47 protein-coding genes (1 of these 47 running past the window's edge) are annotated in these 57,671 nt (G+C 47.8%); 30 read left to right on the top strand and 17 right to left on the bottom strand.

Going from position 1 to position 57,671, the window contains the following annotated elements; genetic code table 11:
• A protein-coding gene (locus tag M3P05_RS06860; RefSeq protein WP_249698724.1) for a MurR/RpiR family transcriptional regulator crosses the window boundary here: on the bottom strand, positions 1 to 142 show its beginning. It extends 677 nt beyond the left edge of the window; 142 of the gene's 819 nt are visible here — the first part of the coding sequence; its start codon is at positions 140 to 142; its stop codon lies off the left edge, out of view.
• A gap of 186 nt (positions 143 to 328) precedes the next feature.
• Between M3P05_RS06860 and iolB the strand changes: the two genes are divergently transcribed.
• Positions 329 to 1,141 (top strand): 5-deoxy-glucuronate isomerase, encoded by an 813-nt coding sequence (gene iolB, locus M3P05_RS06855; protein WP_249698723.1) that lies wholly within the window; start codon positions 329 to 331, stop codon positions 1,139 to 1,141.
• Positions 1,142 to 1,276: 135 nt separating this feature from the next.
• Here the strand turns inward: iolB and M3P05_RS06850 are convergent, their stop codons facing one another.
• Positions 1,277 to 2,437 carry a Gfo/Idh/MocA family protein gene (locus M3P05_RS06850; RefSeq protein WP_249698722.1) on the bottom strand — a complete coding sequence of 387 codons (1,161 nt, stop codon included), beginning with the start codon at positions 2,435 to 2,437 and terminating at the stop codon, positions 1,277 to 1,279.
• A 387-nt stretch (positions 2,438 to 2,824) separates the two neighbouring features.
• Here M3P05_RS06850 and M3P05_RS06845 point away from each other — a divergent pair, with 387 nt between their 5' ends.
• From M3P05_RS06845 to M3P05_RS06805, 9 genes are all read left to right on the top strand, one after another.
• Positions 2,825 to 10,186 (top strand): ATP-binding protein, encoded by a 7,362-nt coding sequence (locus M3P05_RS06845; protein WP_249698720.1) that lies wholly within the window; start codon positions 2,825 to 2,827, stop codon positions 10,184 to 10,186.
• A 295-nt stretch (positions 10,187 to 10,481) separates the two neighbouring features.
• Positions 10,482 to 11,405 carry a sugar ABC transporter substrate-binding protein gene (locus M3P05_RS06840; protein WP_249698719.1) on the top strand — a complete coding sequence of 308 codons (924 nt, stop codon included), beginning with the start codon at positions 10,482 to 10,484 and terminating at the stop codon, positions 11,403 to 11,405.
• Positions 11,406 to 11,575: 170 nt separating this feature from the next.
• Entirely contained in the window at positions 11,576 to 13,075 is a 1,500-nt protein-coding gene (locus M3P05_RS06835; protein ID WP_249698718.1) for a sugar ABC transporter ATP-binding protein, read from the top strand.
• A gap of 24 nt (positions 13,076 to 13,099) precedes the next feature.
• On the top strand, positions 13,100 to 14,125 hold the full coding sequence (locus tag M3P05_RS06830; RefSeq protein WP_249698717.1) for an ABC transporter permease: 1,026 nt from the start codon (positions 13,100 to 13,102) through the stop codon (positions 14,123 to 14,125).
• 271 nt (positions 14,126 to 14,396) lie between these two features.
• Positions 14,397 to 15,386, top strand: coding sequence for an inositol 2-dehydrogenase (gene iolG, locus M3P05_RS06825; protein ID WP_283777713.1), 990 nt, complete (start codon positions 14,397 to 14,399; stop codon positions 15,384 to 15,386).
• A 130-nt stretch (positions 15,387 to 15,516) separates the two neighbouring features.
• The gene (locus M3P05_RS06820; protein WP_249698716.1) at positions 15,517 to 17,427 is read left to right on the top strand and encodes a bifunctional 5-dehydro-2-deoxygluconokinase/5-dehydro-2-deoxyphosphogluconate aldolase; all 1,911 of its coding nucleotides are present in this window, start codon (positions 15,517 to 15,519) and stop codon (positions 17,425 to 17,427) included.
• Between the two features lie 59 nt (positions 17,428 to 17,486).
• Positions 17,487 to 19,343 carry a 3D-(3,5/4)-trihydroxycyclohexane-1,2-dione acylhydrolase (decyclizing) gene (gene iolD / locus M3P05_RS06815; RefSeq protein WP_249698715.1) on the top strand — a complete coding sequence of 619 codons (1,857 nt, stop codon included), beginning with the start codon at positions 17,487 to 17,489 and terminating at the stop codon, positions 19,341 to 19,343.
• Positions 19,344 to 19,423: 80 nt separating this feature from the next.
• Positions 19,424 to 20,314, top strand: coding sequence for a myo-inosose-2 dehydratase (iolE, locus tag M3P05_RS06810; RefSeq protein WP_249698714.1), 891 nt, complete (start codon positions 19,424 to 19,426; stop codon positions 20,312 to 20,314).
• Positions 20,315 to 20,443: 129 nt separating this feature from the next.
• Entirely contained in the window at positions 20,444 to 21,946 is a 1,503-nt protein-coding gene (locus tag M3P05_RS06805) for a CoA-acylating methylmalonate-semialdehyde dehydrogenase (protein ID WP_249698713.1), read from the top strand.
• A 75-nt stretch (positions 21,947 to 22,021) separates the two neighbouring features.
• Here M3P05_RS06805 and M3P05_RS06800 read toward each other — a convergent pair whose 3' ends face one another.
• The 4 genes from M3P05_RS06800 to M3P05_RS06785 all read right to left on the bottom strand — a co-directional run bounded on the left by M3P05_RS06800 (position 22,022) and on the right by M3P05_RS06785 (position 25,391).
• Positions 22,022 to 22,474, bottom strand: coding sequence for a GNAT family N-acetyltransferase (locus M3P05_RS06800; RefSeq protein ID WP_249698712.1), 453 nt, complete (start codon positions 22,472 to 22,474; stop codon positions 22,022 to 22,024).
• Between the two features lie 60 nt (positions 22,475 to 22,534).
• Positions 22,535 to 23,614 carry a hypothetical protein gene (locus M3P05_RS06795; RefSeq protein WP_249698711.1) on the bottom strand — a complete coding sequence of 360 codons (1,080 nt, stop codon included), beginning with the start codon at positions 23,612 to 23,614 and terminating at the stop codon, positions 22,535 to 22,537.
• A gap of 595 nt (positions 23,615 to 24,209) precedes the next feature.
• Entirely contained in the window at positions 24,210 to 24,347 is a 138-nt protein-coding gene (locus tag M3P05_RS06790) for a hypothetical protein (protein WP_283777712.1), read from the bottom strand.
• 111 nt (positions 24,348 to 24,458) lie between these two features.
• Positions 24,459 to 25,391: a LysR family transcriptional regulator gene (locus M3P05_RS06785; protein ID WP_249698710.1), complete on the bottom strand. Its 933-nt coding sequence runs from the start codon at positions 25,389 to 25,391 to the stop codon at positions 24,459 to 24,461.
• A gap of 273 nt (positions 25,392 to 25,664) precedes the next feature.
• Here M3P05_RS06785 and M3P05_RS06780 point away from each other — a divergent pair, with 273 nt between their 5' ends.
• The 7 genes from M3P05_RS06780 to M3P05_RS06755 all read left to right on the top strand — a co-directional run bounded on the left by M3P05_RS06780 (position 25,665) and on the right by M3P05_RS06755 (position 32,122).
• Positions 25,665 to 27,269: an alpha-amylase family glycosyl hydrolase gene (locus M3P05_RS06780; RefSeq protein ID WP_249698709.1), complete on the top strand. Its 1,605-nt coding sequence runs from the start codon at positions 25,665 to 25,667 to the stop codon at positions 27,267 to 27,269.
• A gap of 47 nt (positions 27,270 to 27,316) precedes the next feature.
• The gene (locus M3P05_RS06775) at positions 27,317 to 28,465 is read left to right on the top strand and encodes an ABC transporter ATP-binding protein (protein WP_249698708.1); all 1,149 of its coding nucleotides are present in this window, start codon (positions 27,317 to 27,319) and stop codon (positions 28,463 to 28,465) included.
• 57 nt (positions 28,466 to 28,522) lie between these two features.
• On the top strand, positions 28,523 to 29,845 hold the full coding sequence (locus tag M3P05_RS06770; RefSeq protein WP_249698706.1) for an extracellular solute-binding protein: 1,323 nt from the start codon (positions 28,523 to 28,525) through the stop codon (positions 29,843 to 29,845).
• 68 nt (positions 29,846 to 29,913) lie between these two features.
• The gene (locus M3P05_RS06765) at positions 29,914 to 30,789 is read left to right on the top strand and encodes an ABC transporter permease subunit (RefSeq protein WP_249698705.1); all 876 of its coding nucleotides are present in this window, start codon (positions 29,914 to 29,916) and stop codon (positions 30,787 to 30,789) included.
• Between the two features lie 9 nt (positions 30,790 to 30,798).
• Complete coding sequence (locus M3P05_RS06760) at positions 30,799 to 31,644, top strand: carbohydrate ABC transporter permease (protein WP_249698704.1); 846 nt, start codon at positions 30,799 to 30,801, stop codon at positions 31,642 to 31,644.
• Positions 31,645 to 31,646: 2 nt separating this feature from the next.
• Positions 31,647 to 31,775: a hypothetical protein gene (locus M3P05_RS20945; protein WP_283777711.1), complete on the top strand. Its 129-nt coding sequence runs from the start codon at positions 31,647 to 31,649 to the stop codon at positions 31,773 to 31,775.
• Positions 31,772 to 32,122 carry a hypothetical protein gene (locus tag M3P05_RS06755; protein WP_249698703.1) on the top strand — a complete coding sequence of 117 codons (351 nt, stop codon included), beginning with the start codon at positions 31,772 to 31,774 and terminating at the stop codon, positions 32,120 to 32,122. The genes M3P05_RS20945 and M3P05_RS06755 overlap by 4 nt, the downstream gene beginning before the upstream one ends.
• A 74-nt stretch (positions 32,123 to 32,196) precedes the next feature.
• Here M3P05_RS06755 and M3P05_RS06750 read toward each other — a convergent pair whose 3' ends face one another.
• Complete coding sequence (locus M3P05_RS06750) at positions 32,197 to 32,580, bottom strand: acetyl-CoA sensor PanZ family protein (protein ID WP_249698701.1); 384 nt, start codon at positions 32,578 to 32,580, stop codon at positions 32,197 to 32,199.
• 159 nt (positions 32,581 to 32,739) lie between these two features.
• Here M3P05_RS06750 and hisB point away from each other — a divergent pair, with 159 nt between their 5' ends.
• Genes hisB through hisF form a run of 3 tightly spaced genes read left to right on the top strand, consistent with a single transcriptional unit; the run spans position 32,740 to position 34,798 of the window.
• Positions 32,740 to 33,333 (top strand): imidazoleglycerol-phosphate dehydratase HisB, encoded by a 594-nt coding sequence (gene hisB, locus M3P05_RS06745; protein WP_249698700.1) that lies wholly within the window; start codon positions 32,740 to 32,742, stop codon positions 33,331 to 33,333.
• A 40-nt stretch (positions 33,334 to 33,373) separates the two neighbouring features.
• Positions 33,374 to 34,009: an imidazole glycerol phosphate synthase subunit HisH gene (gene hisH, locus M3P05_RS06740; RefSeq protein WP_249698699.1), complete on the top strand. Its 636-nt coding sequence runs from the start codon at positions 33,374 to 33,376 to the stop codon at positions 34,007 to 34,009.
• A gap of 15 nt (positions 34,010 to 34,024) precedes the next feature.
• Positions 34,025 to 34,798 carry an imidazole glycerol phosphate synthase subunit HisF gene (gene hisF, locus M3P05_RS06735; RefSeq protein ID WP_249698697.1) on the top strand — a complete coding sequence of 258 codons (774 nt, stop codon included), beginning with the start codon at positions 34,025 to 34,027 and terminating at the stop codon, positions 34,796 to 34,798.
• Positions 34,799 to 34,801: 3 nt separating this feature from the next.
• Here hisF and M3P05_RS06730 read toward each other — a convergent pair whose 3' ends face one another.
• Both M3P05_RS06730 and M3P05_RS06725 read right to left on the bottom strand, forming a co-directional pair.
• Positions 34,802 to 36,124 carry a hypothetical protein gene (locus M3P05_RS06730; RefSeq protein ID WP_249698696.1) on the bottom strand — a complete coding sequence of 441 codons (1,323 nt, stop codon included), beginning with the start codon at positions 36,122 to 36,124 and terminating at the stop codon, positions 34,802 to 34,804.
• A 222-nt stretch (positions 36,125 to 36,346) separates the two neighbouring features.
• Positions 36,347 to 36,976: a hypothetical protein gene (locus M3P05_RS06725; protein ID WP_249698695.1), complete on the bottom strand. Its 630-nt coding sequence runs from the start codon at positions 36,974 to 36,976 to the stop codon at positions 36,347 to 36,349.
• 396 nt (positions 36,977 to 37,372) lie between these two features.
• Here M3P05_RS06725 and serB point away from each other — a divergent pair, with 396 nt between their 5' ends.
• Positions 37,373 to 38,599, top strand: coding sequence for a phosphoserine phosphatase SerB (gene serB / locus M3P05_RS06720; RefSeq protein WP_249698693.1), 1,227 nt, complete (start codon positions 37,373 to 37,375; stop codon positions 38,597 to 38,599).
• A gap of 3 nt (positions 38,600 to 38,602) precedes the next feature.
• Here the strand turns inward: serB and M3P05_RS06715 are convergent, their stop codons facing one another.
• On the bottom strand, positions 38,603 to 39,589 hold the full coding sequence (locus tag M3P05_RS06715) for a hypothetical protein (RefSeq protein ID WP_249698692.1): 987 nt from the start codon (positions 39,587 to 39,589) through the stop codon (positions 38,603 to 38,605).
• A 165-nt stretch (positions 39,590 to 39,754) separates the two neighbouring features.
• Positions 39,755 to 40,822, bottom strand: coding sequence for an EF-P beta-lysylation protein EpmB (gene epmB / locus M3P05_RS06710; protein WP_249698690.1), 1,068 nt, complete (start codon positions 40,820 to 40,822; stop codon positions 39,755 to 39,757).
• A gap of 32 nt (positions 40,823 to 40,854) precedes the next feature.
• Between epmB and efp the strand changes: the two genes are divergently transcribed.
• From efp to M3P05_RS06685, 5 genes are all read left to right on the top strand, one after another.
• A complete protein-coding gene (gene efp / locus M3P05_RS06705; RefSeq protein WP_249698689.1) occupies positions 40,855 to 41,424 on the top strand; it encodes an elongation factor P in 570 nt (189 codons plus the stop codon).
• A 77-nt stretch (positions 41,425 to 41,501) separates the two neighbouring features.
• Positions 41,502 to 42,506: an EF-P lysine aminoacylase EpmA gene (gene epmA, locus M3P05_RS06700; protein ID WP_249698688.1), complete on the top strand. Its 1,005-nt coding sequence runs from the start codon at positions 41,502 to 41,504 to the stop codon at positions 42,504 to 42,506.
• An 80-nt stretch (positions 42,507 to 42,586) separates the two neighbouring features.
• The gene (locus tag M3P05_RS06695; protein ID WP_249698687.1) at positions 42,587 to 43,021 is read left to right on the top strand and encodes a BLUF domain-containing protein; all 435 of its coding nucleotides are present in this window, start codon (positions 42,587 to 42,589) and stop codon (positions 43,019 to 43,021) included.
• 144 nt (positions 43,022 to 43,165) lie between these two features.
• Positions 43,166 to 44,032, top strand: a complete 867-nt coding sequence (locus tag M3P05_RS06690) for a putative selenate ABC transporter substrate-binding protein (RefSeq protein ID WP_249698686.1) — start codon at positions 43,166 to 43,168, stop codon at positions 44,030 to 44,032.
• 350 nt (positions 44,033 to 44,382) lie between these two features.
• Entirely contained in the window at positions 44,383 to 45,231 is an 849-nt protein-coding gene (locus tag M3P05_RS06685; protein WP_249698685.1) for a PhnE/PtxC family ABC transporter permease, read from the top strand.
• A 37-nt stretch (positions 45,232 to 45,268) separates the two neighbouring features.
• Here M3P05_RS06685 and M3P05_RS06680 read toward each other — a convergent pair whose 3' ends face one another.
• The 6 genes from M3P05_RS06680 to M3P05_RS06655 all read right to left on the bottom strand — a co-directional run bounded on the left by M3P05_RS06680 (position 45,269) and on the right by M3P05_RS06655 (position 51,814).
• Positions 45,269 to 46,420 carry a M20 aminoacylase family protein gene (locus tag M3P05_RS06680; RefSeq protein WP_249698684.1) on the bottom strand — a complete coding sequence of 384 codons (1,152 nt, stop codon included), beginning with the start codon at positions 46,418 to 46,420 and terminating at the stop codon, positions 45,269 to 45,271.
• 255 nt (positions 46,421 to 46,675) lie between these two features.
• Complete coding sequence (gene dctP, locus M3P05_RS06675) at positions 46,676 to 47,716, bottom strand: TRAP transporter substrate-binding protein DctP (protein WP_249698683.1); 1,041 nt, start codon at positions 47,714 to 47,716, stop codon at positions 46,676 to 46,678.
• 27 nt (positions 47,717 to 47,743) lie between these two features.
• Positions 47,744 to 48,997, bottom strand: coding sequence for a TRAP transporter large permease (locus M3P05_RS06670; RefSeq protein ID WP_332842001.1), 1,254 nt, complete (start codon positions 48,995 to 48,997; stop codon positions 47,744 to 47,746).
• Between the two features lie 13 nt (positions 48,998 to 49,010).
• Positions 49,011 to 49,541 carry a TRAP transporter small permease gene (locus tag M3P05_RS06665; protein ID WP_249698681.1) on the bottom strand — a complete coding sequence of 177 codons (531 nt, stop codon included), beginning with the start codon at positions 49,539 to 49,541 and terminating at the stop codon, positions 49,011 to 49,013.
• A gap of 282 nt (positions 49,542 to 49,823) precedes the next feature.
• Entirely contained in the window at positions 49,824 to 50,594 is a 771-nt protein-coding gene (locus M3P05_RS06660; protein WP_249698679.1) for a maleate cis-trans isomerase family protein, read from the bottom strand.
• A 53-nt stretch (positions 50,595 to 50,647) separates the two neighbouring features.
• Positions 50,648 to 51,814, bottom strand: coding sequence for a M24 family metallopeptidase (locus tag M3P05_RS06655; RefSeq protein ID WP_249698678.1), 1,167 nt, complete (start codon positions 51,812 to 51,814; stop codon positions 50,648 to 50,650).
• 678 nt (positions 51,815 to 52,492) lie between these two features.
• On the opposite strand from M3P05_RS06655, the gene M3P05_RS06650 reads away from it, so the two are divergent.
• Genes M3P05_RS06650 through M3P05_RS06635 form a run of 4 tightly spaced genes read left to right on the top strand, consistent with a single transcriptional unit; the run spans position 52,493 to position 57,526 of the window.
• A complete protein-coding gene (locus M3P05_RS06650) occupies positions 52,493 to 52,993 on the top strand; it encodes an NADH-quinone oxidoreductase subunit NuoE family protein (protein WP_249698676.1) in 501 nt (166 codons plus the stop codon).
• 29 nt (positions 52,994 to 53,022) lie between these two features.
• Positions 53,023 to 54,279 carry a complex I 51 kDa subunit family protein gene (locus tag M3P05_RS06645; protein ID WP_249698675.1) on the top strand — a complete coding sequence of 419 codons (1,257 nt, stop codon included), beginning with the start codon at positions 53,023 to 53,025 and terminating at the stop codon, positions 54,277 to 54,279.
• Complete coding sequence (locus M3P05_RS06640) at positions 54,279 to 56,000, top strand: NADH-dependent [FeFe] hydrogenase, group A6 (protein ID WP_249698673.1); 1,722 nt, start codon at positions 54,279 to 54,281, stop codon at positions 55,998 to 56,000. The genes M3P05_RS06645 and M3P05_RS06640 overlap by 1 nt, the downstream gene beginning before the upstream one ends.
• 53 nt (positions 56,001 to 56,053) lie before the next feature.
• Positions 56,054 to 57,526 (top strand): sodium:solute symporter family transporter, encoded by a 1,473-nt coding sequence (locus M3P05_RS06635; RefSeq protein ID WP_249698672.1) that lies wholly within the window; start codon positions 56,054 to 56,056, stop codon positions 57,524 to 57,526.
• Positions 57,527 to 57,671 lie beyond the last annotated feature (145 nt).

Genomic DNA, 57,671 nt, shown 5'->3' with positions numbered 1-57,671 from the left:
TACAGAGAACAATGCGATCCGGGTTCTCAAGAATATAGCGCGCTAACTGTTTTAGACGCTTACTAAGTTCTGGATAGTGTTGCTGGATGGTTTCCTGCAATCGAGGCGTGTCGGTCACGGCTGTATTTGTTTTTGTCTGCATAAAATTACTACTGATGCTGGGGGCGTTCTCCTACCCCTCCTGCTAGAACTAGAAGTTGCAAATGACTGTGGCTCAATAGTGCGCTAAGTCAACGTGAGTTGCATTATATGTCATTAATATGTTTTTGGATAAAATATTTCATTTGGTTAAAAATTAAAACTTTCTAGAAAGCGGCAGGAGTCGTTCGTGTCAGAGTACAGAGTCAGGGCAGTATCCCGTACTGGAGGCGAAGCCTCTATAGCGATTCACCGAGGTGAAAACCCCGTTCTAAAATACGTTGGCTTTGAAGTCTTTCGTTTAAAGACTGGTGAAAAGCTTCATCAGCTTGCCATCAAAGATGAAACCTGTGTTGTTGTGCTGGAAGGGAAAGTAAAGTTTTGCTCAGGTTCTATAGAGATGGATGACCTTGGTCGTCGATCAAGTGTTCATGAACAGGTTCCGACTGATTCTGTTTATGTTCCTGCTGGCCATGACTTTGATGTAGAAGCTGAAACAGATGCAGAAATTGCCCTCTGCAAAGCTCCCCACTTGGGCAAGAACAAAGAAATTCGTCTGATTGCAGCAGAACAGGTTGTCGTTCTGGATAGAGGCGAAGGAACAAACAAACGACTGATCCACAATATCATGATGGATAATGCTGATGCTGACAGTCTGCTGATCACCGAGGTTTATACTCCGGCAGGCAATTGGTCCAGCTATCCACCCCATAAACATGATACTGATGATCTGCCAGCAGAATCCTTTCTGGAAGAAACATACTATCACCGGGTGAACCCATCTCAGGGTTATGCTCTGCAGCGTGTGTACACCGATGACCGCAGCATTGATGAAACAATTGCTGTCGAAGATGGAGACACAGTTCTGGTTCCCCGCGGTTATCACCCTGTAGGTGCTCCCCACGGTTATGACCTGTATTACCTGAATGTAATGGCCGGGCCCAAGCGGGAATGGAAGTTCCGTAACGACCCTGCTCACGAATGGATCATCGAGAATAAGTAAAGGATTGAGTTGGACAGGGAAGTTCAATGCCAAAAATTATTTTACTCTTTGATTTTATTGGTTTAGTAATTGATTACTGAAAATAAGAAAGGGCATCAATAGATGCCCTTTCTTATTTTTAGGGGTCGGTGTTTGTTAGAATGCCACCCATTTACTGCCATTATCAGAAGATTCAACACAACGCTCAATAAAGCGCACACCTTCAATACCGTCATCGATGCCTGGGTACCAGATATTTTTTAGATGCTCCTGCATTCCATCCTGAGCGGCATTAATAGCCAGACCAAAGTTGCGATAAATATTGGCCCAGGAATCAAAGTAACCTTCAGGGTGGCCGCCACCAACACGTTCAAAACGTGCAGAGTCGTATAGATAACCCATAGCACGGTCCAGCTTACGGAAAGGCTCATTTAAAGGAGCGTATTCCAGCTGGTTGGGGTGTTCATCCCACCAACGGATGGTTCCTTTTTCACCAATCACTTCGACCTTGAAGGAGTGAGTGTTGCCTACAGCAACAGCTGATGTCCAAAGAGTGCCGACAGCACCGCTTTCGTAGCGGATCATTACATGAGCATCATCTTCCAGCTGGCGGCCTTCTACAAAGCTGGAGCGCATGCAGCTCAGGCTCTCCATCTTCTGGCCACTGATCAGCTGCCCCATTTGCAGGCAGTGAGTACCAAGGTCACCAAGAACATAAGTTGGGCCGGAGGCTTCAGGAGTGACACGCCATGCCAGGCCAGGATCATTCTTCTCAACCGCTTCGGCATGGTAGCCATGGGAGAACTGCATATGAACGATACGAACCTTGCCGAGATCACCGCGTTCAACCATGGCACGAGCCTGGGCAATAATCGGATAGCCTGTGTAGCCGTACATAACACCAAAAATGAGGCCTCGGGCTTCGGCCAGTTCTTTCAGGTGTTCAGATTCTGCTGCGGTAAACGTCAGTGGCTTTTCACAGATCACATGCAGGTTATGCTCGAGTGCCAGCTTGGCAATGGCGTAGTGAGTGCTGTTGGGGGTTGCGATAGTCACAACCTGAACACCGTCTTCCCGTTCGGCTTCCCGGCTGAACATCTCTTTATAATCGCCGTAGCAGCGATCTTCATTCAGCCTCAGCTCCTCCATACCAAAACGCCTGCTGCGATCAGGGTCAACATCAAATGCACCCGCAAGTAACTGGAAATTACCATCACGTCTTGCTGCATCCCTGTGGCTAAAACCGATCTGGCTTCCCTGACCGCCACCAACAAGCCCCCAACGTAATGGCTTGTTCAGGTTCTCTTTACGGATCATTTTATTGCACTCATTACTTTCATTATTGCTGTGGAAACTCAGCCATGTTTCCTGGCTTTATTTCATTTTTGACTTCTTTTCCATCTAATAAAAAAAATTATTTACCAGTCAATATAAAAAATGAAATATTTATTTCAATTTTGTGAGTGTTTTGATAAGCGTCAAATGGAAAACGAAACACTCTGCCCGGCAATTCTTGAACTGGGTTCTCTGACTATCAAAAATCTACAGAAGCGTTTTACCTGACGGTGGCAGTTAGTTGCTCTGTCAAACCCCGCTGCCAATGGAACTTTAAACACTACAAAAACTCCATAATGGGGTAGGCACACATAATTAAAGAAAACTTCAAAGCAGGGAGTGCTGAGAAACAAGGACAGGGAGTTGTATATGTTAGTCCAGACGGCAAGCGCAAAACCACCAACTGAACAGACCATGCCACCTCCGTGTGAGTGTAACAGTACAGTCAGCAGCACTAACCACCATGTGGGTGCTGAGGCAGGGCCTGCTGAGCCTCTTAGTGTTGAAACGCCTTCCAAACAATCCAGCAAGCCTGTTTATGACGCATTTTTTGTCAGTGATGACAACCAGTTCACTGATCTGGCCTGGCATCTCCTTAACAACGCGCCTCAACACTGCGCTGTTATTCAGAGTCCGGAGGATTTTGATCACGGTCACCTGATCCGTGAGGTAAAAATTGATACCAACGGTTTCCCCCAGACCCTCGATGGCCTGCTGTTCAGCGATACTCCTGTTACCCTGCTGATTGATTTTCGCAACTTTCCCCCGGAACGTATTCCCGAGTTGAATGAGTTGTTTGAAACACCTCCCCGTATTGATGGGCGTATTCTTGGCAGCAACGTCAGAATTGTCAGTGTTATCTCCCCGGCGATGCTGCCGACTGCCGGGCAACAGAACGCTGCTCAGGCGACCGGACCGGATTTCTGGTGGCGCATCAACAGCACCTGCCCGCCACGACAGGCCAGTGATCAGATCAGTGACATTGCTGTTGAAGGTCAGAAGGAGGGGCAGGCTAAGACCGGTTTTCTTCAAACCTGGCTCAACCAGCATGTGCCGAAATTAACAAACAGCTCTGGGCCAGCAAACAGCAAAACAAACGAAAACATTGTCGACTTCACTGGCCAGAACTGGCGCAGCGTGCTGTTTGGCATGCCTGATATAAACGAGGATGGACGTATTATCCACCGCCCCGGTGCCCTGGAGGGGTTACAGGCAGGTCAAAGCCTGGTTCTGAAAAACGCACCCTGGCAGGATCTGGCTTTTACCGTCGAACTGGCCCAGGTACTTCGGTCGGGAACTTTTCACAGCAATGGTCAGGATATTGCCCTGCCTGAAAATCTGACGCTGTTTCGCCAACCTCTGTCAAGGGAAGAGAAGCAGGCTATGGCTGACAGCATTCAATGGCAAACAGCTGTTTCTGTTAAACAACCGGCATTGATCAATGAGGATAATTTTGCCTTGATCATGCATGAGCATGTCCTGACCCAGAGTGGCGAAATCTGCCGCCGGGATATGCTGGAGCAATGGCTGAAAGATCGGGATGCTATCCGCGTTACCTCACCTTTAAGAGAAGACCAGTGGCTTCAGCTGGTCAGGCGTCTGCAGAAGGCCAATCTGACTCATCTGCCTGTTTTGACAGATGTGCCAGAGATGCAACCCTACCTGTTTCGTAGAGGCTCCGCCGCCCAACCCATGTCTTTCCCGACCGGAGAAGGTGGTATGACCGGGGTCACTATTGAGTGGGGCGATGGTCACCGACAGCTACCGTTAAGTGCCACCGAAGCGGTGGAAGAATTTGTTATCCTCCCGGAACAGAGTCTGACCAAAATTGCCCAGCGCTCTGATATCGTCTCGCTGCAGCGGCGTAGATTCCATTGCAGTCTTTCACGGCTGGCTGAATGCCTGAAAAACGGCACACCTGTCTGCCTGTCGGGGTTGCAGAGTAATCCTGTCCTGTTACGGCAGCTGGAAACCCTGTTGTGTTCCCCTCCCTCCCTGATACTTTTTGGTGAGCGGGTAACCTTAACAGACATGAGGCTGACCATTACATGGCCGAAAAACAGACCTCTGCCATCTCCGGTCTGGCAGGCTTTTGCTGATCTTAATCCTGGAAAGGCTGCTTCGCAAAAATCGAACCCCGTAGGAGAAAAAACCCCAGTAGACGACCTATTGTCAGTTGAGCAGAAAGCCTTTCAGGCCTTCAGCAGACTGTACGACACAATGCACCGGTTGCAGCTGGCAACCTACTGTCCTGCTCATCCACCCAGTGATCTTATGGAGACATTCGGGAAAATTGTTGCCCAGGCGGAATCCGAGCGGGACATGGATGGGTACCCATCCCTCCACCCCTTCCATTTTTATCAGGCTGTCAGCTCTGTGATCTTGAAAGAGTATCGGCCTAATCAGGAAGTTTACAGCTATCTCAAACAATTGAGCGCCAGGTTGTTCCTCCCTGAAGAAAAGCAGCGCTGGGTTGATAAAGCCCCCCTGCAGGAATGGGTTGCCCGGCACCAGATTATTGTACGGAAAGACGTAAAAAATAATTTCTGGTCACTGGCCCGGGCTTTCCCTGCCACAATGTTTCCAGACCAGCAGAATCCGGAAGGTCAGACTATTGATAAACTGACAGCCCTGCTGATTATTGTGGCGGCTGACGGTGATGCAAAGAAACGTGAGCTGTTGGAGAAATTTGCTGGCCTTTCCCCTGGTGTTCTGGGAAAAGCAGAGCAGGAGCTAGGCGGATTGCAGGAGCGTTCTCTGCGCCGGGAGGAGACCTTTTACAACCGGCTGGTCTGTCTGGACAAACATGAGCGTCAACCGGGATGCCTGCGGCAACAGGCTCAGGATCTGGCGGCTGCGGAGCATTCTGGAGAGGAGGCGCTAAAGAACGCAATTGATGGCGTATTGTCTGATGCGACGGCAAACAGTGAACTTCAGGAAACTCTGTGTGCAAAAGAACATGACTGGTCAAGCTGGGAGCAGCGCCGGATCAAACGCCTGGCAGCAAAAGTCCGGCTTAACCCTGTTGTGTGCATCAAGGGCGCGACCGGCGCGGGTAAAAGCTATATTGCCGAAATGGTGGCCCGTACCCTGAACCCGGCGCAGGCCCCCCGGATTATCACTGTTGGGCCGGAAACAGAACTCAGCGACCTACTGGGCAGACCTGTCTTGAAAGCGTCGGGTGACGATGACCATTGTACAGAGTGTCAGACAGCCCCGCTAACCCAATGGGCAAAGCAGGAAAGTTGTGATGGCAAGCCGGTGGTACTGATTATTGATGAAGCCAACCTGGCTATCCCTGAACTTTGGAACTGCCTGAAAGGGCTGTATGAACCGTCTCCCTGTCTATATCTTCATGGCGAACGCATGCCCGTCAGTGCCAGCCACCGGATTATTATGACGGGTAACCCAGACCACTTCAGTGGACGGCGCACCAACGAACTGCTCAGAATCAAGGCCCCCCAACTCTATTACACCCCCCTGGCACCAGAGTTTATTCGGGAAAAAGTGCTGCGTACGGGACTGACAGAGGTTATGGAAAAGTTTTCCGCAGCGAATGGGGATCAAGATCACACCGTACAGCATCTGCTTGACGCCATAGAGTTGCTGTACACACAGTACCAGAATCTGCTGCCCGAGCGAGTGTTTACCCCCAGAGATTTGACTGACCTTGTCAGCCGGATCGAAGAAATACTCGCTTTCCACGAGGGAGGAGCCGTCAGATTAACCGAGACATTGACCGAGAAAACTTTAAACGGACTGGTCTGGCAGGCCTTCGACGATGCCCTGGGAGGTGAGATCAGTGAGGAGAAACAGGCTGAAAAAAAGTCACTGAAAGCCTGGTACAGCAGCCGAAAACCATGTGACTCCAGTCTGATCAAGGCCCGGGAGGAAGCCTTTGAAAACTACTACCAGCAGTGGCTGTTAGAGAAAGGGAAGCAGGCAAGTCCGGGGGTAAGACTCGATTACACTAACGACAGTACACGCCTTTTAATGAACCGCATCTGGCTGGAGCAGCAGCGCGGCCAGCATGAAAAACAGAACCAGACCGTTCACCGGGGGCGTCATGCCACGGTCATAGCCGGTCCGGCCGGGCGGGGCAAATCGGCCCTGCTGGCCCGGCAGCTGACTGCCATGTGTCAGCAGGCCGGTCAGCCACTGCCGGAACAGATCAACGCCGGCCACAGTTCCTGGTCACTGTTGCAGCAGGCGGTCAGTCAAGCCAAGCAGCGGGGTTATCCCCTGATCGTTTCGGAACTGAACCTGCTGAAAAGTGAAGAGGTAGAAGGGTTGTTGAACAATGCCATTACCGGCCAGGCTGCCCCCGGCTTCCATCTTTACACCACTGTTAATCCGGCCAGTTTTATTGGTCGCCACCGTTTTTCTCCGGCACTGAAGAATCGCTTCACCTGCCTGAGCCTTGCAGATTATACGGACAAGGATATTGGGACGATCGGAAAAGCGTTGTTGCCCGCTAGCCTGTCACCGGCACAGCACGAACAAATCATCGAGTGGCATCTGGGGCTGCGTTTTCGCCTGAAACGGGATGAAATCCCATTGCAACCGAGCATTGCCGATCTTCAGCGGTTCAGTCAGGTCGTGGAGGAGCAATACTCCGGTACGCCCTTCACAGATGAGCAGCTGGGGGCAATTTTTATGCAGCAATACAACCTTTTCCTCACAGCTGGCAAGTGTAGGCCGGGATATCTTCCTGCGCGGAGTTTGCGTGGTTTATATGATGATATCGATGACGCTGCGGCAGCTGATAAGGCCGTAGAATCTGTCACTCTGACTCTCAATAGTAAGCAGTTGGATTTGAATCGCCCGGTAACGGTAAAGGCAGATATAGATTTTTATGATGTAACAATAAAGCCTCGGTCAGTTAATCATGTGGACATCCCGGTGTTGTCAGCAGAGTCTTTTGATCAAACGCTTGCCTTGGAAAACACGCAACTGGCTCTGGCATCCCTTGACTGGGAAAATAAAAGCCGAAGCCTGGCGCCTCCTTATTCCCACGACACCCTATACAGCGCCTGTTATCAAAAGTGGCGGGCAACTTTTATGAAAAGACTTTACGGGGTTGAACTGGATTTAGAAGAGCTGCTTTCCGCAGAGGAAAGGGAAACACTGAATTATCCCGGCAATGAAAAGGTGTTATGTCGGCTGAAAAAGCTGGATCTGTTCGATAAGGACCCATCCCCCCGGGGGCTGGAGCTGCTCTGGGAAGAGCTGCATAGACTTGGGAAAACTGTTGCAAATAAAGATATCCAGCCACAAACGAAAACTGTTGCCCTTCGCCACGTTGATGGGAACACAAAACATAGACACCGTCGTTACACGGTTGATCAGGTCTTTAAGGATATTCAGCCCAGGGATACGCGAATCAACACTATGGAACTCGCGATTGAAGACGATCGGGTGTCTGTGAGCAAGCAGCCTATCAACAGGCAAGGCTGCAATATCATTATTCCGACTCGCCTGGAGCCACCGGTTTATTTGCAAAAGACAGAGCACTATGGCGTTGTCAAAAAAACACTCTCCAAAGGTATGTTTAGTCCACTTCCGGGTATTTATGCTCACCAGACAATAACCAGCCTCAGTACAACACCTGAGGTTCCTCTGGAAGCACTGGATGTTATTCAGGATCGTGGTACCGGGAAATTGTTCATTCGGCTGGCTGACACATTCAGCGAAGCATCCAAAAAACTGGAAATACATTATGTCGTCAGGCAGCTGGATACTTACCCTGACCTCAGCAAAAAAATGCCTGCCACAGCGGAGGTTCTCGATAATCCATTTACAAAGCTGGTTCCTGACCAGTGCTTAAAGTCATTTAATCAAACAACTTATAAAGACTTTATCACCGCTCTGAAAGAGTGGGGGGCGGAGTTTGAAGAAGACGAGAATATAGAGGCCAGTAGTGAAGCTGACACGCTCTCCCAGATTATCAGCAGGCAAAAGGGGTGTTGTCGACACATTGCCTGGGGAATCTATGCCATAGCGGCAGCACGGGGGGTGGTTGTGAGGCTGGTAAAATCAGATACCCACATGTGGGTCGAACTATCCCCGGATCGGGGGGGGACCTGGGTGAAAATTGAAGCCGACAGGAAGGGGCCCGGTGATACAACTGTTGTCACTACTCCCGAATTTCAGCAATCAGCCAAGGGTGTGATATTAGGAGACGGTGACCAGGCAAGGCTTCTTGAGCTGGCAAAATCCGACCCTGTAAAATTCGCAAAATTAACAGGGTGTTCTCAAGATGTGGTTTATCAATGGATAAGTAGCAATGGTGAAACCCCTCTTGAAGCTGGTGACTTGTACCACATCTTTACTAAATGCCGTTACGAAGGTAGATGCCGTTACGAAGGTAAAGGGAGGAATCCTATCCAGGATTTGCAAATGCAGTACAGCTTATTGAAATCAGGCTCGATTGTTCTGGAAGACATAAAACATATTTGCGCACCTTCTCTTGCACGAGATTGTGGACGGGTTCTTGGCGACTGTTTTCTTAGTAAAGAAAACATTACAACCATAGTGGATATTGTCTGCGGTTTGAGGTGTTTTTTTGAAGCAAAAAATAACAAGTCAGCAAGCCAGCACTGGTTTGAACATTGCTGGAGGCATGCTGACCCTTTATGCTTGAATCGCAGGCTAGAAAGTTACCCCGGTCATTTTGAAAGGGGCAACGCCTATCGAAATGCATTTATTCTCTGGCGCACCGGAGTGTTGGACAGAAATTTATTAGAAGGTTTATCAGTAGAGAATGTGGCTGCTGCTTATGAATGTATAACCAGAGTACGGGGTGAGCTATACGAGTGGCAACGAACAATAGACTTGCCTGATATTATGGCGAAATTGAACGAATATTTTAAATATTACTACCCAGCATTCAAAGCGCCAGCTGCTGAGTGTATCCAGCCGACTCCTGCTGCCGAGCATGAGACTGCCGGGCTTGATGGAAAATCACCCTCTCTGGAACAACGGCTGGTAACAACGTCTATAGGTACCGGATATTCCTGGCACCCTGAGGGGGATTTAGTGCCAGAGCGCCTGTTAAAAAAGAAGGCTCCTTTCAAAGAACAAAAAGCCTGTCAAGGTACCAGGGCAGTGAAGCTGATACAGGGGAAAAATGGCGTGCTCAGTGGGGAGGTCAAGAAAATTAACGAGAGATTATTGGAAGGAAATAAATTCTTCAACAGACTTTGGGAAATAATCAAGCCACCGGAAGATCCAGGCTCGCATGAATACGATAAGCTATTCAGAATGTATTGCAAGATTGAGGTCTGCGTAGAGACATTCGCTCACGAGCCAAATGAAAGTAACATGAATAAGCTAAAGAACGCTATTGAGGGGCAGGGAATAACAATAACAGCAGATATTTCTGATATGTTAACAAAGCGTGTCGAAAAACAGGCAAGAATCAAACCGATGCTGGACAAACTGCCGCATTCGTTTGCAGGTTATCTGGAAAGAAAGTCCCTGGCTGCCACCGATAATCTTGGTATTTACAGAATGGCTGAAGATAAGAAGCGTCGGGGCTATCAGTTATTGACTTCAAAAGAGGCCATTCATGAGGCGGACTCTGTAGAAGAACCGTTTATCCATGTGCCGGAGTCTTTGTTCAAGGAACACCTTCAGGAAGAAGACTCCGAGAGTCTGTTTATCACATCAGACGAATTGACGACTATTGTCACAGAATACTGCTCAAGTGTGCAGCCTGGTGATTTGTAACGGCTTTTGTTGCTCTGCCATGAAATATTCATGGTGGTTGATCATTAAACAATCGTGGCAAAACCCCACCGGCGGATGAGTTTTCTACAACAAATTTAATAAATACTAAATGAAATTTAAATTTCAAAATGGCACGCCTGAAATAAAATGTTTCAAAACTCTGGAATATTTGACCTGGATCAACGGATTCCTGGGCTCATCTAATCAAACTCTAACAAGAACAAACAAAGGCAAAGCCGAACGCTTTGGCGATGCCGAGAAAAAAGAACATTAAGAGTTCAAACAGAGGTTGTTTATGAAAAAGCTTGTTTCAGTATTTATGACATGTTGCGCACTGTTTCTGGCGGGGTGTGGTGCTCAACAGGATGACGGTAAAGTGAAGATTGGTGTGTCAATCGCATCATTCAACGATACCTTCCTGATGTATGTGAAAGATGCCATGGAAGCCAAGGCGAAAGAGCTGGGTGATGTGGAAATCGTTTACACCGATGGTAAGGAAGACGTCACCATTCAGCTGTCTCAGGTTGAGAATTTCATTGCCCAGGGTATGGACAGCATTATTGTTATCCCTGCAAGTACTGATGCAACAAAACCCATCACCAATGCCGCCCTGAAAGCTGACATTAATCTGGTTTATGTTAACCGTCGTCCTGACTACCTGCCTGAAGGTTCCTACTACATCGGTTCCGAGGAGCGTGTCGCTGGTGAGATGCAGGCCAGGTATGTTGCTGAAGCCCTGGGTGGCAAAGGTAACGTTGGTATCCTGATGGGCCCACTGGGAGCGGATAACACCAACAAGCGTACTGACGGTGTGAAAGGTATTGTGGCTGACTATCCAGACATGCAGGTTACCCGTGAGCAGAGCGGTAAGTGGATGCGTGATATGGGTCTGAGCATTCTGGAAAACTGGATTGCTTCCGGTGACAAGATGGATGCCATTATTTCCAACAACGACGATATGGCTCTGGGAGCAATCGCGGCTCTGGAAGCTAACGGCATGAAGAAAGATGTTATGGTTGTTGGCCTGGATGCGACTCCTGATGCACTGGCCTTTATGGAAGAAGGTCGTCTGGATGCCACTATTTTCCAGGATTCCAAAGGTCAGGGGCAGGCCAGTGTAGATACCGCTTACAAGCTGGCCAAGAAAGAAACCGTAGAAAAAGAAACCATGGTTCCCTTCAAGCTGGTTACCCCGGAAAACTTCAAAGACTTTCTCTAATAGCTGATTGGAAAGAACGTCAGGTTCCCTGCGGAGCCTGACGCAGGGGTTCTTTTGGCTGGAGATCGTCTGGAAAGCTGCTCTTAAAACGGATGTTGCTACTGATGTGCTGGGCAGTTTTCCAGAAATGAAAGCCAAAAGCCGTGTTTTGCGAGACAGAGGTGAAATGAATGCAATCAGAAGTTGTTTTGGATATGCAGGGGATATCCAAAAGCTTCCCGGGTGTAAAAGCCCTCAGTGATGTGCAGCTGACGCTGCGGGAAGGCGAAGTGCATGCGCTGATGGGAGAGAACGGCGCAGGCAAGTCGACCCTGATGAAGATTCTGTTCGGGATGTATACCCGGGACTGCGGAATCATCAAGCTGGACGGTAAAGAAGTTGAGCTGAATGGAACCCTTGATTCTCTGGAACATGGTGTATCCATGATTCACCAGGAACTGTCCCCGGTTTTGCATCGCAGCGTGGCGGAGAACATCTGGCTGGGACGTGAACCAGTCAAAGGTCTGCTGAAACTGGTTGACCACGACAAAATGTGGGCAGATACCAAAGGCCTGCTGGAGAGACTGGATCTGGAGATCGACCCTCGTGAACACATGGTCAGTCTGACCGTAGCCCAGATGCAGATGATCGAGATTGCCAAGGCCGTGTCTTACAACGCCAAGATCATCATTATGGATGAGCCATCTTCATCTTTGACCGACAAGGAAGTGGGCCACCTCTTTGAAATCATCCGCAAGTTGAAAGGCCAGGGCGTGGCGATTGTTTATATCAGCCATAAAATGGATGAAATCTTTGAAATAGCCGACACCATCACAGTATTTCGTGATGGGCAGTACATCAGTTCGGTTCCCGCCAGAGAAACCAACCAAAGTAAACTGATCAAAATGATGGTGGGCCGTGAACTGAACAAGATGTTCACCCGCGAAGATCACACTATCGGCGAGGACATGCTGAAGGTTGAAGGTCTTTCACTGGAGAAACGTTTTGAAGATGTTTCTTTCGACGTGAAGAAAGGTGAAATCTTCGGTATTGCCGGTCTTGTTGGTGCAGGTCGTACTGAGCTTGTTGAAACCTTGTTTGGTGTGCGCAGTAAGTCAGCTGGCCACATCTATATAAAAGGCAAGCACGTTCATATCAAGTCGCCCGATCATGCCAAGAAGAATGGTATGGCGCTGCTGACTGAAGATCGTCGTCAAAGTGGCTTGAGCCTTATGCTTTCTGTTGAAGACAACACGGCTGTCGCCAATATGGATAGCTATGTCGGTGGCGGCAATCTACTGGAAGTCGCCCGCCTTAAGAAAGAAGCCAAGGAAGAATGTAAAAAGATTCGCGTGAAAACTCCCACCATGACAGAACCTATCGGCAACCTGAGTGGAGGTAACCAGCAAAAAGTGCTGTTGGCTCGCTGGTTGCTGACCAAGCCGGACATTCTGTTCCTGGATGAGCCAACCCGGGGGATCGATGTTGGTGCCAAGGCCGAGATTTACAAGCTGATCAGCATGTTCGCTCAGGAAGGCAAGACCGTCATCATGGTGTCTTCTGAAATGCCGGAGCTGCTGGGTATGTGTGATCGGATTCTGGTTATGCACGAAGGCCGTAACAAGGGAATCCTTGACCGAAATGATGCCAGCCAGGAAGCCATTATGAGCCTGGCTCTCCAGAAGCATTAAAGAAAGATATAGGAATAGTGACGAATGGCTAATACAACCGCATCAGCTGAAATGCTGCCAACTGAAAGCAGCAAGCAGAAACAGCTTAAATCCCTGATCAGTAAGTACGGAATTTACTTCGCATTTATCGGTCTGGTTATTTTCATGTCGGCCATGCATCCGGCATTCCTGACAGTAACCAACATTCTTAATATTATCCGTCAGGTGACATCTATCGGCCTGATCGCTCTGGGTGTAACCATCATCATTATTACCCGGGGGATCGACCTGTCATCCGGTTCGGTACTGGCGCTGGTTTCTGTTGTGGCTGCATCACTGGCTCAGAACCCGGACTGGCATGCCAAGATGTATCCCAGCCTGCCTGCTCTGCCGGTAATTGTTCCAATTCTGGCTGCACTGGCAATTGGTTCTCTCTGTGGTGCAATTAACGGTGCCTTTGTAGCGAAGACTGGTATCCCTCCATTTATCGCAACGCTGGGTATGATGATCGTGGCCCGTGGTGCAGCACTTATCTACAGTGATGGCCGCCCGGTTTCTGACCTGAATGACTCTTACAACTTTATTGGTCAGGGTGAAATCTTCGGCATTCCGTTCCCGGTTATTCTGTTCATCATTATGGCGCTAATTAGCTGGATTCTTCTGAACCGCACCCGCTTCGGCAAGTATGCCTACTCAATTGGTGGCAACGAGCAGGCTGCATTTGTTTCCGGTATCAATGTCGCCAAGTACAAGATCCTGGTTTACACATTCGGTGGCTTCCTGGCCGGTATGGCTGGTCTGGTTCTGTCTGCCCGTATCAGCTCTGGTCAGCCTGGCCTAGGTAATATGTTCGAGCTTGACGCTATCGCGGCAGCAACCATCGGTGGTGTGAGTCATGCAGGCGGTATAGGTACTATTCAAGGCACTGTTGTTGGTGCGCTGATCATCGGTGTATTGAACAACGGCTTGGATCTGCTGAACGTTTCCGCTTACTGGCAGCAGATTATCAAGGGCTCCATCATTGTAGCGGCTGTAGTCTTTGATATGCGTAAGAACGCACGTAAGAACTAATCGTAATCCTTTCTTTTCCTTTCGTTTGGAGTGCATCAGGTCATCCTGATGCACTCTCTCCCGCGCCTGCAGGTAACGAAGAAAAACGGAATAAAGACCATTGTCATGGATCAAGTAAAACAATTGATTCACGTGATAAAAAATGAAACAAATATTTCATTGTTGGAATTTTGTTCCAGAAGTCAGGGATTCTTCAAAAAGGGTTCCCAAAAAATTGAAGGGTGAAGGCAGAAAAGCCAACCTCTCACTAACAACACGCAGGAAGTGAAGCATGATCAAGTTTGCCATGTTCGGGGCTGGCCGCATCGCCAGAGTTCACGGCCAGACACTGACAGAGCATCCAGATGTTTCTCTGGAGTTTGTGATTGATCCCGTGGCTGAAGCTGCTGAATCTGTTGCCAAAGAATTTGGCGCACAGGTCACTGACGCAGAGAGCGTTTTTGCCAACAAAGATATCGATGCTGTTCTGATCTGCAGCTCTACCGATACTCACGCTGATCTGCTGGAGAAGTCTGCCCGCGCTGGTAAGGCTATCTTCTGTGAGAAGCCTGTTGATCTTGACACTTCCCGTGCCAAAGACGTTGCCCAGATTATCAAAGAATGTGGCGTTCCATGCTTTATCGGTTTCAACCGTCGTTTCGACCCAACTTTCCAATCCCTGTGGGATCAGAAGAAAGAAGGCCGTATCGGTAATCTGGAACAACTGGTTATCACCAGCCGTGACCCAAGCCCTCCTCCTGCCAGCTACGTAAAAGTATCTGGTGGTCTGTTCCGCGACATGATGATCCACGACCTGGATATGGCTCGCTGGATGCTGGGTGAAGAGCCTGTGGAAATCTTCGCAACTGGCAGCTGCCTGGTTGATCCTGAAATCGGCGAAGCCGGTGATGTCGACTCCGCACACGTCATTATGAAGACTGCCAGCGGCAAGCTGTGTCATATCAACAACAGCCGTCGTGCTGCTTACGGCTACGATCAGCGTATCGAAGCTTTCGGTGAGAAAGGCATGCTGCAGGCCGGTAACCATCGCGCCAGCGAAGTACGTTTTGTTGGTGACGAAGGTGACACCATCGAGAAGCCTCTGTTCTTCTTCCTTGAGCGTTATATGCCTGCTTACCGCCGTGAGCTGCAGGAGTTTGTCGACACCCTGCTGAAAGGTCAGGAGCCAACCGCCACTATTGAAGATGGTGTTCGTGCTCTGGAACTGGCTGATGCCTGTGTTGAATCCATGAAGACTGGTAAAGCAGTTCGTCTGGACTGATACCGAAAGATATGTGCCGGGTTCGCCCGGCATTAGAAGTTGCAGCCTTGGGCGCACTTAATAAAGAGAATGAAAAAGCTGGCTTCCTGTTGTTACCGGATGCAGCAGGAAGTTAAAAGCAGGAAATATTATGAGTAAAAGCCTGGATGTAATCTGTATAGGACGTGTAGCTGTGGACTTCTACGCCCAGCAGATCGGAAGCCGGCTGGAAGATGTCAGCTCTCTCGCCAAGTATCTGGGTGGCTCTTCCGGTAACGTGGCATACGGCACTGCACGTATGGGACTGAAGTCTGGCATGCTGGCCCGTGTTGGCGACGACCATATGGGTCGTTTCCTGAAAGAAGAACTGGATCGCGTCGGCAGCACCAGTGAACACCTTATTACTGATCCGGAGCGACTGACCGCTCTGGTTGTTCTGGGCATTAAAGACCAGGACACCTTCCCCCTGATTTTCTACCGGGATAACTGCGCTGATATGGCGCTGTGTGAAGACGATATCAAAGAAGAAGCCATTGCTTCCGCCAAGGTTCTTCATATCACCGGAACCCATTTCTCCACACCATCCACCAATGGCGCCTGCCGCAAGGCCATTGAGATTGCCCATAAGAATGGTGTGCGTACCTCCCTGGATATTGATTACCGCCCGGTTCTCTGGGGGCTGACCGGTAAAGGCGAGGGCGAAAACCGTTTTGTTGAAAATGAGCAGGTCTCAGAGCATATGCAGTCCATTCTGCCTCTGTTTGACCTGATCGTTGGTACTGAAGAAGAGATTCATATTGCCGGTGGCAGCACCGACACCCTCGAAGCTCTGCGCAAGGTTCGTGAGTTGAGCAAAGCCACTATCGTTCTGAAGCGTGGCGAACTGGGTGCCAGCGTTTATACCGGTGAGATTCCAGATGATCTGGATGGCGGCATTAACGGCAAGGGCGTTCGTATCGAAGTGATGAACGTTCTGGGTGCCGGCGATGCCTTTATGTCCGGTCTGCTGCGTGGTTATGTGAACGAAGAACCATGGGAACAGGCGCTGCGTTATGCCAATGCCTGTGGAGCTCTGGTTGTTTCCCGCCATGGCTGCGCGCCAGCCATGCCCAGCATGGAAGAGCTGGATTACTACCTGGAGCGTGAACAGGAAATCCTGCGTCCAGATCTCGATAAAGAACTGAACTACCTGCACCGTGTCACCTGCCGTGATGTGCAGTGGCCTGAACTGAATGTACTGGCATTTGACCATCGTCGTCAGCTTATTGATATGTGTAATGAGACCGGTGCTGATTTCGGCCAGGTCAAAAAGCTGAAGCGACTGATTCTTGAAGCAGCCCGCGCAGGTGCAGAAGAAATGAACCTGGAAGGTAAGGCCGGCATTCTCTGCGATGACACCTTCGCCCAGGACACTCTGAATGAAATCACCGGTAACGGCTGGTGGATTGGCCGCCCGGTTGAACAGCCTTCATCCCGTCCGCTGCGTCTGGAACATGGTGACACCATCGCCCGCCATCTGGTGAGCTGGCCGAAAGAGCATGTGGTGAAATGCCTTTGCTTCTATCACCCCGATGATGAAATCAGCCTGCGTCTGGAGCAGGAGCGACAGGTTCAGTCTACCTACGAAGCCTGCGTTGCCAGCGGTCATGAATTCCTGCTGGAGCTGATTCCACCCAAAGGTTCTGAAGTTGATGACACCACCCTGATCCGCTCCATGAAGCGTTTCTACAACCTGGATGTTCGTCCTGACTGGTGGAAGGTTCCTTCCCCGAGCCGCAATGCCTGGAAAGAGATTGATGCCCTGATCAAGGATCGTGCGCCTCATTGCCGTGGTGTGATTCTGCTGGGTCTGGATGCGCCTGCTGACGAACTGCAGGAAGGTTTTAACGCTTCTGCCGGTATCGATGTGTGCAAGGGCTTTATGGTTGGCCGCACCATCTTCGGCAAGCCTTCCAAAGAGTGGCTGGCCAACAATATTGATGACAAAGAATTCGTACGACAGGTTTCCGCCAATTATATGGAGCTGATCCAGTCCTGGCGTGAACGTGAGTACACAGAATAACAGCCTTGAGCCAGGAATGACCGCAGGTCATACCCATAAAGAATTGGAGCAATAGCGAAATGAAAACTATTCGTTTAACCATGGCTCAGGCCTTGGTGAAATATCTTCAGGCCCAATACATCGATATTGATGGTAAGGAAGAGCAGCTGTTTGCCGGTGTATTCGCCATCTTTGGTCACGGTAACGTGGCTGGTCTGGGTGAGGCTCTGCATACAGTAAAGGATGAGTTCCCCACTTATCGCGCCCACAATGAACAGACCATGGCTCATGCTGCAGTGGCTTACGCCAAGCAGCACCGTCGCCAGCGCATTATGGCAGCCACCACTTCTGTTGGACCAGGTGCAGCAAACCTGGTAACTGCAGCTGGTGTAGCTCATGCAAATCGTCTGCCAGTTCTTCTGCTGCCTGGTGATACTTTTGCAACCCGTCGCCCTGACCCTGTTCTGCAGCAGGTTGAACACTTTGGTGATCCCAATATCACCACCAATGACTGCCTGCGTCCGATGTCCCGTTATTTTGACCGGATCAATCGTCCTGAGCAGATTATTACCAGTCTGCCTGCGGCCGTTCGAGTCATGCTGGATCCGGTTGACTGCGGCCCGGCTACCCTGGCTCTGCCTCAGGATGTGCAGACCATGGCTTATGACTACCCGGAGAACTTCTTCCGCAAGCAGGTGCATCACCTGAGCCGCCCACGTGCTGCCATGCGTGATCTGGATATTGCTGCTCACCTGATCCGTGACAGCAAGAAGCCTCTGTTGATTGCTGGTGGTGGCGTGCACTACTCCGGTGCCTGCGAATCTCTGAAAGACTTTGTAGAAACTTTCAATATTCCAGTTTGCGAAACTCAGGCCGGTAAAGGCGCGCTGAACTGGGATCACCCCAACAACCTTGGTGGTATTGGTGTGATGGGGGCAGAAAGTGCCAACAAGGCTGCAGAAGAAGCTGATCTGGTTATCGCAGTTGGTACCCGTCTGCAGGATTTCAACACTCAGTCCCGTACTTTGTTCAGCCGTGAAGACCTGAAGGTTGTTGGCCTGAACGTAGCCGTATTTGATGCAGTCAAACATGAATCCATTCCCATGGTCTCCGATGCTAACGAAGGTCTGCGGGAGCTGACCGAAGTGCTTTCAGGCTGGAATGCGCAAACTGAATGGCTGGCAAGCTGTCAGGATTGGGCTGCTTCCTGGAACAAGCGCGTTGATGACATTCTGGCTGCACCGGAAGGCAAGGATGAAAATTACCTGCCCACCGACGCCAATGTTATCGGTGCGGTATGGCGTTCCACCACTGAGCAGGACACTGTTCTCTGCGCAGCTGGCGGCCTGCCCGGGGAACTGCAGAAACTGTGGCGTGCCCGTTCCGACAAGCATTACCACCTGGAGTATGGTTACTCCTGCATGGGTTACGAAGTCGCCGGTGGTATGGGTGCCCGGATGGCAACCCCGGACCGTGAAATCTATGTCATGGTCGGCGATGGCTCCTACCTGATGGCCAACAGTGAACTGGCTACCTCCGTCATGCTGGGCCACAAGATTATTGTTATCTGCCTGGATAACCGCGGCTTTGCCTGCATTAACCGTCTGCAGAATGGCTGTGGTGGTGAGTCCTTCAATAACCTGCTTCAGGATTGCTACACCGTTGAAGGTGGTGCACCCAAGGTTGATTTTGCAGCTCACGCCAAGTCTCTGGGCGCTGACTCCGAACAGGTTCAGACCATCGAACAACTGGAAGCTGCACTGGAACGTGCCCGCGCTTCCGACAAGAGCTACCTGATTGCCATTGATACCGATCCAATGCCTTCTACTGATAACCATACCTGGTGGGATGTAGCCATTGCCGAGGTATCTGAGCGTGCGGAAGTAAGAGAAGCGCGCAAGGGCTATGAGAAAGCTGGCGAAAAGCAGCCTTACTAATACTTCAAAAGAACCTAATTGAGACGGCAGGCGGAGTCTGCCGTTGATAACAACCAAACAGACCATAGAGTGAAAAAGCCATGTCTAATGTAAAACTGGGCATCAACCCTCTGACCTGGACCAACGATGATATGCCCAGCCTGGGCGCTGAAACTCCTCTGGAAACCTGCCTGGCAGAATCCAGGGAAGCGGGCTTCGCTGGTGTTGAACTTGGTAACAAATTCCCCCGCAAAGCAGAAGTTCTGAAGCCAATCCTGGCTGAGTTTGACCGTGAACTGGTTTCCGGCTGGTACAGTGCTGAGCTGCTGACCCGTTCCGTAGAAGCTGAAATTGAAGCTGTTCAGGATCACCTGGCTCTGCTGAAAGCCTGTGGCTGCCCGGTCATGGTTGTCTGCGAAGTGACTGACTGCATCCACGGCGCTATGGAAACGCCTCTGACTCGCCGTCCAGTTATGGCTGCCGAGAAGTGGGAAGAGTTTGGCAAGCGTATGACCGAGTTCGGTGACTACCTGAAAGAGCAGGGTGTTCACCTGGCTTACCACCACCATATGGGCACCGTTGTTCAGACTGAAGAAGAAGTTAACAAGCTGATGGAAGTGACTGATCCTTCCGTTGGTCTGCTGCTGGATACCGGACACCTGACTTTTGCTGGTGGCGATCCTGTTCGCTGTGCTGCCAAGTGGGGCGACCGTATTGTTCACGTTCACACCAAAGACGTTCGTGCAGAAGTTCTGGATGACTGCCTGAACCGTGACCTGCCATTCCTGAAGTCTGTCCTGCAGGGTGTGTTCACCGTTCCTGGTGATGGCTCCGTTGATTACAACGCTGTTCTGGCTGAGATGAAGAAAGTGGATTACCACGGCTGGCTGGTTGTTGAAGCCGAGCAGGATCCTGCCATCGCACATCCGCTGACATACGCAACCATGGGTTACAAGAACCTGAAAGCGATTGTTGATGCGACTGGCCTGTAATTCATAACAAACAGCCATGAGCGGGAAACGCCTTTTCCATCCTCCCGGAATAGGAAAGGTGTTTTCAAAGTAAAAGGTAGCGAAAGGAATGCAGCCTCAGGGCTGCATTTCTGAAGAGGGAAAAGATTAGTGAGAGTCATCGGAAATTATATTAATGGTGAACTCAAGGCCAGTGAGTCTGGCCGTGAAAGTGTCATTTTTAATCCTGCAACAGGTGAGCAGGTTGCTGCAGTCAGCCTGTCCACAGCAGAAGAAACCAACCACGCGATTGATGTAGCAGCCAAAGCCTTCCCTGCCTGGTCTAACACCAGCTCTGTGAAGCGCGCCCGTGTGATGTTCAAGTTTAAAGAATTGCTTGAGCAGCATGCTGATGAACTGGCTGAGGTGATTTCTATTGAACACGGCAAAGTGTTCTCCGATGCCAAGGGCGAACTGACCCGTGGTCTGGAAGTTGTTGAGTTTGCCTGTGGTATTCCCCACCTGCAGAAAGGTGAGAAATCCATGAATGTGGGTACTGGCGTGGATAGCTGGTCGCAGATGATGCCGCTTGGTGTGTGTGCCGGTATCGTACCTTTCAACTTCCCGGCTATGGTGCCTATGTGGATGTTCCCGGTGGCGATTGCCTGCGGTAACACCTTTGTTCTGAAGCCTTCCGAGAAGGTACCTTCTGCCGTAATGCGTATGGCAGAGCTGCTGAAAGAAGCCGGCCTGCCTGATGGTGTATTCAATATTGTAAACGGCGACCGTGATGCCGTTGATGTGATGCTGACTCACCCGCAGGTTGAAGCGATCAGCTTTGTTGGTTCAACTCCTGTTGCTGAGTATATTTACACCCGTGGCAGCCAGCACGGCAAGCGTGTTCAGGCCCTGGGCGGTGCCAAGAACCATATGGTAATCATGCCCGATGCCGACATGGATGCAGCAGCCAATGCCCTGATGGGCGCAGCCTACGGCGCGGCTGGCGAGCGCTGCATGGCGATTTCCGTTGCTGTTCCTGTTGGTGAAGGCACTGCCGAGAAGCTGGTAGAAAAACTGCTGCCTAAGCTGGAAGCCCTGCGTGTCGGCCCCGGTATTGTTGAAGGTCCTGACAATGATATGGGCGCAGTGATCAGCAAGGAGCACCGCGACAATATCCATTCTTATGTTGATAAGGGTGTGGAAGAAGGTGCCAAGCTGCTGGTTGATGGTCGTGATCTGAAGATTCCAGGCCATGAAAACGGCTTCTTTATCGGTGGCAGCCTGTTTGACCACGTAACCCCAGAGATGACTATCTACAAGGAAGAAATCTTTGGCCCGGTTCTCTGTATTGCTCGTGTTAACAGCTTCAGTGAAGCGGTTGAACTGGTTAATGCTCACGAATACGGAAACGGTGTGGCGCTGTTTACCAGCGATGGTAAGTCTGCACGTGAATTTGCCCAGCATATTCAGGTAGGTATGGTAGGTATCAACGTGCCTGTACCTGTTCCCATGGCGTTCCACAGCTTTGGCGGCTGGAAGCGTTCCCTGTTTGGCCCACTGCATATGCATGGCCCAGATGGCGTACGTTTCTACACCCGGATGAAGATGGTCACCAGCCGCTGGAATGACCATGATCCTTCAGATTCCGCATTTACCATGCCGACTATGAAGTAAAACACTTCTGGTAAGTACTTCGATCGTCCCAACAGGGTACTGTGCTTGTTTTGGCGGTACCCTGTTTTTTGTTATCTATGAGGCCATGCGCACCATATCAATATGAGGAATTCCATCCTCAAGATACTCTTCCGAAGCCACTTTGAATCCATAGTTTTTGTAGAAATCCAATAAATAGGACTGGGCTCCTATCTTGATGGATTGATCTGGCCAGATAGATCCCGCATGGTCTATGCCTTGTCTGAGCAGAGCATGAGAAGTGCCTTTTCCCCTCATCAACTGATGAACGGCAACCCGGCCAAGACTCACTTGTGGGTATGTGCACCCTGGTGGCAACAGACGCAGATATGCGACAAGCTGATCACCCTGATAGCCAAGAAGGTGGCGGGTTTCAGGGTGGCGATCATGTTCGTCTAACTCATGGTAGGGGCAGTTTTGCTCGACAACAAAAATATCTACCCGCAGCTTAAGCAATTCATAGAGCTGGTTGGTTGTCAGTTGAGAAAATGTCAGGCATTGACAGTTCATGTTATCACCCGTACCGAAAAGCCACTGAGCTGGATAATAAAACTTCAACAGGGCCTGATGCTAATTTTTTCCCGGGCTCATGGTGAAGCCATTCCCAGTAAAATTTTTAGAAAATAGCTTCCGCACATATAGTATTGGTGAGTTAAACAGGCTGGAGCTTGGGTCTGACTGAACAATACTGGTAGACGGTATGCTGAAGTAGATCTGTGAAGCGATAAATAGACAGGCAATCCCGGTACAGGCTGCGAGCCTGGGATATTTGCAGGTAAACACAGATGCATGCGAAAGGATTTTGATAGGCCACACTAGTCCAATCTTGAATAAGCAGTTTGCCGATGTACAGGCTAGTGAAGCCAGGCCTGAAGTTTTCCTTGAAGGTGCTCCGCGTTTGGTAGAACTAAAAGAAGGAGCGATGGTATTTCCTTTGTGCAAGGTTCTGGTGGCTGCCAGTGGAGGGAAACCTGTTGAGGTCTTTTGTCGAATTAAACAGCGAGATTTACCACGGTCAGGCAAGTTGGTTACTGAAATATGAAAATTTCCATCTTCAGATTCACGCAAACCCTCTTGATCATCGTCGGCAGTTGTTAGCAGGGTTTCCAGATTGTTATTCTGATCATCATATTCTCGACCCTCTTTTAAAGTAGACACTAGAGAAAAAAGTTCACTGAAGTTAAATGTGGTAACAGACTCCTTAAGCTCTTCAGGTACTCGCACAAGTTTAAGAGGGGGGGCTTCTGGATCATCCTCATCCTCCAGTGGGATTTTTTTTCGGTACATTTTGCCATTAAAGGCGAGAGTGATTGTACGGTAGGAATCAGTATCTTTTACATAAATCTCTACAGATTTTTTTTCTTCTTTGTAACTCTCGGTGATGCGGGCCAAAATACCAAAATGGTGGTCATCTGATCCCTGAGCAAGGAGGAGCCAGTACTTAGACCCCTTATATTGAAAGCCGTTAATGTCATAGGATGTAACATCATTAAAACCGTGGTCTATCGAACATCTTACTTGCTGGATATTTCCGCCGGGGAAATAGATGAACGCATATTGTCTGTTGCCTGCAAGACAGACTGTTGCAAACAAAGATGCCGCCCAGGCTAGATGCAGCAGTACTGTGCCCAGTTTTGTTAAAGGAACCATTGCCTGGTACCACTGTGTTCAGGAAGGCCAGGGAAGCATAGCAAGCAAATTGCGAGAGTGTCTTTTTAAGGGTTTGACTCAGTTGACCGTACTACGGCACTGCGCTATTTGGCTGCCACCATGATCAGCCTGAAAGCCTGTGCGGTTTATCAAATGTTGAGGCCGAGAAATGATTGCCTGTTCCTTATGAATCAGAAGTTTACTCAGGGTTTCAGGTAGCTGGATAACGGCTCTGCTTCGATACCTGCGGGAAAGGTTATGCTCAGACTGCATCCCGCTTCTTTCGCTATTCTTTCCAGCTCAGAAACAATTCTTTGATCAACGCACCGGTCATGGGTCACTTTGCGAACGCAGAGCGGTTCTTGAGTCTGTCAACAGATGTTTCTGGAGTTCAGAGTGGTGGCAGAAGAAGAGACGCCACGGGAGCATCTGCCGAGCCATATCATGTAGCTGTTTACTCTTCCCGAGGGATGGGATAGCGAAGTTCTAGAACTTTATAGTGTGATCCAGAACTTCACATCCCTGCTTATAGCTTCAAAATCAATCAGTTATTTAGAAGAGCCACAAACTGTTTGATCCAGGATGGATTGGCAGGTCAGGCGGGAGCTGTCACATAGTGGCCACTGGTCACAGCAGCATCAACGGCAAAGTCCATAGCCAGCAGAGCCTGAAACGGAACCATGATTTCGTAATCTTCTACAAAATCACCTGCAATAATCAGAACCTTTTTCATGATAAGCACTCGCTATGTTATTTTCTTTATGGAAGCGCATGGCAAGTTTATCCCTGAATCAAGGTTGGCTGATAGTATTTTTTAAAGCGAACATAACTGGGCGATTCACATCTAGATTTGGTATCGAAAAGTATCAAAAACCGGTTTAACTATAGGGATCAGAATCTGAATTAACTCTTCCAAAGATGAGTTGAGACCATTATTCCTATAATACGCCCCTATGCGTTCTTTTAATGGCGGGGTATCCAGCTGCAGTGGAACAATATCGTGTTGCTCCATAAAGCTGCGATACTCAATAGGAAAGCCCAGAATGACATCCTGAGTTTGAAGAAACTCCAGACCGGCTGTGATTGAGTTGGTCGACATGATTACCCGGTGATCTGATTCAAGCCGCTCCTGTTCAATCGGGTTTTCTTCAACGTGTTTGATGTATTCCTTATATCGACTGTCATGGCCAGTTATCTCCAGAAGTGGAAAACTATCCATATCGGTATAACACGCTTTCTTTCCGGCAAGAGGGTGGGATGATCTGACAAACCATGCTCTATCAGACTCTAAAAGAGGCATGAATACCATATCGGAGTTATGGGAGAGGCCTAGGATTTCATGGCCAAAAATAATATCAAGGTGGCCGGATAGCGTTCTGTCAAAAAGATAAAGGTTGTTGCCAAACTCAATATGAAGTGAAGCCTTGGGGGCTATTGAGTGATATTTTCTTAAAGCATCTTTCAGATAAAGTTCCCAGAAAAAATGCCCTGTTCCAATCAGGAGAGAGCGCCCCTTCTTATTCTTAAATTCCTCGATCTTTTCGTTAGCCTGTTTTTCGATGTTCTCCATCGCTCTCACATGGCCGTACAAAATTTGACCGTAGGCCGTTAATGAAACCCCTTGGTGAGAGCGGTTAAACAGGCTTATTTCATATCGGCTTTCCAGTTTCTTAATATTTTGTGTAAGAGCTGGCTGGCTGATATGTAGCATCTCAGAGGCATGGCTGAAGCTGCCTGATTCCGCGATCACTTTGAATTGATGAAGAAACTTATCCATTCCGGTAACTATAAGTACAACTTATACATGGACGCATAATATGTATTATTCAGGCGCTGTCCAGTTCTGTAGATTCATTTTTATAAATGTGGCTTTTTGTTCAAAGGTGGTTGAAAAAATATCGTTAGCTAAAAATTGCGGTTTCTTGTAGTGTTTTTCGCCCGACTTGAAACCTCAAAAGTTAGTTGTGGTATCTCCACCAAGTAAATGAGCCCTCACAGTGAATACAGATATTTGCGAACTGAAAGCAGTCGCAGGTTATGGAAGTAGTGTATGACAGGTAGCTCAGATTGGTGGAAAAGTTTATCCATCTATCAGATATATCCACGTAGTTTTTATGACAGCAATAATGATGGAGTGGGTGATTTAAAGGGCATCACCGAAAAGCTCCCCTATATTGCATCGCTCAATGTTGATGCCATCTGGTTATCTCCTTTCTTCACTTCTCCCATGCACGATTTTGGCTATGACATTGCCAACTATCGAGATGTCGATCCAATTTTTGGCACTTTAAGTGATTTTGATGAGTTTCTGGCGACAGCTCATGAGCTGGGGCTAAAGGTCTTGATCGATCAGGTTTACTCCCATAGCTCCGATGAGCACCCTTGGTTCCAGGAAAGCCGTCAGAGTCGAGATAACCCTAAACACGACTGGTATGTCTGGGCAGATCCAAAGCCCGATGGCTCTCCGCCTAATAACTGGCAGTCCTGTTTTGGTGGTGCCGCCTGGCAGTTCGACAGTCGTCGTATGCAGTACTACCTGCATAACTTTGTTACCCAGCAACCTGATCTCAATCTTCACAACGAAGATGTGCAGAATGCCGTTTTGGATGTCACACGTTTCTGGCTGGATCGTGGAGTTGATGGTTTCCGTCTGGATGCTATCGGTCAGATGTTCCATGACCTTCAGCTGCGTGATAACCCTGTGAATCCAAAAGGTCAGTCCCACGTTAAGCTATGGTACTGGCAGGATATGATCTACAACTCCAACCGTCCAGAGATGGAAATTTTCCTGCGCAGGTTCCGTCAGGTTCTGGACTCATATCCTGAGAAGACAAGTATCGGTGAGATTGGCGATCTTGATCTGATTACCCGCTATACCGGCAGTGATGATCTCCTGCATATGGGTTATGACTGCCAGATGACCATGGGTCATCACAATGAAACAGCTAACAAGGATTACATCAACCGCATTATTGGTAACGCAAAGTCAGCCGGCAAAGGCTGGGTGAATTATGCCATTAATAACCATGATGCTCCCCGCGTTGTTTCCCGCTGGAAAAAAGAGGGCGTCGACCAGGACCTGCTGGCTCGGCTCTACTTCACCCTTATGAATACTCTCCGCGGCTCTATCTGCCTGTATCAGGGTGAAGAACTGGGGCTGGATGAAGCAGAGCTTCAGTTTGAAGATCTGGTTGACCCGGAAGGCTTGGCAACCTGGCCACAGCGGCAGGGACGGGATGGTTGCAGAACACCTATCCCCTGGAACAAAGATGCTGTGAACGGAGGTTTCTCCTCTGTTAAACCCTGGCTGCCAATGCAGGAAAAACATTGCGCAAGGGCCGTTGATGTTCAGGAGCAGGATAGTGAATCTACCCTGAACTTCTATCGCGAGCTTCTGAAGTGGCGAGGAGAGCACCGCGACTACATTGCTGGTGATATAGAGCTGATGGAAACCCCGGAAGGTGTCAGCGGTTTTATCCGCACCGTTCCCGGGAAAAAGTCACTTCTGTGCCTCTTTAACTTTTCTGATGAAACTGTCCCGATTGTTCTTGGACAGGATGCCGCCAAAGCTATCCATCTAAAAGATTTTGCTGACAACAGTGTTGATCAGTCGGTAACGCTTATGCCGTGGCAGGCAGGTATTTACTGGCTCTAGCACTTAACACTGATTGTCGAAGATGATTTGTCGAGGACTTTTTTACTATGGCCACTCTGAGTCTGCATAACGTTATCAAACGTTTCGGTGAAACAGAGATTATTCATGGTGTGGATCTGGCGATTAACGATGGTGAGTTCATCGTTTTTGTCGGGCCATCCGGTTGCGGAAAATCCACACTGCTGAGACTGATTGCCGGTCTTGATGATACCACCGAGGGTGAGATCAAGATCGCTGGTCAGGCAGTGAATGATCTTGCTCCCTCCAAACGTGGGGCGGCCATGGTGTTTCAGTCCTACGCGCTTTATCCCCATATGAATGTTTACGACAACATCGCCTTTGGCCTGAAAGTTCGTAAACATCCCAAAGAGTTTATTGAAGAAAGGGTGAATGAAGTTGCAGAGATTCTGCAGCTGACTCCTTTACTGAACCGCAAGCCAAAAGAGTTATCCGGCGGCCAGCGCCAGCGCGTTGCCATTGGTCGGGCCATTACCCGTCAGCCGGAAGTCTTTCTCTTTGATGAACCCCTTTCCAACCTTGATGCTGAACTGCGTGTAGCCATGCGCATGGAGATTGCCCGTCTCCATGAAAAGATGAACGCCACCATGATTTATGTGACCCATGATCAGGTGGAAGCCATGACCATGGCTGATCGGATTGTTGTGCTTCGGGCCGGTCAGATTGAGCAGGTTGGCACTCCGGCAGAGCTTTATACCGCACCGGAAAATGTCTTTGTGGCCGGATTTATTGGTTCGCCAAAGATGAACTTCATTTCTGTGACTTCGAAAGAGTTTGATGGGACGAAGCAGACCTTCACTTTGGAAAGTGGGCAGAGCATCAAGCTGCCGGTGGACTCTCCAACCGATGGTGAAAAACAGTTCAAGCTGGGTGTTCGTCCGGAACACTTATTCATTAATAGAACTGGTGATCTAAATATCACCATCAAGGCAACAGCTTCTGAATATCTTGGTGAAAACACTCTGGTTTATGGCGACCTCAATGGCCAGTCCATCACGTTAAAGGTTGATGGTCACCAGACAATTCTTCCCGGCCAGGAAATCGCTGCCAGTGCAGCGGTAAGAGATATCTATCTGTTTGATGATCAGGATCGTTCAGTGCTGCAGAACTATCGTCGAACCCTGTTGAAAGACGCACTGAGTGTTAAGGAAAACAAGGAGCCAGCAACGGCCGCCTAGAAAAAATAACGTAAGGCTGAATCTCTCTTCGGTCAGAAGTAACGTAAGGAAAAGCAAATGAAGAAAACAGTGTTAGCGCTCTTAACGGCCACGATGGCGTTTAGTTCTGTGACCATGGCAAGTGATGTGAAGATCATGACCAAGGTCAGCGGTGGTAAAACTGCTGGTGAGCATAAGGCGTTTGTTCAGGTTATTGAAAAAAATACCGGTATGGATGTCAGCATGGTCAAGCCGGGGGGCTCCTATGATCAGGTTGTTCTGACCACTCTGGCCAGCGGTGAAAAATACGATCTTATCTACAGCACATCCAAGCAGCTTGAATACTTTATCAAACAGAAAGCGATCATGCCTATGAATGATCTGATCGCCAAAAGCCCAATTCTTTCTGACCGGAACCGAATTTCCCAGGAAGAACTGGATGTCATCAGCCGCGACGGCAAGATCTACGGTATTCCCAACAAGTTTGAAGGTGGCACCATGCCAGTGGTGCGTGCTGACTGGCTGGAAGAGCTGGGCATGAAAGACCCTGCGACCCTTGACCAGTGGTACAACTTCTTCAAAGCCGCCAAAACCAAGTATGGTGCCTACGGTATCAGCACCAAAGGTTTGTATGATATTCAACCATTTATGAGTGCAGTTGGGGTGAAAGCCGGATATGTGATGATTGATGGCAAGCGCACTGTTCCTTACGCCACTGATGCTGCAGCGCCTGTTTATGACTGGTTCGCCAAACTGTACAAGGAAGGTCTGCTGGATCCTAACTTTGCTTCCAACAGCAGCTCCGATATGACCAAACTGTTCCTGTCTGACCAGACTGCGACAGTCACCTACTGGGATGCTTTTGTTGGTCTGTACAACAACATTCGCACCAATCAGGATCCTAAAACCACCTTCCGTGCCAAAGGCCTTGCCGGTGTTCCCGGGCCTGATGGCAAGATCATGATGCGTCGCGGTGACTCCAGTATCTGGGTGATTCCTGCCAATGCCAGGAAGCCTGAAAACGCCATCAAGTTCCTGGAGTTCTGGCACTCTGAGCCGGGCTACCTGCTGGGTACACTGGGCATCGAAGGCATTGATTACAATGTGGTCGATGGCAAGTATGTGCTGACCGAGACCGGTAAAGAGCATGGCCTTGATCACGGAGCTCCCCGCGTGACCAGCCGCAACTGGGTTAATCCTTTTGGTTCCCTGCCTGGCGTAGACGAAGCAGAAGCCATTGTTCTGAAACACGCTTCTCTGGAGGTTCTGCCAGCTGAGTGGAGCAAGACCAAGAAGATTCTTCAGAAGTACGCCTATCGCGCCATGCTTGGCAAGGTCACTGGTGCTGAAGCCGTTAAGGCCATGCGCAAGGATCTGGCTAAGAGTAAGTTGATCGATTAAATCAAAGGCTGGTAATGGTGCTGTTGCCTGATGCCATTACCAGCTTTGTTTCTTTCCGGAAAGGTTCTATGGATACTCGGCTGCTGAAAAAGTATGCGCCTCTTTATGTGTTAATAACGCCCATAATTATTTATTTTTGCGTTTTTATTTTTTATCCACTGTCGCAAGCGTTTTATATCAGCATCCAGGAATTTGGTCTTCTGGGCTCTTCCGGGTTTGTAGGACTGGACAATTACTACACCATTTTTGACGACAGTGATTTTTTACAGGTTATTGAAAACACCATAGTTCTGTCGCTGGGTATTACTTTCTTTGGTTTTACTCTGCCGATTATTCCTGCCATTGCTCTGGTTGAAATAACCCAGATGGCAGCCAAACGCTGGTTTCAGACTCTGATTTATCTACCCAACCTGTTTTCCTGGGTAATTATTATCGGTATCTGGATGACGTTTCTTTCTCCGGCGGGTTCACTCAACAGTGTTTTGATATCGCTGGGAATTATCGATGCGCCCATCCTGTTCTTTGCCAATGAAGACTACGCACGGGGCATGATTGTGTTCCAGACTGTGTGGAAAGATATCGGTTACACCACAGTTATTTATTTCTCCGCCATTCTCTCTATCAACACTGATCTCTATGAAGCCGCTGAGATGGATGGGGCAACTGTCTGGCAGAAGATCTGGAACATCACCATTCCCCAGCTCTACCCAACAATGAAAATTGTGTTCCTGATTACTTTGCTGGGTTCACTGCGTACTTTTGATTCGGCGTATTTGATGTCGAACGGTCTGATCTCCCACAAGATTACGACACTGGCTCTCTATGTTTATGAACAGGGCATTCTTGAGTTTGATCTGGGTATCGCCAACGCGGCAGGTGTGATCCTGCTCATTATCGCCATCAGCCTGGCTCTGGCTGTACAGAAGATCACCAGGAACAAGTAGGTTTCCGTCATGCTTAATGATAAGAAATTCAGTTTATACAGCTTGATTCTGATGGCCCTGATGTCAGTGATGATGCTGTTGCCCCTGTGGAATGTTATTGCCACAGCTTTCTCAACCAACCTTGATTCCATGAAGCCTGGCCTGCTGCTGTGGCCGGAAACCTTCAGTGTGGAAGGTTTCGAAGTGCTGTTTAACCGACTGGAATTCTGGCGGCCTTTTGCCAACACAATGTTTGTGACGGTGATCGGGGTTTTCCTGCATGTCTTTCTGGCTTCTGTTGGCGGTTATGTGATGGCGCAGCCAAACCTGCCGGGTAAGCACTTTCTGACAGGTATTATTCTACTGACGCTGACTATTCCTTCGCAGATCATCATGGTTCCGCTGTTTATTGTGTTCAAGGACTTCCACCTTCTGAACACTCTGACTTCATTGATTGTGGCTGAGTTGGTCTCCGGTTTCAGTATCCTGCTGATGCGCAATTACTTTGAGCAGATTCCCCATAGCCTTTTGGAAGCCGCAAGAATTGATGGTGCCAGCAACCTGACGATTTTCTTTAAGGTTTATCTGCCTTTGACTATTCCGGGTCTGATCACTGTTGGTCTGTTCGATGTAGTGCGCAAATACAATATGTTTGTGAAGCCGCTGATCTTTATCAATGACCCTGAAAAGATCACTCTGCAGATTGCTCTGAAGTCCATTGTTATGCTGGATAACTCCACATCCAGCAGCGATATTGTCACCAATAATGTTGTTGCCGGAGCGATTGTTGTTGCATTGGTCCCGCTGGTTCTATTTTATCCCTATATCCAGAAATTCTTTATAAAAGGTGCTCATGCTGGCGCAGAGAAAGGATAGAAATGGAAGAGATAACAATCCAGGTTAATGCTGCAGAACTGGAAGAGAAGCAGTTCTATCAATTTCCATTTTCTATAGACCGCCTGTTGAACGTATTGAGCTGGAAATTGAGAAATCTCTCTGCACTGTGATTGATTGCGCTCTTGAGTTTGAGGGAGATATGTGTGGCTGGGAAGGTGGCAAAACATCTGTGTTTGTCACCAACAGCTTTGCCACAGAAGGCTTTAAGCCGGGGTTAAAACCCAGGCAGTGGAATGTTGTTATTGGCAAAAAAGTCAGCATTGAAAGTGAAGTTAATCTTCAGATACAGAACCTGGAGAATGAGGATACAATCAAGTGGATTGATTCCAGCGGCGTTGTATCTTCTGTAGTGGCTGATTCAAAAAGCTACGAAGGAACTCATTTCCTGTCGTCAGACTTCCTCAGAGTGGAAGTTGGAGAGAGGCTCAGGGAAAGACCTATCCGGGAGTTATCCTAATCCGGTTTACTGCCTGCAGTGAGTTTTTTATCGCCTTTCTCATAGCACTTGAGACAGGCGATAAATTTATTTGCTTAAGAACGTAAATAGCTGGGTAGCTGGTCTACTTCAGCACCGTTGGGAATTGTTATGCTCAGACTGCATCCCGCTTCTTTCGCTATTCTTTTCAGCTCAGAAACAATTCTCTGACCAACGCACCGGTCACGGGTCACCTTACGAACGCAGAGCCAGGTCAGGTTCCACACTTTTTCTTCTTCTGTAACTATTTCTGTAATCAGGGCTGCCACAATCAAGCGGTCATTGAAGCGACCTGCAAACAGTTTCTGACTGGGCTGGCTGAGCCACTCATCAATCGATTGATCTGTAGGCAGCCATTGTGGAGCATCATTCCTAATCTTCTCAATATCTGTACGGTCTTCCGGGCCGAGACTGGTCAGGTTTTCGATAATAACCGGCATATACTATTTCCCATTAAAACGCCGCCATCATAGGGCTTGAAGCTAGAATGACAAGCTGTCAGGTAGGAATACCAGAGCGCGGGACATATAATTCAGCGAGACAAAGACAAAAAAGCCCCTGCAGGTGGCTTAATTACTAGAACAAACCCGGAAAATCCCATGGCTGACCGTAAAGCACATGTTGAGCGCAATACCCTGGAAACCCAGATCAAGGTTGAAATTAACCTGGATGGAGATGGGCAGGCTGCGTTTGATACCGGCATTCCCTTCCTTGAGCATATGATGGACCAGATTGCCCGTCATGGACTGATTGACCTGAATATTCAGGCTGACGGTGACCGACATATTGATGATCACCATACCGTGGAAGATATCGGTATTACCCTGGGTCAGGCGTTTGATAAGGCCGTGGGTGACAAGAAAGGTATCCGTCGCTACGGCCACGCTTATGTCCCCCTGGATGAAGCCCTTTCCCGTGTTGTTATCGACTTCTCCGGCCGCCCTGGTCTGGTGTTCAATGTGGACTACACCCGCGCCTCTGTTGGCGGTTTTGATGTTGATCTGTTCCAGGAGTTCTTCCAGGGCTTTACCAATCACGCCAAGGTAACCCTGCATGTGGATAACATCCGGGGCAGCAATACCCATCACCAGATCGAAACGGTATTTAAAGCCTTTGGCCGTGCCCTGCGTATGGCTCTGGAATCTGATGAGCGTATGAAGGGGCAGATGCCCTCCACCAAGGGAAGTCTCTAGCCCGCCTGTTTTCGAGGCCGCTTTTTAAGGAAAGTAGTACATGCAAACTGTTGCAGTTATTGATTACGGGATGGGGAACCTGCACTCGGCAGCCAAGGCTCTGGAGCATGTGGCTCCTGAGGGTATGAAGGTTCTGATCACGTCTGATTCGAAAGTTATCCACAACGCAGATCGGGTGGTTCTACCTGGGGTTGGAGCCATTCGGGACTGTATGGCTGAGATTCGCCGTCTCGGGGTTGATGAGATGGTGAAGGATGTTGTTAAGAACAAACCTTTGCTGGGAATCTGTGTAGGTATGCAGGTTCTTCTGGCCCATAGCGAAGAGAATAGCGGCGTTGAATGCATGGGATTGCTGCCGGGCAATGTGCGCTACTTTGGCCGGGATCTCCATGAAGATGGCGAACACCTGAAAGTTCCACATATGGGCTGGAGCAGGGTGGCTCAGTCAGATCATCCTCTGTGGAATGATATTGAGGATGGCAGCCGCTTCTACTTTGTTCACAGTTACTATGCCCAATGTGAAGATCGTTCTCTTGTTGCCGGAACCTGTCAGTACGGCGTTCGGCTGGATGCAGCTTTAACCAGAGACAACCTGTTTGCAGTGCAGTTTCATCCAGAGAAAAGTGCAGCCTGTGGCCTGAAGCTGCTGGGTAATTTTCTTCGCTGGAATCCATAAGGGAGTAAGAGTGTTATGGGATTAGCAAAACGCATTATTCCCTGTCTGGATGTTGATAATGGCCGGGTGGTCAAAGGTGTCCAGTTTGTGGATATCCGGGATGCCGGTGATCCGGTAGAAGTTGCCCGTCGTTACGATGAGCAGGGGGCTGATGAGATTATCTTTCTGGATATCACCGCCAGCAGCGATAACCGGGATACAACCGTTCATACCGTTGAAGCCATAGCCGGAGAGGTGTTTATTCCTCTGACTGTTGGTGGAGGAATTCGCACAATTGAAGATATTCGCACCATGCTGAATGCCGGGGCAGACAAAGTCAGCATCAATACGGCAGCTGTGTTTAATCCTGAGTTTGTTCGTGAAGCTGCACAGAAGTTTGGTTCACAATGTATTGTTGTGGCGATTGATGCCAAGAAAGTCAGCAAACCGGGAGAGAAAGATCGCTGGGAAATCTTCACCTATGGTGGCCGCAAGCCAACCGGTATTGATGCTGTCGAATGGGCCATCAAGATGGAAGAGTATGGTGCTGGCGAATTTATGCTGACCAGTATGGATCAGGACGGCGTTAAAAACGGCTATGACCTTGGCGTTACCAAAGCTATTTCAGAAGCTGTAGTTATTCCGGTTATTGCCTCAGGTGGTGCAGGCAATCTTGATCACCTGGTTGATGGAATCAAGAAAGGAAAAGCTGATGCTGTTCTGGCAGCATCAATTTTTCACTTTGGAGAGCATACTGTCCCCGAAGCCAAGCAATACATGGCTGATCGGGGAATAGAAATGAGACTGTAGATTTTAGGTTCTGTTGACATAAGTCGTTGTACTCTTTCTGATTTTCTCTGCCTGACGGGCAAGCATTTTCAAATGCTCTTCAGGCAGTTCTCCCACTTCCATAATATCGTCACCAAACTCTGTTGGAATCAGAGCTGTCTGGGTTTGCTCATTACATTCCTGAGAGTGACTATCCATTAGCAGACGACCTTCCCCCATTCTCGCCAGCATCAGGGCCAGGCCTGTGGCTGATTCACTTAAGGCTGGGTGTGTGTCACCAGGTTTATTGGGTGACAACGTACTGATACCCAGCTCAACAGTAAGCCCGGCAGGATGTTCGGAAAGCTCATCATTCATCAGCTTCTGGATCAGCTTGGCACAGCAGACAGCTGCAAATACACCACTGCCTTCCTTGCCATTTCTTTCAAAGCTGATGTACGCATTGCCTTCGGCGGAATAATTCAAAGCACCATGATTAATTCGGGCAGACTCATTAATCAGAGGCAATTCTTCTTCCAGAAGATCAAGCAGTGCCTCTCTGGAAAGCTGCTGGCTGAGCTCGGAAAGGTTGTGGAATCGCAATGCCAGAATAATATCGTCGTCTTTTTCATCTTCTTTTGCAGGCTGAACCTCTTCATCCAAAGCCGGTTCCGGAATAGAAACCATACTGTCAGCGTTGCTGTGAGTAATCAGGTATTCCAGCTGCAAAGCAATTTGACGGACCTCATCTTTTACATCTTTTCCATAAGCGACTTTCCCCTGGGAAAGCCCCTGCAGTTGACGAACAGAACGGGTTAACAGCAGCTGTCTTTCCCGGGCAAAATTCCAGGACACAACTGTACCGGTGACCCCCAAAAGAATGGCCAGCCCGCAAAAGAGGAGTAAAGCTTTATAAGCAGCCTGATCAAAACGGGAGTTATCCAGCTCCAGCTTTAATTCTCCTGTGACGACATTCTGATAATTAATAGGGGCGGTATATATCGAATACTGTTTGCCAGGCTCGTAATTATCGGCCTCTGTTCCGGCAATACGTTTGTTATCAATGCTGTAAATGGTTGCGCGGGATACAGAGTTACTGCGCGTCAGCTGACTGAGCATAATGTTCAGACTCAGTCGGTCACCGGTGACCAGAAAGTCCCGTGCGGCAATAGCTGTCTGTTCTGCAAGAGTATTGCCCAAACGGTCGGCCTGGTTCTTTGATGCCACACTGATTTCATTGGTTGTGACCACGCCGGCAAACAGCAGACTAAGAATCAGAGTTCCTCCCAGCAGCAAGGGAATCTGCCTGCCAATACTCAAGCGGGAAAAACTTGGAAACCGAGATTGAAAAATACGTTTGATAGTCACTTGATGACTGGCTCTAAATCACTGTTCTGATTATTTTGCCTTAAAGAGAGCAGCGCTTGAAGTTTGTCGCAAAATTAAAAGATCCATGATTCAAAAAAAATGTCACCGGAATGCTGAGAATAACAGGGAGTATTTCTACTCCCAGACTGACGGCTTGTACTCACGGAGAATTATGCTCTGATCTCCTCAGATTTTGTAAGAGGCCTGATAAAGTTGGCACCATTAGGCACTCATTTCTGCCAGTTTGTTCTCAGGTGGATCGATTCCCAAAACTTGGCAGATGCTGTGGACTTCATCTATCAGCTCTTTGTTGCTCTCCCAGATTTTTTGCTGTGTGTCCAGAGCACCTAAATAAGCTCGCATATTTAACTGGTCTGCGAGGTTTTTTACTGTGGGGATGGTAGCACTCAACTGTTTGATCATGTCACCCATTACCAGGGGAGAGAGTGCCACAATCCTTGTCAAGGATGGATTAATCACCTGATTATAATTGGCAAGTCTTATCGTATAAGCTTGATCTATATCTACGTAATCATCATTCAATCTCTCAAGTCTGAGCTGCATCTTTGTCTCTTTATTCATTGTGCGGGCTTTCTTAAAGGCCGTTTTTATTGATTCTTTACCCAAGAGTTTCCAGAAATACTTAAAACGATCCAGGCCGGTTACACGGTACTTCGCTAGTGTTTTCTCTTTCTGTTCCTTTTGTTCTTGAGCCGTCGGGGTAGCGGGCTTTGCAGCACGGGCCTCCACCTTATAATCACCGAATTTAACAGTCACTGAAATGGTCGTGTTGTTTGTTGCAACCGTAAAATTTCCTATTGTTTCGTTCTTGATTGAATTGAATTTGATCATTGTGAAGCCCTCCTTGAGCCAGGCGTTGAGTACGAAACCCAGACTACAGCGGTGGATGCCTGCGGGGAATTGGCCATAAGTCTCAGGCTTTGGTGAATTGATATTATATTGGGTGCATAGACTTTAGGTTAAGCTGAGTAGAGGTCGTCTTTTCTTATGCGCGTTCTTAACTTCGCTCTGGATAGACATGCACCTTATGGTTTGATAAATCTAAAAATCAATACTCCATTCGTATATGTGACTGTTTTTAGTAACAACAGAAGATACGGACTGTTTCTTTTGTTGCCCCTTATGCTGCTGATATGCCATTCATTTCTAGCGAATGCAGCAACAAAACTGACGCCTCACAGAACAACCGATAGAATGCCGTGTAAAGCTGAATTTCAGGGGGAAGAAATGAGCCGAATCGTTCTGATTAATGTTACCGGTGAAGATAAGCCGGGCCTGACTTCTGCGATAACCGGAATTATGGCTGGGTATGGAGTAGAGATTCTCGATATTGGTCAGGCTGTGATTCATGACTCATTAACCTGGGGAATTCTGGTTCGGGTGCCACGGGAAGATGCTGTTGCTCCCGTTTTGAAAGACCTCCTGTTTCATCTCCACGAAAAAGGCCTTCAGGTTACCTATCGCACAGTTCAACCCTTTGAATATGAAGAGTGGACAACACGTCAGGAGAAAGACCGCTACAAAGTCACACTTCTGTCCCGGGCAATAACTGCGGAGCAGATGTCCCAGGTATCCGCTGTTACTGCGGCTCACGGTTTGAATATTGATAATATCACCCGCCTCTCAGGCCGGGTTCCCCTTGAGCACAGAAATGAGGTTCAGCGCTCCTGTATTGAGTTTTCTGTTCGGGGAACGCCTGCTGATACTGACCAGTTAAAGGCTGACTTCCTTCATCTGTCTTCTGACCTGGATGTTGATATTGCTTTGCAGGAAGACTCAATTTATCGCCGAAGTCGCAGGCTGGTGGTATTTGATATGGACTCTACCTTGATAGAGGCAGAAGTTATCGACGAGCTGGCAAAAGAAGCCGGTGTTGGTGACCAGGTTACAGCTATTACAGAAGAAGCCATGCAGGGTAATCTGGATTTTCAGGAAAGCTTCAGGCGTCGTCTTTCCCTGCTGAAGGGGCTTGATGAATCGGCACTTCCGGAGGTTGCCAACCGTCTGAAGCTAACTGAAGGTGCTGAGCGTTTAATCACAACGCTGAAAACACTGGGTTATAAAACAGCGATTGTGTCAGGCGGTTTCACCTGGTTTGCAAGATTTCTGCAGGAAAAGCTGGGCATTGATTATATCTATGCCAATGAGCTGGAAATCATAGATGGCAGAGTGACAGGCGAAGTTAGGGGGGAGATTGTGGATGCCTCCCGAAAGGCCGTTCTGCTTAAGGAAATAGCCAAGCAGGAACATATTCGTCTGGAACAGGTCATTGCTGTTGGTGATGGAGCAAACGATCTGCAGATGCTGGCCGCTGCCGGTTTGGGAATAGCATTTCGTGCCAAGCCGCTAGTGAGACAGTCTGCCCGCCAGTCAATCTCTACTCTTGGCCTGGACTCAATTCTCTATTTACTTGGCTGGCATGACCGGGATTTGGCTCAGCTTGCGCTACCATGATAATCAGTCTTGAGCATCTCCCGCTGGGCCAGCTTCTGGAAATTGGAGTCTAACTGCTGGATAGCCAGAGGTGAGATTTGGAGCCAAAAATTGTGGAAATGGTATAGGGAAAATATGTTGCGGGGTGATAGGCATCCCCCGTTGAATGGTAAGCAAACTGCCTGCTATTCCCTGTTGGTATTGTAATTCTCGATGTTGGCCCTCCTGTATTTGTCGCTGGCTTTCCTGTATGTGCTGCAAGCCCTCCTGTATTTGTCGCTGGCTTTCCTGTATTTGTCGCTGGCTTGCCTGTATTTGTCGCTGGCTTTCCTGTGTTTGCCGCTGGCTTTCCTGTGTTTGCCGCTGGCTTTCCTGTGTTTGTCGCTGGCTTTCCTGTATTTGCCGCTGATTTTTCAGTATTTGCTCATGGTTATTAAGTGATTGAGAGTTATCTGTTGATGATGAAGGCAGGCTTATTGTGGGCTGCTGATCAGGTTGTTTTTGTTTATCCTGCTCGTCAAGTCGTTCTCTTAGGTATTGATTAGCTTGAGATAATAAATCCATTCTCGTTGGGTTAATAAAGAAGGTATCGCAGACATCGCCCAACTTTCCGCTGTTTATTTGCGTAAGAATCTTTTTAAGGTTTTCAAATTCGGTTTTCAGCCCATCCCTCCTAACTCTCTCGGATTCTTTTTTTTTGACTTTTTGCCTTTCTTCTTTTTGCTCTTTTGTTGGCGGTGAATATGGCTTTTGCCTATGGGGGCGTGGTGCATCATTCTTTTTTACCTGGGCAGAAGTTTTAAAGGCTTGGCGCTGATTTAATTGCTGCGAGATAGGATGGTGTGACGCCGCTGCAAAAGGTGAGGATGGCAGAGTGGGCAACTGTACACTCGTTACATCTACAATCGAGCTGTCACTGTCACTTTCACTGCCACTGTCTTGGCCGGAGCCTGGTTGAACCTGCGCCAGATTTACAGGAAGGTTGGTTAGTCTGGTATAGTTGGGACTCATAATCAATACACTACTCAAAGTATCTGTCAGCTTAATTATTATTGACAGTGGCAGTCAGGATTTGTTTCGGCAAAGGTGTTAGTGGTACTTACGCCCTTGGATTGGCTGTGCGGATACTCTGAGTTTTTCTCACTGCGGGCAGTTAAGTCCGACAGGCTGTCAGGGTCATATTTTTAAGCTGTAAAGTGGGGCTATAACAACTTTTCCTGACGCGCCAGCATTTTCTCTTGCCAGCCGCGGTATGAGATAACCAGAGCACTGGTCGCTCATACCGGACATAATCTGTCGAGCTCTCTGCTCATCAACTTCAAAGTGTGCTGCTCCCTGAACTTTATCCAGCAGATGCAGGTAATAAGGCATAACACCACAACTGAACAGACGTTCACTCAACTCAATTAACACATCAGCATCGTCATTGACGCCTTTTAGAAGCGCACTCTGGTTTAAAAGCTGAACACCATGGTCGCGCAACAGTTTCATGGCATCGGCAACATCAGCATCAACTTCATCCGGATGATTGCAGTGAATAACCATCACGGGCTGTAAGCGGGTTCCCGTCAGCCAGTTCAGAAGCTCTTTGGTAATACGCTGAGGAATCACAACAGGAAAGCGAGTGTGGATGCGCAATCTGCGAAGATGTGGGATCTTCGCCAGTTCTTCTACAACCCAGGCCAGACGATTGTCGTTAAGAGCCAGAGGGTCGCCACCGCTGAGAATTACTTCTGTAACAGAAGTGTCAGAGCGAATGTAATCAAATGCTGACAGCCACTCCTCACGGTTCAGGGTGTTTTCTTCATAAGGGAAGTGACGGCGGAAACAAAACCGACAATTCACCCCACACAGTTGTGTGGGCATTAATAAAAGGCGGCCCTGGTATTTATGCAGAATACCCCGATGGCTGTTTTTGGGTTTTTCTCCCAAAGGGTCAAATGAGAAACCGGGAGTTATAACCATTTCTTCGCCAATGGGCAGAACCTGACGAAGAAGGGGATCATTCGGGTCGCCTTTCCTGATTCGTGCTATATAAGTGTGCGGAACCTGTAGTTGAAACTGCTGGCTGCCTACCACGGCTCCGGGCAAAAGTGCCTGATCGAGTCCGAGAATATCGAGTAGTTCCTGAGGATTTGTCACTGCCTGGCTGAGGATTTCCTGCCAGGATCCTGCAATTTTCTGCCGGATATCAATAATGTCGTCAGGATTGGTCTGCACAGTCTGGACTGAACGGGTTATCATACGGGGTTTTTACACGTTCCTGGAATATACGAATGGCTAATTACGCAACCAACGAGTTTCGTTCTGGACTCAAGGTAATGCTGGAAGGCGATCCCTGCGTCATTCTCGATAATGAATTTGTTAAGCCAGGCAAGGGCCAGGCTTTCAACCGTGTTAAGTTCCGTAACCTGATGAGCAATCGGGTCTGGGAACGTACTTTCAAATCCGGTGAATCTCTGGAAGCCGCAGATGTCATGGAATATGACATGGAGTACCTGTACACCGATGGCGAGTTCTACCACTTCATGATGACCGACGGCTCCTTCGAGCAGCACGGCGCCAGCAAAGATGCGGTTGGCGACACTGTGAACTGGCTCAAGGAGCAGGAAGTATACACCGTTACTCTGTACAACGGTGCTCCTCTCTCTGTAACAGCTCCTAACTTCGTTATGCTGGAAGTTGTTCAGACTGATCCGGGCCTGAAGGGTGACACAGCAACTGGTGGTTCCAAGCCTGCCACCCTGACCACCGGTGCCGTGGTTAAGGTGCCTCTGTTTATCTCTGAAGGCGAAGTCCTGAAGATCGATACCCGTACCGGCGAATACGTTGGTCGTCAGAAGTAATTACTCTTCTGATTGAATAAAGCCCGGTTTTAGCCGGGCTTTATTTTGTCTGGAGCAAATTTTTAGGGAGTTGCAGTATGGATAAAACAAACCTGGAGAAAAGCTGGCAGCCATCTGCTTCATTTGAGCGGTTGCGTCAGCGGTCTGAACTGCTTAGGGGAATCCGGAACTACTTCCACGCAGAAGATGTGATGGAGGTAGAAACGCCAATGCTGTCCAGATCAGCAACGGTTGACCCTCATATCGACAGCTTTCAGGCTTCATTCTGCCCACTGGGAACAGATATTCAGGAAACCCTGTATCTGCATACTTCTCCTGAGTTTCCCATGAAGCGGCTGCTGGCGGCCGGCTGTGAAGATATTTATTACCTTGGCCGGGTGTTCCGTAATGGTGAAGCTGGTGGACGTCATAACCCGGAGTTCACCATGCTGGAGTGGTACCGTCTGGGAATCGATCATCATCAGTTGATGGATGATGTCACCGGCTTGATCCGTTCTGTGACTCCATTCAAGGAAGCGGGTCGTTACTCTTACAAGAAGCTGTTCGTAGAGAAGCTGGGGGTTGATCCACATGAAGCATCTGATCAGGAACTGGAAGCATTGACGCAAGAGCATGTTGATAGTTCGTTGGCGGGTCTGGCCCGAAATGATTATCTGGATCTTCTGTTCAGTAATTGCATTGAGCCATCTCTGGGTGGTCGTACAGCAGAGGGGCTGGAAGGCGTTTATGTTTATGACTATCCCGCCAGTATGTCGGCTCTGTCCCGTATTCAGGAAAACAGTGAAGGCCAAAAGGTATCTGCCCGCTTCGAACTGTTTATAAACGGTGTTGAACTGGCCAATGGTTATCATGAACTGGCTGATGGGCAGGAACAGCAACAGCGCTTTGAAAATGATCAGGCTGAACGAAAGGAACTGGGAAAACCGGTTTATCCATACGATGACAATCTGGTTGCAGGTTTGAAAGAAGGAAGCTTCCCGGATTGTGCCGGAGTTGCCATGGGCATTGACCGGCTGCATATGTTGATGGCGCAAACGCAGTCTATTAAAGAGGTGATTCCTTTCGACTTCTTCAGGGCCTGAGGCTCTTCCATCATTGAGCTGGTCTACAATCATATGGTTTAGGCAATAGATTCAGGATGCTTACAGGGAGGTAGGCAGTCATGAGTGACCAGCTCTTCAACATTGTTTATAGCAGCACTGCTCAAGATCTTTTTGATGAGCAGGCTCTGGAAGAGTTACTCAAAGTGGCCCGCAAAAATAATAAGGCAAATGGAGTGACAGGAATGTTGCTCTACAGCGATGGTGTTTTTATGCAGGTGCTTGAGGGGCCAAGGGACAAGGTTCAGTGGACTTTTGATCACATTAACAAAGATCCACGCCATCACAGTGTCATTATTCTCAGCCAGTCACTGATAGAAGAACGGCAGTTCGGCGAGTGGGAAATGGGTTTTAAAAGCTCAGCCTGCGATGAGCTGGCAGAAATAAGTGGTTTTTCTGAGTTTATGCATCAGGACTTCGATGCATCGGAACTTTTCTCTGATAATCCCACCAATGCTCAGAAGCTGCTGATTTCATTTCGAAAGAACATGAGATAGCAAAATCCTGCCACGCTCTCTGAGCTTTTTAGGTCAAAAAACACACGCTTTCTGCAAATTTACGGTTTTTTCTTGTCGGGGGAAACCGTATTATCGCTGCGCAACCCTTGTATTAGCTATTGAATCTAATAGGGATTAAAAATCATGCTGCGTCTGGTCATCAAGAGCTGGGTGTTCGTCATCCTTCTATCAGTCGTTTCTGTCCTGCAAGCTCAGGAAACCTTCACTTTTACCGCAATACCCGATCAGGATGAAACCCGCCTCCAGGAAAGGTTTGGCAAAGTTGCTGCATACCTCGAGAAAAAGCTTGGGGTACCGGTGAAGTATGTTCCTGTGAAAAGTTATGCCGCAGCGGTTACCGCATTTCGTAACAACCAGGTACAGCTGGCCTGGTTTGGTGGTCTGTCTGGTGTTCGTGCCCGTCTGCTTGTACCTGGCTCCAAGGCAATTGTCCAGGGTTATGAAGATCAGTTCTTCAAAACCTACCTGATTGCCAATACCAAGACTGGCCTGAAACCATCAGAACAGTTTCCTACAGACATTGCCGGTACAACATTTACCTTTGGCTCAAAAGGTTCAACATCCGGCCGCCTGATTCCTGAGTTCTATATCAGGGAAGGACTCCACAAATCCCCCCATAAAGCCTTCAAGCGAGTTGGGTTTTCCGGTGATCACAGCCGAACGATCAGCCTGGTACAGTCCGGTACCTATGAAACCGGTGCTGTGAACTACAAGGTTTGGGAGCGCGAGCTGAAAGAAGGAAAAATTGATACCAGCAAAGTGGAAGTTATCTGGTCTACCCCAGAATATCCTGACTACCAGTGGAGTATTCGTGGTGATGTCGACAAGAAGTTTGGCAAAGGCTTTGAAGAGAAAGTTCAGAGTGCCCTGCTGAACATGAACTCCCCCGAGTTGCTGTCAGCCTTCCCTCGTAAGTCGTTTGTGACTGCAGAGAATGATTTCTATAAACCCATTGAGGACACTGCCCGCAAGATCGGCCTGCTGGATTAATTGATGATGGCCTCTCCTCAAGAGTCTGTCTTTCACCTGGGTAAGTCATCGCTGGGTTATGGCGAGGAAGCCATTCTTCGTGATATTGACCTGTCAGTGGCTCTGGCAAATCTACGCTGCTCAGGCATTTGCGGGAACAGGCACCAAATCAGGTTGCTTGGTGCCCACAGTCTCCAGCACTGGTACCGTTACTCTCTGTTTTTCATAACGTTCATATCGGAGTGCTTCACCAGCACGGCATTTTCTATAACCTGTGGAACTTGATCCGCCTATTCCCAAAGGCGGTTTCGCGGGTAAAGAAAGTGGCTTCTTTGCTGGGTATTGTTGGCTTGCCAACAATAGGATTTCATATGGAATTCTTTTTCAGCCAGGGTGCTTATGATGAAGCGATGGGAATGTTGTATGTCCTGTTGCTTCTGATTGGTACGCTGAAGCTTTGGTCAAAGGGAAGGTTGCTGTCTCTTTATATACTGGCCAGCTTTATCTGGTTGCCGCCTCTGGCTGATACATCCTGGGAGCTGGTTTGGCGTTTTCTCTCTGAGGATATTGTTCCTGCACCGATCAAGTACGGAGGCAATCTTCTCAACTGGTTGAACACGCTTCTTCTGGGACAGGTTATTCCAGGGGTAAGTAACACTGTTCTGCTGACACAGATATCTCTTGCTCTGACAGCCGTACTGACACTTGTACTGTTTCCGGTAAGGACAAAACTCTTCTGTGGCCGGGGGAGAGTCTTTGGACATGGTTTGCTGGTCGTTCTGCGCACCACGCCTGAATATCTGATGGCTTTTCTGGGCGTCTTATTTTTAGGGCCATCCATGTTACCAGGTGTTTTGGCTCTGGGAATTCATAATGCGGGAATTCTGGCGCACCTGACGGGTCGATTTGCTGATGAGCAGGAACCCAGAGAGGATGCCCCAAAAGGAATTCTTCTTTATTTCTATGAAGTTCTTCCAAGAGTTTATCGTCAGTTTCTTGCATTCCTGCTTTATCGCTGGGAAGTGATTCAAAGAGAAAGTGCCATTCTGGGTATTCTGGGAATACCAACACTTGGATTCTTTATTGATTCAGCGTTTGAAGAACTGCGTCTTGATCGTGCGATGTTTTTGATTCTAGTGACGGCTCTAATGAATATGACTGTTGATGGACTCGCGAGAGTATTTCGTCGGGGAAAAATAACAGGGGGCTGTATAACATAGAAGCAACAGCCGCCTGAATAAAAAGAAGAAGGTGTTTTCAGAAAGTTAAACAGTCTTCAACCAAAGCTTGCCAAAAAGCTGTTCCTTTCATGAGAATGTCATCATTAAAATCATAATCCGATTTGTGAAGAGCGGCTCCACCCTGCTGGCCGATACCATTTCCCATGAGAATGTAACAGCCATCTACTTCTCGCTGCATAAAAGAGAAGTCTTCACTGATGGTTAGTGGTTGGCAGCTTCCATTCACATTTTCACAACCCACAGCCTTTTGTGCTGCCAGCACTGCCTGTTCGGTTTCTTTGGCACTATTGATTGTTGACAGGAAAGTGTTGGTGAATTTGTATTTGTAATCTACACCTGCTGACATGCACTGCCCTGCAACAACTCTCTCTATGGCCCCTTCAATTTTTTTAAGTGCTTCATCGGTGAAGGAGCGAGTATCTCCGGTGATTTTAACTTTAGATGGAATGACATTAACGGTGCCATTCGTAGAGAATTCAGTAACCGAAATTACTGCCGCTTCATCGATAGCACTCAAATTACGTGCCACAATTGTTTGCAGAGCCACTACCACCTGAGCTCCAACCACAATGGGGTCCGTTCCCATGTGGGGTAAAGCGGCATGCCCTCCGGTAGCAATAATGTCAATTTCAAAGCTGCTTTCACTGGCCATAATGGAACCCGGTTTTGTGATAACCTGTCCTGCTGGAACTCCGGGCATGTTGTGAATGGCATAAATTGAATCAATCTTCCATCGGGTGAATAAGCCATCTGCAATCATAGCTTTGGCACCACTGCCATGTTCTTCATCTGGCTGGAAGATGAAGTAGACAGTGCCATCAAAGTTACGTGTTCGGGACAACTCATGAGCTGCTCCCAGAAGCATTGCAGTGTGTCCATCGTGGCCACAGGCATGCATGATTCCACTCTTCTTTGACTTGTGAGCAAAGCAATTAGTTTCTATGACGGACAGGGCGTCCATATCTGCACGTAAACCAATCGAGCGTTCACTCGTACCACACTTCAGAATACCGACAACGCCTGTTTTGCCAATATTCCTATGCACTTCAATTCCAAATTCTTCAAGTTTGGCTGCAATAAATTCAGAGGTTTCATACTCCTCAAGCCCCAATTCAGGGTGTTTGTGAATATGATGACGCCACTTTACAACCTGTTGACGAAAGTCCACTTGCAACCTCTCAACAAAAAAAGATCTCTATCAATTAAGAGCTCTTAGATTTAAAAAATATTTACTAGATTAAGCAGATCAAGGGCCGCAAGAATAGTTAACAACATCATTTATGGACGATGTTTATTAAAGTCTTATGCTAGTTCTATCTGGCCCTTCTCTATAAAAATTACTGCTGTGAAGATATAAAATGAGCTGTACTTTCGCACAGCTCATAATATTAAAGAGTTAGTAATGACTATTTAGCCATGGGTATTATCCCTGACGCTTTTCAAACTCTTTAATTTCATCTTCAAGTTTTTCCAGTATTTGAGCTGGCCTTTCACCAGCATTGTTCTTGAAGTAGTCACGAACAGGAAGAGCGGCTTCTTTGAATTCTGCAAGTTGAGGATCTGATAACTCAATTACTTCAAGGTTGTCAGCCAGAACTTTCGCAGCGTCATTATTGGCCTTTTCCTGTAGCTCATAAGCATAGCCATGCATTTCATCAATGGTTTCGCTCATAATCGCCTGGAGATCAGCTGGAAGAGCGTTGAAATACTTGTCGTTAAGGAATACACCTTCAAGATACATAATGTGGTTAGACATCACTAAGTAATCCTGAACCTCATACCATTTCATATCAACGAGGGCACCCAGAGGGTTCTCAACACCTGAAATCATATTCAGCTGAAGACCACTGTAAACGTCGGTGTATGGAACGGGAGTAGGGTTCGCACCATACGCTTCATAGTTTTTGATGATGAGAGGAGTATCCATTGTTCTGAAAGGCATACCCTTGTAATCAGCTGGAGACTGAATGTTCTTCTTAGTCAGCCAATTACTTCCACCAAGAGGCCACAGATCCATCAGCTTAAGATTCTTTTCTGCATAGATAGCAGGCAGATCTTTTTTAGCAACCTGGCTTTCTGCTAAAAAATCATAGGCTTGCTTTACGTCAGTTGGAAGCAGGTAGTGAAGAGCAAAAATCTGACCTTCAGGGACGATGGTTGCCACATTACCTGGGCTAACAATAGCCATTTGAGTTGCACCAGTTAAAAGGTGCTCAATTAAATCGACACCTACACCTAGCTGACCAACCTGGAAAATTTCAAATTTGATTCTACCATTACTTTTCTCTTCAACTCTTCTGGCTAGTTCTTTTGCGTAAAGGTCAGGAACCGTATCAGCATACTCTTCATGAGTGACTTTGATTGTGTATACCTGATCGGTTGCAGGTTCACTGTTCTCGGAGCTACAGGCAAACAGTAATGGGACTGTCAGGGCTATAGCCATGAATGTTTTTAAACTCTTCATATTATTCACTCTGTTGGTTGTGAAAATCTATTGAACGAGGCTTCCCAAATACAGCGAGATGGAAGGAAATGCTGAAATCAGGGTACAGGCCAGTAACAGCATCACTATGTACGGGCCTTCATTTTTTATGACTTTCAAGTAGGGTTGATCGAAAATGGCACTGCAAGTGAAAATACTGGTACCAAAAGGTGGGGTTCCAGAACCAATGGCAACCTGCAGAGTCACAATGATACCGAGGTGAACAAGGTCGATGCCTGCAGCAGCTGCAATAGGAGCAAAGATTGGCGTAAGAACCAAAATTACCACAACTGCCTCTACGAACATGCAACCGATAAAGAAGAAAAGGTTAACGGTAAGTAAGATCGTAAATAAGGATGGATCGCTGCCTATAAGCCCTTCTGCGATCATCTGTGGGATTCTGGCGTAAGAGATAATCCAGGAGAAAGCAGCGCCAACAGCCACGAGAATGAAAACCACTGTTGTAATAACGCCTGTTGACAAAGCTATCCCATAGAGCTCACGAATTTTAATGCTCTTATAAATGAAGACTTCTACTATTAATGCGTAGAGTACGGCTACAGCAGCAGCTTCAGTTGGGCTGAATATCCCTGTGTAGATACCCCCCATAATGATGAGTGGGAAACCAAAAGCCAGAAGACACTGTTTTGTGGCATTCCATCTTTGTGCAGTTGATGCTTTCTCAATTCTTGGAATATTTTTGATCTTTGCATAGCACGCACTATAGATAGAAAACATTATTAGAATCAGTGCGGCTGGCCCTAAGCCTGCAATAAACAAATCCCCGATTGATGCACCACTGGCAACACCATATACAACCATGCCCAAGCTCGGGGGAATGAGATAGGCGAGATTACTCGAATTGATAATCAGCGCCATAACTTCGCTATCACTGTACCCGTTATCGAGCAGTCTTTTGCGAACCGGTCGGCCGACAGCAACCACTGTTGCCTGTGTTGAGCCAGAGATGGAGCCAAACATTGCACAGGTGAATGCCGTAGTGGTCGCCATTCCACCTGGCAGGTGGCCAACCAGGCTTTCAACAAAATCTAAAAGCCTCTTTGATGTATGCCCTGTGCACATTATGTCGGCCGCGAGCATAAACATAGGAATAGCCATGAGTACAGGAGTCTGTACACCCAGCACCATTTGTTGAATGGAGGTGAATACCTCAACACCGGGCATAAACATGATCATGTAGAACAGTGTTGAGAGTAGCATTGTCATCATCATGGGGAATCCCATGAGGAGCAATACAACCATAATTACGAGGAGACTAATTAGCATCGCCATTACCTCCATCGACTTTTTCTGTACCAATATACAACTGAGGTTCCTTAATATTGATAATGATATTGAGGAAATACTGAATAGCGCCTAAACCGAAGCCGATAGGAACAACAATGAGTCTTATCCACGCTGGTATTTCAAGTGCAGAAGTCACCCTTCCCAGCATTTTTGTGTACTCGATATACTCAAAAGAGATATAACAGACGTATAAGTATGTGATGCAGGTAACAATAGATATAAGGATGATTAAGGTCTTTTGTACCTTAAGAGGAACTGCATCAAAGAGTGCTGACATTCTGATATGGCGGCCTTTTCTTGCGGCATAACCAATTCCGACGAATGTCACAAAAATGATAAGTGTTGCACCAATCTCATCGGCAGCGGGGATGCTATTGGAAAACAATTTTCGAGCAATTACATTTGATATCAAAATAATTGCCATCATCACAATGCTGGCAGAAAGAGCCCACTCTGTCAGCATTGATACAAAGTCATCAACTTTTTTAAAAAAACTCATTTAAAATCCTAAGGTGACTACTCATAAAGGTTCAAACTCTGCAAAACGAGAGTCATTAATAAACGCCATCAGTCAGACATCCTGTTGCAATATATGTTTATATTTTCAATTATCGAAAAATTATTCAGACCATATTTAAGACAGATGTCTTATCTGTCGCCTCGCCATTTAGTTAATCACCTCTCTTAATACGTGAATCTGGTTTTAATAAAGCGATGAGTTTTTTATTTCTCAAAATCCTTAAGTTCTGTGGCGAAAGGTCTTTTTTTCAAAATGTTGAACTTACTGGTTTAATAATGCTCCATAACCTGGGCATTTTGCTTTTTTCCCAGCAAGATGCATTGCATGCCAGAACATTGCGGAATTACTACACACAACAGGAATTCCAAAGCGATCTTCAATTTCTTGAATATGGTCTAGAACGCGCAAATTGGTGCAAGACATAAAAACCACTTCTGCACCAGAGTCAGGTAGAATCTTTTCCAGTGCATCCAACATCGATTGTTTTGAGATTTTGGTAATCTCTGTATCATTTTTAATACCGAGAGAGCCTAAAGTGACCACATCATAGCCAGCATCATTTAGCTGCTGGTAAAGAGGGAAGTTGACCTCTGTTGGATATGGAGAGAACACAGCAATACGCCTAGCATTCAGGTATTTGAAAGCTGCTTTAGCTGCTGACCATGGGTTCGTTGTCGGTAAACCCTCTCGGTTTGTATTCAGCAGTTCCCCAATGCGTTCTTCACCAATAATAATGGAAGCAGAAGTGCATCCAAAAGCCATGACATCCATTGGCAAGCCGTTGGCGATCAGGTCAGACGCATCAACAATACCTTTGGCAATAGCGTCCAATGCTTTAGGAGTCATCTCTGAACTGTAATAAACCCGAGAGCTAAATGCTGTCGCCTGATTACCATAGAGTTTTGCCCAATCCATTTCGAGTGAGTGATCAGTACTTAGCTGTACCAGGCCAATATGAACTCGATCAATACGTGGGTCTTGATCGTGCTCAAGAGGAATTTCAAATGACTTAAATTGCTCGATGGTGTCCATTTTTCACTTTTTTCTTTGAACGCGGCATTTCTGAGTACTATGGGATTCCGGGTTTAGTCGATGATGATCAATTCCGGTTCAGCGCGCTCACTCAACCATTCAGCTCCATCCTCAGTAATAACAATATTTTCTTCATGAACCATGGATTTCCCGGGGGCGTAAACCATGCCGGGTTCAAGAGTCATAACCATGCCTGGTTTGAGGGCTGTGTTGTCAGTGGCGGTATTAGAAGGGCGTTCGGTCAGCTCCATACCGAGGCCATGGCCCAAGCGACCAACATCATTTCCAAGAGCACCATTGGCTTCAAGAACACTCCACATTGCATTGTAGATATCTGTTGTAGTTGCACCTGGACGAGCAGCTTCAAATCCTTTAGTCGTTGATTCATAAACTGCTCTATACGCAGCTTTAGTCTGTTCGCTGGCATATCCGAATGCCCAGTTGCGATCAAAATCAGAGAAATATCCATCACGAACCGCACCAGTATCGATTATCAGGATATCTCCACCGTCAATAACACGATCTGTTGGGCCCATAATTATACTGTCATAACCATCAGGTCCCGATCCTGCAATAATGTATGGACATTCATCTGCACCTTCTTTCAGCATATCAATACGAAACTGCTTGCAGATTTCCCGTTCACTCATGCCAGCACGGGCATACTCAGGCAGTTTTGCAAAGCCAGCATTTGTGATACGACAAACCTCACGTGTTTTTTCAATTTCAGCTTGAGATTTAATTTGGCGCAACTCATGAATAGCTAGTGAAGTATCTACAAAGTCTCTGCTTACCATTCCTTTCAGTTGATTGAAATTATTGGCTGGCATTCGCAGATATGACTCAATTCCAAGGGTTGCCCCAACCCGGCCAAATCGAGAAGAGGTATTATTAAGAACCCCCGCAACCAGAGTAATACCGTCATCTTCTGGCTGTGGAGATGGCCAGGTAATAATATTATCAATCCAGGTTCCAGCCATTCCGCTGGCACCAATCTCTGGAATAATTGCAATGGGCTTACCTTCTGCAGGAACTACAACAAACCAGGGGCGAGTTGGGCTATGCCAAAACTGAGTATGGAAACCAGTGAAATAGCGGACATTTGGCTCGGTAGTAAAAAGCATCGCATCCAGGTGCATTTCGCGCATAATCTGTTGTGCGCGTGCTGTTCGCTGTTCAAACTCTGCTTCTTCAAAACCTCGACGAAGATAATCAGCCATATCAATTTTACCTTAAAATACTGATAGTTAGCTAAAAGAAAAGTGTTCGCTAGTGATCAATAATGTGTTTTTAAATATGGTAATGAACTTTAAATGACAGGTTGCATGGTGATATTGACACCAATCAAGCCGCATAAAATGCAACTATTATCTGCGAATATATCCATTTCTAAGGTGAAAATTGTTAATTATGACTGCTGTGTGATTATTTATTGCATTTTGTGATTTGATAGCTGTATGTAATACGCTTGTCGCTACCCCCAAAATTATATTTTGAAAATATGGAAGCAGTGCTGGTGGAAATTATTTCTATATTAATATTACAAGAATTTTCTTAGTCAAATCATGGATGATCGTCTGCGGGAAATTATTGAAATGATGAGGTTAGAGTAAATGAGGTAAGAAAAAGGCAAAATTCATCTGTGAAATGAAGTTTCGCTCAGCTCTTTACAAAGAGTTTCACTACATTCAAACCAATGTCAATAAAGCATAGGCATGTTCTAAATTAAATTATCAAAAATAGATATACCTCAAGGTGCAAGAGCCCTATAGAGCGTATAAAAGAATTAAATGAACGGACCAAATAATAACCATAACAAGTCCTTTTTTTGCTGTAGTTTGTGTTTCTTCCAGATGTTGTGGGTTATTCGGTCATAGCCAGGAGGTCATAACTATTCCATGAACACCTCTCACACTCCTGCCATGCAACTTGAACAAGTTGCCAGTCTTGCCCGTGAATTCAAAGGCAAGAAGGACCAGCTGATGCTGGTACTGCTGAAAGCCCAGAAAATCACCGGACACAACGCCCTTCCTGAGGATGTAGCCGTGGTTATTGCTGAAGAGATGGGCGTAACCAAAAACCATATCTACGACTTCGCTACTTTCTACGCCATGTTCTCAACGGAGAAGCGCGGCAAGCATGTTATCCGTGTCTGCAAAAGTACGCCCTGCCATGTCAACAAAGCTTCAAATGCGGCCCATATGCTGGAAAAGACTTTGGGAATCAAAATGGGTGAAACCACTGAAGATGGTCAGTTCACCCTGGAGCATATCGAGTGCATAGGCGTATGTGATCGTGCACCTGCGATGCTTGTTGATGATGAAGTCTATGGGCCGGTAACAGAAGAAAGCATTCCGGGAATCCTCAGTAAATATCAAATGCAGGGGGAGGAAATCTAATGGAGGAGGTAAGGGTTTTATTAAGAAACGTGGATAGGATCAATCCGGTTTCTGCCGTTGATTATATGAATGAAGGTGGTTACGAAGGGTTGAAAAAATCCCTGTGGATGTCGGAACTGGACATCATTCATGAAATAACCGAATCAACATTAAGGGGCCGTGGCGGAGCGGGTTTCCCCACAGGCATAAAACTGTCCCATGCTCACAATGCCCGCAGCAAAAACAAGTTTGTTCTCTGTAATGCTGATGAAGGTGAGCCGGGTACCAATAAAGACCGGATTCTTCTTTCCAAAGACCCCAACAGTATCTTTGAAGGGATGGCCATAGCTGCGCGGGCCATTGGTGCTGATAAGGGTTACATCTACCTGCGGGCTGAATATCCCTACATTGTTCCTATTCTGGAGCAGGCTCTGGAGAATGCCCGGGAGGCCGGATGTTTGGGTGACAATATCTTTGGCAGTGAATTCAGCTTTGATATTGAAATACGCCCCGGTGGTGGTGCTTATGTGTGCGGTGAAGAATCCGCCATGATTGAATCCATGGAAGGTAAGCGCGGTGAACCAAGGTTCCGCCCTCCCTATCCGACGGTTCAGGGTTTATTCCAGGAGCCGACAGCTGTCTTTAATGTGGAAACCCTCGCGAATATTGGTCCGATCATGTATCGCGGTGCTGACTGGTATAAAACCATGGGCACCAAAAAGAGCCATGGCACCAAGCTCTATACCATCAGCGGCAATGTTCGAAACAAAGGCGTTTATGAGTATGAAGTTGGGGTCAATCTTAAAGATCTGATTTACGAAGCTGGTGGAGGTATTCCTGATGGCAGGAAACTGCTGGCAGTGCAGACCGGTGGAACAGCCGGTGCCATCATCAATAAACACCAGATCAACATGCCGATGGACCCGGCCTATGTTGCAGATTCCGGCGGCAGTATGGGAGCTGGTGATGTTCTGGTGATTGATAACACCAACGATATTGTTGATATTCTTGATAATGTTCTTTCTTTCTTTGTTCACGAATCCTGCGGTAAATGCACGCCATGCCGGGAAGGCAGTATGCGCCTGTATCAGCTGGCGTCCGGCATTATTGATGGAACAACGACATCCGAAGGAATGGAAAATATCCGTGAACTTTGTGAAACCATGAGGCTTGCTTCGCTCTGCGGGCTCGGTCAGTCAGTACCTATTCCTGTTCTCAGCTGTCTTGATAACTTCAGGGAGATTTTCGACGAGTACATTGTGCGAAATGAGAAAAATAAAAAGATAGCTGCTGGAGGGGCTAAGTAATGGTCCAGATAGTAATTGATGGTCAGGAAACCGAAGTTGAAGTCGGTACAACAATTCTTGAGGCCGCTAAGAAAGTCGGGGTAAAAATTCCCACACTCTGCCACCACCCTGATCAGGCTGTAAAAGCTAACTGTCGTATTTGTGTGGTAGAGATAGAAGGCCAGAAACTGCTGCAGCCATCGTGCAGTTTCCCGGTTTGGGAAGGTATGGTTGTTCGAACGAATACGCCAAAGGTTCAGCGGGTAAGAAGCAATGTTCTGGAACTGATTCTTGCCCACCATGCCCAGGAATGTCTGTTCTGCAGCCGTAACGGTAACTGTGAGCTGCAGGAAGTGACACAGGATATGCACTTTACCCGTGAAGTGCGTTACACCAACGAAACCCGTCATGGTAAAGATGAATCGTCACCATCCGTAGTGCGGGATACCAACAAGTGCATTCTCTGCGGTCGTTGCAGCTATGTATGTGACAAGATCCAGTCCGTTGGGGCCCTGTGCAAAGAGGGGCGCGGCTTCTCGACCAAACTGTCTTCAGCTTATGGCAAGGATCTGGCTGACAGCACCTGCACAAACTGCGGCCAGTGTATTCAGGCCTGCCCGGTTGGCGCACTGACAATTCATGATGATACCGAACATGTGTATGAGGCTATGGAAGCTGGCAAGCATGTGATTGCCCAGGTTGCACCTGCTGTTCGAATCACTATTGCTGAAGCATTGGGTGAAAATCCCGGAACAGTCAATAAAGGCCGGTTGGTTACAGCTATGAAGCGGGTTGGCTTTGATAAGGTTTTCGATACCGACTTCAGTGCTGACCTCACAATCATGGAAGAAGGTCATGAACTGCTGAACCGCTTGCAGAACGGCGGTACCTTGCCGATGGTGACTTCCTGCTGCCCAGCCTGGATTAAGTTCTGTGAAACCAGTTTCCCCGAAGAGCTGCCCCACCTTTCAACCTGCAAGTCACCACAGCAGATGTTCGGTGCTTTGCTAAAAACCTGGTATCCGGAACGCTCTGGTGTCTATCCGAAAGATATCTACAGCGTCTCCATCATGCCCTGTACTGCCAAGAAGTTTGAGTGTGTACGACCGGAGATGAACTCCAGTGGTTACCAGGACGTTGATAAAGTTATCACCGTTCAGGAGCTGGCTAATATGATCTGCGCGGCAGGCATTAACTTTGCGGATCTTCCTGAAACCGAGTTTGATTCACCCTTTGGGCTGGGTACCGGTGCGGGGGAAATCTTCGGGGCGACGGGTGGCGTTATGGAGGCGGCCCTCCGGACAGTCTACGAAGTGGTGACCGGAGAGGAGCTCGAGGATGTTGACTTCAACGCCGTGCGTGGATTTGAAGGCATAAAAGAGGCCAGTGTCGACCTCAAGGGGATCGAAGTTAAAGTCGCTATCGCGCATGGATTGGGTAATGCCCGGAAACTAATGAATGCTGTTAAAGCGGGAGAGGCAGATTACCACTTTATTGAGGTAATGGCTTGTCCCGGTGGCTGTATTGGTGGTGGTGGCAACCCGATCAAGAACTGGAAGAAGATGGAGAAACGTCTGGAAGGCGTGTATGCGGAAGACAAGAAGCTGCCTATCCGCAAGTCTCATGAAAATCCCTATATCCAGAAAATCTACAACGACTTCCTTGGGGAGCCTTTGGGCGAGCAGTCCCATAAATTGCTGCATACAACTTATATAGATCGCAGTGATATCTTCAAATCATAAATAGAAAACATCAGCCCCTGCTTAGCAGGGGTTTTTATGTCTAGGGGGAGCCTGTGAGCAGTTTAGATGTACTTATCTGTGTGGTTTATCTGCTTTTCTCTTTAGGGTTGGGAATCACCATTAGCTGGAGACAGTCCCGTAAGGGATCTGACACAGAGTATTTTCTAGCTGGCAGAACCATGAAATCCCTGCCGGTTGGAATTTCAGTTATGGTGACGGCATTCAGTGCCATTAATTATCTCGCGATTCCATCAGAAGTTGTGAATCATGGCTTATATGTCACCATGGCTTTCCCTATGTTTGTCATTGTGGCTATACCAATCCTCCTTTGGTTTATCCCGTTCTTTCATAAACGTAAACAGCTAAGCGCTTATGCTTTTCTTGAGGACACGTTTGATCGCAAGGTGCGTTTGCTGGCTGCCGGGATGTTTATCTTTATCCAGTTAAGCTGGATGGCGTTGATTCTTTATGCATCCGGAAAAATGTTGGGGCTGTTGAGTGGTATCAGTCAGAGCAATCTGATCATTCTTATTGCCTGCACCTCGGTTATCTATGTGGCAGTTGGTGGTTTGCGGGCAGTTATCTGGACCGATCTTCTGCAGTTCCTGATTATCATCGGAAGTATTCTGGCCATGCTGGGAATCACCATGTCTTCCGGGTTGGGTGATCTGTCTGCAAATCTTCTTGATCAGGGTTTTCTTCAACCTTATGTGCCGGGAGATGCAGGAGTCTTTGAGTTTGATCCGGCAATGCGTATGTCATTCTGGAGTGTGGTGACCGGAACCTTCTTTATGTTTCTGGTTCGCTACGGTGCTGATCAGGCAGTGCTTCAGCGCTATGCAGCTATTCCAACACTGGAGGCAACCAGAAAGATGTTTCTGGTAAATATCACAGCAGTTCTTGTCTGCTTGATTACTTTGGCGGTGTTTGGTCTTTCCCTGGTTCACTTTGCTGCAGAATCAGGTTTAAGTGGCAAGCCCGGCCTTGTTGTTCTTTCTAAGTTGTTAAAGCAATTGCCAGATGGTTTAACCGGGTTGGTGACTGCTGGTCTTTTAGCTGCAACCATGTCCAGTATCGACTCGGGTATTAATGCGGTCACTATGACTTTAAGAACTGACTTCAGGCAAAGTGGCTTGTCTAAAACCAGTACCCGCATCCTGCAGAGGTTTATCTGGAACTTTATTGTGGGAGCTGTCGTTGTATCGCTGTCATTTATTATTCTGAACTTCTTCAGTCAGAATTCGATCTTTTCCCTGATTGCCAGCGTGGTAAATGCACTGGGTGGGCCACTCTTAATTGTCGTTATTGCGGGAATGCTTGCGCCTAAATATAAGTGCACACCAAATGCTGTCTTTTATGCAGGGCTCGGTGGTTTCATTTTCTCTATTGCGTGTGTGACCCTGGTTATCGGCCTGTCATTACACTTTTACATCGTGGTTAACGTACTGGTCAGTGCTGCCCTGCTGTGCATCTTTGAATTCGCATTTGCGGGCGCGGCGCGTTACGTACAAAAACCTAGTCTATAGGCCTTGTTATAGACGGGAATGGCCTTATAATTCGCGGCCTTCCTGATCGAGCTCTTTCGACAGGAATGAGGAGCGAAACGAAACAGCGACCGACGGTCATTAAGTTCTGTGTACTGCACAAACTACTTAATTGACAGAGCGTCAC

It is taken from the genome of Parendozoicomonas callyspongiae, assembly GCF_023502345.1.
GTDB classification, from domain to species: Bacteria; Pseudomonadota; Gammaproteobacteria; order Pseudomonadales; family Endozoicomonadaceae; genus Sansalvadorimonas; species Sansalvadorimonas callyspongiae.
Note: the sequence above shows the minus strand (reverse complement) of the source record. Positions and strands in the feature narration are given on the sequence as shown.

Coding starts and splice junctions, on each gene's coding strand:
- M3P05_RS06850 (WP_249698722.1), bottom strand. CDS start 2,437: ATGATCCGTAAAGAGAACCTGAACAAGCCATTACGTTGGGGGCTTGTT.
- M3P05_RS06845 (WP_249698720.1), top strand. CDS start 2,825: ATGTTAGTCCAGACGGCAAGCGCAAAACCACCAACTGAACAGACCATG.
- M3P05_RS06840 (WP_249698719.1), top strand. CDS start 10,482: ATGAAAAAGCTTGTTTCAGTATTTATGACATGTTGCGCACTGTTTCTG.
- M3P05_RS06835 (WP_249698718.1), top strand. CDS start 11,576: ATGCAATCAGAAGTTGTTTTGGATATGCAGGGGATATCCAAAAGCTTC.
- M3P05_RS06830 (WP_249698717.1), top strand. CDS start 13,100: ATGGCTAATACAACCGCATCAGCTGAAATGCTGCCAACTGAAAGCAGC.
- iolG (WP_283777713.1), top strand. CDS start 14,397: ATGATCAAGTTTGCCATGTTCGGGGCTGGCCGCATCGCCAGAGTTCAC.
- M3P05_RS06820 (WP_249698716.1), top strand. CDS start 15,517: ATGAGTAAAAGCCTGGATGTAATCTGTATAGGACGTGTAGCTGTGGAC.
- iolD (WP_249698715.1), top strand. CDS start 17,487: ATGAAAACTATTCGTTTAACCATGGCTCAGGCCTTGGTGAAATATCTT.
- iolE (WP_249698714.1), top strand. CDS start 19,424: ATGTCTAATGTAAAACTGGGCATCAACCCTCTGACCTGGACCAACGAT.
- M3P05_RS06800 (WP_249698712.1), bottom strand. CDS start 22,474: ATGAACTGTCAATGCCTGACATTTTCTCAACTGACAACCAACCAGCTC.
- M3P05_RS06795 (WP_249698711.1), bottom strand. CDS start 23,614: ATGGTTCCTTTAACAAAACTGGGCACAGTACTGCTGCATCTAGCCTGG.
- M3P05_RS06790 (WP_283777712.1), bottom strand. CDS start 24,347: ATGAAAAAGGTTCTGATTATTGCAGGTGATTTTGTAGAAGATTACGAA.
- M3P05_RS06785 (WP_249698710.1), bottom strand. CDS start 25,391: ATGGATAAGTTTCTTCATCAATTCAAAGTGATCGCGGAATCAGGCAGC.
- M3P05_RS06780 (WP_249698709.1), top strand. CDS start 25,665: ATGACAGGTAGCTCAGATTGGTGGAAAAGTTTATCCATCTATCAGATA.
- M3P05_RS06775 (WP_249698708.1), top strand. CDS start 27,317: ATGGCCACTCTGAGTCTGCATAACGTTATCAAACGTTTCGGTGAAACA.
- M3P05_RS06770 (WP_249698706.1), top strand. CDS start 28,523: ATGAAGAAAACAGTGTTAGCGCTCTTAACGGCCACGATGGCGTTTAGT.
- M3P05_RS06765 (WP_249698705.1), top strand. CDS start 29,914: ATGGATACTCGGCTGCTGAAAAAGTATGCGCCTCTTTATGTGTTAATA.
- M3P05_RS06760 (WP_249698704.1), top strand. CDS start 30,799: ATGCTTAATGATAAGAAATTCAGTTTATACAGCTTGATTCTGATGGCC.
- M3P05_RS20945 (WP_283777711.1), top strand. CDS start 31,647: ATGGAAGAGATAACAATCCAGGTTAATGCTGCAGAACTGGAAGAGAAG.
- M3P05_RS06750 (WP_249698701.1), bottom strand. CDS start 32,580: ATGCCGGTTATTATCGAAAACCTGACCAGTCTCGGCCCGGAAGACCGT.
- hisB (WP_249698700.1), top strand. CDS start 32,740: ATGGCTGACCGTAAAGCACATGTTGAGCGCAATACCCTGGAAACCCAG.
- hisH (WP_249698699.1), top strand. CDS start 33,374: ATGCAAACTGTTGCAGTTATTGATTACGGGATGGGGAACCTGCACTCG.
- hisF (WP_249698697.1), top strand. CDS start 34,025: ATGGGATTAGCAAAACGCATTATTCCCTGTCTGGATGTTGATAATGGC.
- M3P05_RS06725 (WP_249698695.1), bottom strand. CDS start 36,976: ATGATCAAATTCAATTCAATCAAGAACGAAACAATAGGAAATTTTACG.
- serB (WP_249698693.1), top strand. CDS start 37,373: ATGAGCCGAATCGTTCTGATTAATGTTACCGGTGAAGATAAGCCGGGC.
- M3P05_RS06715 (WP_249698692.1), bottom strand. CDS start 39,589: ATGAGTCCCAACTATACCAGACTAACCAACCTTCCTGTAAATCTGGCG.
- epmB (WP_249698690.1), bottom strand. CDS start 40,822: ATGATAACCCGTTCAGTCCAGACTGTGCAGACCAATCCTGACGACATT.
- efp (WP_249698689.1), top strand. CDS start 40,855: ATGGCTAATTACGCAACCAACGAGTTTCGTTCTGGACTCAAGGTAATG.
- epmA (WP_249698688.1), top strand. CDS start 41,502: ATGGATAAAACAAACCTGGAGAAAAGCTGGCAGCCATCTGCTTCATTT.
- M3P05_RS06695 (WP_249698687.1), top strand. CDS start 42,587: ATGAGTGACCAGCTCTTCAACATTGTTTATAGCAGCACTGCTCAAGAT.
- M3P05_RS06690 (WP_249698686.1), top strand. CDS start 43,166: ATGCTGCGTCTGGTCATCAAGAGCTGGGTGTTCGTCATCCTTCTATCA.
- M3P05_RS06685 (WP_249698685.1), top strand. CDS start 44,383: ATGGAATTCTTTTTCAGCCAGGGTGCTTATGATGAAGCGATGGGAATG.
- dctP (WP_249698683.1), bottom strand. CDS start 47,716: ATGAAGAGTTTAAAAACATTCATGGCTATAGCCCTGACAGTCCCATTA.
- M3P05_RS06670 (WP_332842001.1), bottom strand. CDS start 48,997: ATGGTTGTATTGCTCCTCATGGGATTCCCCATGATGATGACAATGCTA.
- M3P05_RS06665 (WP_249698681.1), bottom strand. CDS start 49,541: ATGAGTTTTTTTAAAAAAGTTGATGACTTTGTATCAATGCTGACAGAG.
- M3P05_RS06660 (WP_249698679.1), bottom strand. CDS start 50,594: ATGGACACCATCGAGCAATTTAAGTCATTTGAAATTCCTCTTGAGCAC.
- M3P05_RS06655 (WP_249698678.1), bottom strand. CDS start 51,814: ATGGCTGATTATCTTCGTCGAGGTTTTGAAGAAGCAGAGTTTGAACAG.
- M3P05_RS06650 (WP_249698676.1), top strand. CDS start 52,493: ATGAACACCTCTCACACTCCTGCCATGCAACTTGAACAAGTTGCCAGT.
- M3P05_RS06640 (WP_249698673.1), top strand. CDS start 54,279: ATGGTCCAGATAGTAATTGATGGTCAGGAAACCGAAGTTGAAGTCGGT.